General features: G+C 66.5%; 50 protein-coding genes and 1 tRNA gene (2 of these 51 running past the window's edge). 24 read left to right on the top strand and 27 right to left on the bottom strand.

Features of this window, described 5'->3' with window-relative positions:
- Positions 1–343: the 3' portion of a hypothetical protein gene (locus ACIQF4_RS09175; protein ID WP_400514991.1), read on the top strand. 242 nt of this gene lie to the left of the window's left edge; 343 of the gene's 585 nt are visible here — the last part of the coding sequence; its start codon lies off the left edge, out of view; its stop codon occupies positions 341–343.
- Positions 344–355: 12 nt separating this feature from the next.
- Here the strand turns inward: ACIQF4_RS09175 and ACIQF4_RS09170 are convergent, their stop codons facing one another.
- Positions 356–1249, bottom strand: coding sequence for a rhodanese-related sulfurtransferase (locus ACIQF4_RS09170; RefSeq protein WP_400514993.1), 894 nt, complete (start codon positions 1247–1249; stop codon positions 356–358).
- 109 nt (positions 1250–1358) lie between these two features.
- Here ACIQF4_RS09170 and ACIQF4_RS09165 point away from each other — a divergent pair, with 109 nt between their 5' ends.
- Positions 1359–2051: a GNAT family N-acetyltransferase gene (locus tag ACIQF4_RS09165; protein ID WP_350002955.1), complete on the top strand. Its 693-nt coding sequence runs from the start codon at positions 1359–1361 to the stop codon at positions 2049–2051.
- A 66-nt stretch (positions 2052–2117) separates the two neighbouring features.
- Positions 2118–4493, top strand: a complete 2376-nt coding sequence (locus ACIQF4_RS09160; protein WP_400514995.1) for a DEAD/DEAH box helicase — start codon at positions 2118–2120, stop codon at positions 4491–4493.
- A gap of 10 nt (positions 4494–4503) precedes the next feature.
- On the opposite strand, the gene ACIQF4_RS09155 is transcribed toward ACIQF4_RS09160, so the two are convergent.
- The 7 genes from ACIQF4_RS09155 to ssd all read right to left on the bottom strand — a co-directional run bounded on the left by ACIQF4_RS09155 (position 4504) and on the right by ssd (position 9867).
- A complete protein-coding gene (locus ACIQF4_RS09155) occupies positions 4504–4935 on the bottom strand; it encodes an Rv3654c family TadE-like protein (RefSeq protein WP_400514996.1) in 432 nt (143 codons plus the stop codon).
- Positions 4932–5255, bottom strand: coding sequence for a TadE family type IV pilus minor pilin (locus tag ACIQF4_RS09150; RefSeq protein ID WP_350002960.1), 324 nt, complete (start codon positions 5253–5255; stop codon positions 4932–4934). The genes ACIQF4_RS09155 and ACIQF4_RS09150 overlap by 4 nt, the downstream gene beginning before the upstream one ends.
- A gap of 284 nt (positions 5256–5539) precedes the next feature.
- On the bottom strand, positions 5540–5887 hold the full coding sequence (locus tag ACIQF4_RS09145; protein WP_400514998.1) for a DUF4244 domain-containing protein: 348 nt from the start codon (positions 5885–5887) through the stop codon (positions 5540–5542).
- Between the two features lie 140 nt (positions 5888–6027).
- Positions 6028–6645: a type II secretion system F family protein gene (locus ACIQF4_RS09140; protein WP_350002964.1), complete on the bottom strand. Its 618-nt coding sequence runs from the start codon at positions 6643–6645 to the stop codon at positions 6028–6030.
- Complete coding sequence (locus tag ACIQF4_RS09135; RefSeq protein ID WP_400515000.1) at positions 6642–7409, bottom strand: hypothetical protein; 768 nt, start codon at positions 7407–7409, stop codon at positions 6642–6644. Before ACIQF4_RS09135 ends, ACIQF4_RS09140 begins: the two co-directional genes overlap by 4 nt.
- Positions 7406–8806, bottom strand: coding sequence for a TadA family conjugal transfer-associated ATPase (locus ACIQF4_RS09130; RefSeq protein ID WP_400515002.1), 1401 nt, complete (start codon positions 8804–8806; stop codon positions 7406–7408). The genes ACIQF4_RS09135 and ACIQF4_RS09130 overlap by 4 nt, the downstream gene beginning before the upstream one ends.
- On the bottom strand, positions 8803–9867 hold the full coding sequence (gene ssd / locus ACIQF4_RS09125) for a septum site-determining protein Ssd (protein WP_400515179.1): 1065 nt from the start codon (positions 9865–9867) through the stop codon (positions 8803–8805). Before ssd ends, ACIQF4_RS09130 begins: the two co-directional genes overlap by 4 nt.
- A gap of 309 nt (positions 9868–10176) precedes the next feature.
- Between ssd and ACIQF4_RS09120 the strand changes: the two genes are divergently transcribed.
- Both ACIQF4_RS09120 and ACIQF4_RS09115 read left to right on the top strand, forming a co-directional pair.
- Positions 10177–11895: a bifunctional 3'-5' exonuclease/DNA polymerase gene (locus tag ACIQF4_RS09120; protein ID WP_400515003.1), complete on the top strand. Its 1719-nt coding sequence runs from the start codon at positions 10177–10179 to the stop codon at positions 11893–11895.
- A gap of 171 nt (positions 11896–12066) precedes the next feature.
- A complete protein-coding gene (locus ACIQF4_RS09115) occupies positions 12067–12258 on the top strand; it encodes a DUF1508 domain-containing protein (protein WP_350002971.1) in 192 nt (63 codons plus the stop codon).
- Between the two features lie 2 nt (positions 12259–12260).
- Here ACIQF4_RS09115 and ACIQF4_RS09110 read toward each other — a convergent pair whose 3' ends face one another.
- The 3 genes from ACIQF4_RS09110 to ACIQF4_RS09100 all read right to left on the bottom strand — a co-directional run bounded on the left by ACIQF4_RS09110 (position 12261) and on the right by ACIQF4_RS09100 (position 15210).
- Positions 12261–12938 (bottom strand): CoA pyrophosphatase, encoded by a 678-nt coding sequence (locus tag ACIQF4_RS09110; protein WP_350002973.1) that lies wholly within the window; start codon positions 12936–12938, stop codon positions 12261–12263.
- The gene (nth, locus tag ACIQF4_RS09105; protein WP_350003058.1) at positions 12935–13732 is read right to left on the bottom strand and encodes an endonuclease III; all 798 of its coding nucleotides are present in this window, start codon (positions 13730–13732) and stop codon (positions 12935–12937) included. Before nth ends, ACIQF4_RS09110 begins: the two co-directional genes overlap by 4 nt.
- Positions 13733–13800: 68 nt before the next feature.
- Positions 13801–15210, bottom strand: a complete 1410-nt coding sequence (locus tag ACIQF4_RS09100; RefSeq protein ID WP_400515006.1) for an NADH-quinone oxidoreductase subunit J — start codon at positions 15208–15210, stop codon at positions 13801–13803.
- A 411-nt stretch (positions 15211–15621) separates the two neighbouring features.
- On the opposite strand from ACIQF4_RS09100, the gene acs reads away from it, so the two are divergent.
- Together acs and ACIQF4_RS09090 are read left to right on the top strand one after the other, a co-directional pair.
- Positions 15622–17655: an acetate--CoA ligase gene (gene acs, locus ACIQF4_RS09095; RefSeq protein ID WP_400515181.1), complete on the top strand. Its 2034-nt coding sequence runs from the start codon at positions 15622–15624 to the stop codon at positions 17653–17655.
- A 104-nt stretch (positions 17656–17759) separates the two neighbouring features.
- A complete protein-coding gene (locus ACIQF4_RS09090; RefSeq protein WP_400515009.1) occupies positions 17760–18548 on the top strand; it encodes a DeoR/GlpR family DNA-binding transcription regulator in 789 nt (262 codons plus the stop codon).
- A 9-nt stretch (positions 18549–18557) separates the two neighbouring features.
- Here the strand turns inward: ACIQF4_RS09090 and ACIQF4_RS09085 are convergent, their stop codons facing one another.
- Both ACIQF4_RS09085 and ACIQF4_RS09080 read right to left on the bottom strand, forming a co-directional pair.
- Complete coding sequence (locus ACIQF4_RS09085; RefSeq protein WP_400515012.1) at positions 18558–19589, bottom strand: LacI family DNA-binding transcriptional regulator; 1032 nt, start codon at positions 19587–19589, stop codon at positions 18558–18560.
- A gap of 1 nt (position 19590) precedes the next feature.
- Positions 19591–20796 carry a Gfo/Idh/MocA family protein gene (locus tag ACIQF4_RS09080; protein WP_400515015.1) on the bottom strand — a complete coding sequence of 402 codons (1206 nt, stop codon included), beginning with the start codon at positions 20794–20796 and terminating at the stop codon, positions 19591–19593.
- A gap of 215 nt (positions 20797–21011) precedes the next feature.
- Here ACIQF4_RS09080 and ACIQF4_RS09075 point away from each other — a divergent pair, with 215 nt between their 5' ends.
- From ACIQF4_RS09075 to aroQ, 5 genes are all read left to right on the top strand, one after another.
- On the top strand, positions 21012–21953 hold the full coding sequence (locus ACIQF4_RS09075; protein WP_350002983.1) for a sugar ABC transporter permease: 942 nt from the start codon (positions 21012–21014) through the stop codon (positions 21951–21953).
- A 10-nt stretch (positions 21954–21963) separates the two neighbouring features.
- Positions 21964–22890 (top strand): carbohydrate ABC transporter permease, encoded by a 927-nt coding sequence (locus ACIQF4_RS09070; RefSeq protein ID WP_350002985.1) that lies wholly within the window; start codon positions 21964–21966, stop codon positions 22888–22890.
- 44 nt (positions 22891–22934) lie between these two features.
- Positions 22935–24275, top strand: a complete 1341-nt coding sequence (locus ACIQF4_RS09065) for an ABC transporter substrate-binding protein (protein WP_400515017.1) — start codon at positions 22935–22937, stop codon at positions 24273–24275.
- A gap of 166 nt (positions 24276–24441) precedes the next feature.
- Positions 24442–26646: an alpha-galactosidase gene (locus tag ACIQF4_RS09060; protein WP_400515019.1), complete on the top strand. Its 2205-nt coding sequence runs from the start codon at positions 24442–24444 to the stop codon at positions 26644–26646.
- Between the two features lie 84 nt (positions 26647–26730).
- Positions 26731–27192: a type II 3-dehydroquinate dehydratase gene (gene aroQ, locus ACIQF4_RS09055; protein ID WP_350002991.1), complete on the top strand. Its 462-nt coding sequence runs from the start codon at positions 26731–26733 to the stop codon at positions 27190–27192.
- Positions 27193–27204: 12 nt separating this feature from the next.
- Here aroQ and ACIQF4_RS09050 read toward each other — a convergent pair whose 3' ends face one another.
- Positions 27205–28389, bottom strand: a complete 1185-nt coding sequence (locus ACIQF4_RS09050) for a MarP family serine protease (protein WP_400515022.1) — start codon at positions 28387–28389, stop codon at positions 27205–27207.
- Positions 28390–28652: 263 nt separating this feature from the next.
- On the opposite strand from ACIQF4_RS09050, the gene ACIQF4_RS09045 reads away from it, so the two are divergent.
- Entirely contained in the window at positions 28653–29330 is a 678-nt protein-coding gene (locus ACIQF4_RS09045) for a Crp/Fnr family transcriptional regulator (RefSeq protein ID WP_013602309.1), read from the top strand.
- Between the two features lie 236 nt (positions 29331–29566).
- Here ACIQF4_RS09045 and ACIQF4_RS09040 read toward each other — a convergent pair whose 3' ends face one another.
- The 3 genes from ACIQF4_RS09040 to ACIQF4_RS09030 are packed head-to-tail and all read right to left on the bottom strand — an operon-like array spanning position 29567 to position 31184.
- Positions 29567–30478: an NUDIX hydrolase gene (locus tag ACIQF4_RS09040; RefSeq protein ID WP_400515024.1), complete on the bottom strand. Its 912-nt coding sequence runs from the start codon at positions 30476–30478 to the stop codon at positions 29567–29569.
- Between the two features lie 15 nt (positions 30479–30493).
- Positions 30494–31027, bottom strand: a complete 534-nt coding sequence (locus ACIQF4_RS09035) for a RidA family protein (RefSeq protein ID WP_400515026.1) — start codon at positions 31025–31027, stop codon at positions 30494–30496.
- Between the two features lies 1 nt (position 31028).
- Positions 31029–31184, bottom strand: a complete 156-nt coding sequence (locus ACIQF4_RS09030) for a DUF4177 domain-containing protein (RefSeq protein WP_003797879.1) — start codon at positions 31182–31184, stop codon at positions 31029–31031.
- 37 nt (positions 31185–31221) lie between these two features.
- On the opposite strand from ACIQF4_RS09030, the gene ACIQF4_RS09025 reads away from it, so the two are divergent.
- The 5 genes from ACIQF4_RS09025 (at position 31222) to ACIQF4_RS09005 (ending at position 38437) form a co-directional block, all read left to right on the top strand.
- Complete coding sequence (locus ACIQF4_RS09025; protein ID WP_400515028.1) at positions 31222–33552, top strand: transglycosylase domain-containing protein; 2331 nt, start codon at positions 31222–31224, stop codon at positions 33550–33552.
- Between the two features lie 6 nt (positions 33553–33558).
- Positions 33559–34506, top strand: coding sequence for a metallophosphoesterase (locus tag ACIQF4_RS09020; protein WP_400515030.1), 948 nt, complete (start codon positions 33559–33561; stop codon positions 34504–34506).
- Positions 34507–34638: 132 nt separating this feature from the next.
- On the top strand, positions 34639–36459 hold the full coding sequence (locus ACIQF4_RS09015) for an ABC transporter ATP-binding protein (protein WP_400515032.1): 1821 nt from the start codon (positions 34639–34641) through the stop codon (positions 36457–36459).
- The gene (locus ACIQF4_RS09010) at positions 36456–38282 is read left to right on the top strand and encodes an ABC transporter ATP-binding protein (protein ID WP_350003004.1); all 1827 of its coding nucleotides are present in this window, start codon (positions 36456–36458) and stop codon (positions 38280–38282) included. Before ACIQF4_RS09015 ends, ACIQF4_RS09010 begins: the two co-directional genes overlap by 4 nt.
- Positions 38283–38360: 78 nt before the next feature.
- A tRNA-Pro gene (locus ACIQF4_RS09005) sits at positions 38361–38437 on the top strand.
- A 106-nt stretch (positions 38438–38543) separates the two neighbouring features.
- Here the strand turns inward: ACIQF4_RS09005 and ACIQF4_RS09000 are convergent.
- On the bottom strand, positions 38544–38759 hold the full coding sequence (locus ACIQF4_RS09000; RefSeq protein WP_231454009.1) for a hypothetical protein: 216 nt from the start codon (positions 38757–38759) through the stop codon (positions 38544–38546).
- Positions 38760–38892: 133 nt separating this feature from the next.
- Here ACIQF4_RS09000 and ACIQF4_RS08995 point away from each other — a divergent pair, with 133 nt between their 5' ends.
- On the top strand, positions 38893–40158 hold the full coding sequence (locus ACIQF4_RS08995) for a helix-turn-helix transcriptional regulator (RefSeq protein WP_350003007.1): 1266 nt from the start codon (positions 38893–38895) through the stop codon (positions 40156–40158).
- A gap of 35 nt (positions 40159–40193) precedes the next feature.
- On the opposite strand, the gene ACIQF4_RS08990 is transcribed toward ACIQF4_RS08995, so the two are convergent.
- Positions 40194–41132: a phosphoribosylaminoimidazolesuccinocarboxamide synthase gene (locus ACIQF4_RS08990; protein ID WP_350003009.1), complete on the bottom strand. Its 939-nt coding sequence runs from the start codon at positions 41130–41132 to the stop codon at positions 40194–40196.
- Between the two features lies 1 nt (position 41133).
- Positions 41134–42450 carry a phosphoribosylamine--glycine ligase gene (gene purD / locus ACIQF4_RS08985; RefSeq protein WP_350003062.1) on the bottom strand — a complete coding sequence of 439 codons (1317 nt, stop codon included), beginning with the start codon at positions 42448–42450 and terminating at the stop codon, positions 41134–41136.
- 110 nt (positions 42451–42560) lie between these two features.
- On the opposite strand from purD, the gene ACIQF4_RS08980 reads away from it, so the two are divergent.
- Positions 42561–44168 carry a molybdopterin-dependent oxidoreductase gene (locus tag ACIQF4_RS08980; protein ID WP_350003011.1) on the top strand — a complete coding sequence of 536 codons (1608 nt, stop codon included), beginning with the start codon at positions 42561–42563 and terminating at the stop codon, positions 44166–44168.
- Positions 44169–44204: 36 nt separating this feature from the next.
- A complete protein-coding gene (locus ACIQF4_RS08975) occupies positions 44205–45221 on the top strand; it encodes an asparaginase (protein WP_350003012.1) in 1017 nt (338 codons plus the stop codon).
- Between the two features lie 49 nt (positions 45222–45270).
- On the opposite strand, the gene ACIQF4_RS08970 is transcribed toward ACIQF4_RS08975, so the two are convergent.
- Positions 45271–45642 carry a VOC family protein gene (locus ACIQF4_RS08970; protein WP_400515036.1) on the bottom strand — a complete coding sequence of 124 codons (372 nt, stop codon included), beginning with the start codon at positions 45640–45642 and terminating at the stop codon, positions 45271–45273.
- A gap of 126 nt (positions 45643–45768) precedes the next feature.
- On the opposite strand from ACIQF4_RS08970, the gene ACIQF4_RS08965 reads away from it, so the two are divergent.
- Positions 45769–46146: a sterol carrier family protein gene (locus ACIQF4_RS08965; RefSeq protein WP_400515038.1), complete on the top strand. Its 378-nt coding sequence runs from the start codon at positions 45769–45771 to the stop codon at positions 46144–46146.
- A gap of 22 nt (positions 46147–46168) precedes the next feature.
- On the opposite strand, the gene ACIQF4_RS08960 is transcribed toward ACIQF4_RS08965, so the two are convergent.
- Genes ACIQF4_RS08960 through ACIQF4_RS08950 form a run of 3 tightly spaced genes read right to left on the bottom strand, consistent with a single transcriptional unit; the run spans position 46169 to position 49276 of the window.
- Entirely contained in the window at positions 46169–46930 is a 762-nt protein-coding gene (locus ACIQF4_RS08960; protein ID WP_400515039.1) for an SDR family oxidoreductase, read from the bottom strand.
- Between the two features lie 23 nt (positions 46931–46953).
- Positions 46954–47697 carry an aspartate/glutamate racemase family protein gene (locus ACIQF4_RS08955; protein ID WP_400515040.1) on the bottom strand — a complete coding sequence of 248 codons (744 nt, stop codon included), beginning with the start codon at positions 47695–47697 and terminating at the stop codon, positions 46954–46956.
- 10 nt (positions 47698–47707) lie between these two features.
- Entirely contained in the window at positions 47708–49276 is a 1569-nt protein-coding gene (locus tag ACIQF4_RS08950) for an NCS1 family nucleobase:cation symporter-1 (RefSeq protein WP_231454019.1), read from the bottom strand.
- 313 nt (positions 49277–49589) lie between these two features.
- On the opposite strand from ACIQF4_RS08950, the gene aceE reads away from it, so the two are divergent.
- Positions 49590–52355 (top strand): pyruvate dehydrogenase (acetyl-transferring), homodimeric type, encoded by a 2766-nt coding sequence (gene aceE, locus ACIQF4_RS08945; protein WP_400515042.1) that lies wholly within the window; start codon positions 49590–49592, stop codon positions 52353–52355.
- Between the two features lie 89 nt (positions 52356–52444).
- The gene (gene nboR / locus ACIQF4_RS08940; protein WP_400515044.1) at positions 52445–53071 is read left to right on the top strand and encodes a nicotine blue oxidoreductase; all 627 of its coding nucleotides are present in this window, start codon (positions 52445–52447) and stop codon (positions 53069–53071) included.
- Here the strand turns inward: nboR and ACIQF4_RS08935 are convergent.
- The 3 genes from ACIQF4_RS08935 to ACIQF4_RS08925 all read right to left on the bottom strand — a co-directional run.
- Positions 53068–53718, bottom strand: coding sequence for a uracil-DNA glycosylase (locus ACIQF4_RS08935; RefSeq protein WP_400515045.1), 651 nt, complete (start codon positions 53716–53718; stop codon positions 53068–53070). The two genes, nboR and ACIQF4_RS08935, sit on opposite strands and share 4 nt — an antisense overlap.
- Before the next feature lie 17 nt (positions 53719–53735).
- Complete coding sequence (locus tag ACIQF4_RS08930) at positions 53736–54716, bottom strand: aldo/keto reductase (RefSeq protein ID WP_400515047.1); 981 nt, start codon at positions 54714–54716, stop codon at positions 53736–53738.
- 76 nt (positions 54717–54792) lie between these two features.
- On the bottom strand, positions 54793–57232 hold the 3' portion of the coding sequence (locus ACIQF4_RS08925; protein ID WP_400515048.1) for a molybdopterin-dependent oxidoreductase. It continues 392 nt past the right edge of the window; the window shows 2440 of its 2832 coding nt (coding positions 393–2832); the start codon falls outside the window, past its right edge — the gene reads right to left on this strand; its stop codon occupies positions 54793–54795.

The raw sequence follows: 57232 nt of genomic DNA, 5'->3' as shown, positions 1-57232 counted from the left end.
TCCCGTGGGGGCGGAAGACGTAGGAGCTTGGGCGGCCCGGACACTTCCCGACACCGGGCAGCCGGTGGCCTCCGCCGGGGCAGGACTCCTGGCCGCGGGGAACGTCCGGACTGAATCCACGCCGGTACTGGGAACGGGAACCTACGCGCTGGCCCTGGCATGCCGTAGCCAGCGCCGCGTGACCTTCACGGTCCGCAGCGACTCACTGACGCTGGTGGACCTGGGGCTCCGGTGCGGGATCAACCGGGAGAACGTCATCTATCTTTCGTCGGAAACAGCCCTCACCATCAGGGTGGAGGCCAGGACGGGCGCCAACTACGCCTACCGGCTGAGGCTTCTCTGACGCGTCTGCCTGTCAGGCGGCGCAGCCCTCAGGGCAGCGCAGGGTATCCGGGCTGGAGGCGCACTCCGCGCAGTACAGGGTGAGGGTGCGGCAGCTGGGGTTGGAACAGTTCTCGAACTTGCTGGTGGGCGCGGCGCAGCGGACGCACTGCCCGATGGTCTTGGCGTCGTCGCTGAACTCGAGGTGCATGCGCTTGTCGAAGACGTAGAGCGAGCCCTCCCACAGGCCCTGGTCCTTGAAGGTTTCGCCGTAGCGGACAATGCCGCCATCGAGCTGGTACACCTCCTTGAAGCCCCGGTTCACCATCAGGCTGGAGAGCACCTCGCAGCGGATGCCGCCGGTGCAGTACGTGACCACCGGTTTGTCCTTGAGGTCGTCATACTTCCCGGATTCGAGCTCCTGGATGAAGTCATGGGTGGTGGCGACATCAGGGACGATGGCGTCCTTGAACCTGCCGATCTGCGCTTCGAAGGCGTTCCGGCCGTCGAAGAAAACCACGTCCTCCCCGCTTTGCTTCTTGGCGTCAACGAGCTGGTGCAGTTCTTCGGGCTTGAGGTGGGTTCCCCCGCCCACCACACCGTTCGCATCGACCTTGAGTTCCCCGGGAGCTCCGAAGGAGACAATCTCGTCGCGCACTTTGACGCTGAGTCGCGGGAAGTCCTCGGCACCGCCGTCGGACCACTTCACGTCGATGTCCCTGAATCCCTTGTACTCGCGCGTTGTCTTCACGTACTGCTTTACGGCGCCGATCTCACCGCCCACCGTGGCGTTGATGCCGTCCCTGGAAATCAGGATGCGGCCTGTCAGCCCGAGCTTCTCGCAGAGCGCGCGCTGCCAGAGCCGTACCGCCTCCGGGTCGGCAAGGGGGGTAAAGCCATAAAAAAGCACAATTCGGTTTAAAGCCACGTATTTAAGGGTACCGGCACGGTGCACAGCGTGTTTTCGCAGCATCACAATTGCATAAGCACTTGGCCGCCCCCTGTTGCTGGGGACCGGGCTCGAATAGTCTCATGCCATGAGCCCGGAAACCATGATTGAAGACATCACTGGCCTTCTTGAGGTGTGGGTGGCGGGCTGGGCCGGTTGTCGCGGCTACCGTACATCCACCGAGGGCCGCTTCCCCGCTGTGCTCCGCGCAGATACCAGCGGCGACTGGGAATTCTTCGCCTCGGAGCCCACGGACGACGAGTTCGCAGCCCTCGCCGCGAAGACGGCCCAGGCACCCGCGCGGGTCCTCACCATCCTTACCAATGACATCGCCCGGTACTCCACACTGGCGGCGCGGCACGGCCTGAACGTGACCTCGAGCTCGCAGGCGATGATGATCGTGGACATGGAAACCCAGGATGCCGAAGATCCCTGGCTCTCCGACGACGACCTCACGCACACAGCCTGGGAGCGGGACGGCGTGCATTACGCCGAGGTCCGCTCCGGCGACGCTTTGGCGGCCAGCGGACGCGTGTTCGTGGTGGGGGAAACCGCGGTGTTCGACAAGATCATCACCGAACCGGCTTTCCAGCGCCGCGGCCTGGGCAGTTTCATCATGCGGGCCCTGGCAGCCCAGGCCTTCGAGCACGACGTGCAGGAGGGCCTTCTCCTGGCCTCCGCTGATGGCCGGAAACTGTATTCCCATCTCGGCTGGACCACCGTTTCCAGTGTGCTGATGCTCTCCGCGTCCCATGACGGTTCGGACCTTTCCCTGAGCTGATCCCTCCTGTTTACCCCCATGGCGAACCGGGGCCGCCAAGGCCCCACCGGGTGAAACAATGTGGGGGTGAACCCCCATGACTCCCTGATTCCCCTGCTGGGCCGCGGCCCGGACCCGGAACAGCTTCGTCATGTGCGCACCATCCCGGCCCGCGAGGCCGAGCATGAGCCGTGGCCCGCGTGGGTGCATCCCGACCTGGTTGCAGCGTACGCATCACTGGGCATCCAGGAGCCCTACCGGCACCAGGTGGAAGCCGCCGGCATTGCGCACGGCGGGGAACACGTTGTGGTGGCCACCGGCACCGCGTCAGGGAAGTCCCTGGCGTATCAACTGCCGGCGCTCGATGCCATCCACCGCTCTGAACTGCGCGTCCTGGCTGACCCGGGGAAAATCCACGACGACGGCGCCGTCACCTTGTACCTCTCCCCCACCAAAGCCCTTGCCGCGGACCAGCTCAACGCCATCCGCGCGCTGAGGCTGCCCACCGTGCGGGCCGAAACCTACGACGGCGACACCGACCCCGCGTCCCGGCGCTGGATCAGGGACCACGCCAACTTCATCCTGGCCAACCCGGACATGCTGCACTTCGGGATCCTTCCCAACCATGCCTGGTGGGCCGGGTTCTTCCGCCGCCTGCGCTACGTGGTCATTGACGAGGCCCATAGCTACCGCGGCGTGTTCGGCTCCCACGTGGCCAACCTGATGCGCCGGCTGCGCAGGATCTGCGCCTACTATGGAGCGGGCGCGGCCCATCCGGGGCCGGTGTTCATCGCGGCTTCCGCCACAGCCTCGGAGCCTGAGATCTCCTTTGGCCGGCTCATCGGCGCCCCGGTCAGGGCGGTGTCCCGTGACGGCTCTCCCCACGGCTCCACCACCGTCGCCTTCTGGGAACCCGCGCTGACCGAGGTACGGGGCGAGAATGGTGCCAGGGAGCGGCGGACTGCGGTGGCTGAAACCGCGGACCTGCTGGCGAACCTGGTATCAGCCCGGACCCGGACCATAGCGTTCATCAAATCCCGGCGCGGGGCGGAAACCATCTCCTCGATCACCAAACGCCTCCTGGATGAGGTGGACCCCAGCCTGCCCCAGCGGGTTGCCGCCTACCGTTCCGGATACCTGCCCGAAGAACGCCGCGCGGTGGAACGGGCCCTGCGTTCCGGCGAGCTCCTGGGCGTTTCGAGCACGTCAGCGTTGGAGCTGGGAATCGATATCTCCGGCCTCGATGCGGTCCTGGTGGCAGGATGGCCCGGCACCCGGGCTTCCCTGTTCCAGCAGATCGGACGGGCCGGAAGGGCGGGCCAGGATGCGATCGCGGCCTTTGTTGCCAGCGATGACCCGCTGGACACCTTCCTGGTCAACCATCCGGAAGCGATCTTCGACGTGTCCGTGGAAGCAACAGTCTTCGACCCCTCCAATCCCTACGTGCTGGGACCCCACCTGTGTGCCGCGGCTGCGGAACTTCCCCTCGGCCCCGCGGAACTCGGCCTGTTCGGCGCCACCGCTGAATCCCTGCTGGACAAGCTGGTGGCACAGGGCTACCTCCGGCGGCGGCCGGCGGGCTGGTTCTGGACACACTCCCAGAGCGCGGCGGCCATGGTGAACCTGCGGGCCGACGGAGGCGGGCCGGTGAGCATCGTGGACTCAGAGACCGGGTCCCTCCTTGGAACGATGGATTCCCCGCAGACCCACTACCAGGCCCACACCGGCGCCGTTTACATCCACCAGGGTGACAGCTATGTGGTGGAGGACCTGAACGAGGATGACCACTGCGTGATGGTGCGCCGGGCCAATCCCGACTACTACACCACTGCCCGGGACGTGACCCAGATTGAGGTACTGGAGACCCAGCGGACGGTGGAGTGGGGTGACGTATCGGTTCACTTTGGCGACGTCAAAGTGACCACCCAGGTTGTCTCCTTCCAGCGCAAGGCCCTGATCTCCAACGAGATCCTTGGGGAAGAGCCGCTGGAACTGGGCGCCCGCGAGCTCTTTACCAAGGCGGTCTGGTTCGTGGTGGACAACCGCTCCCTTACAGGCGCGGGCCTTATCGAAGCCCAGTTCCCCGGAGCCCTTCACGCGGCGGAGCATGCAGCCATTGGGCTGTTGCCCCTGGTGGCGTCCAGCGACCGGTGGGACATCGGCGGGGTGTCCACCGCCCTGCACGCTGACACCGGGGTGCCCACCATCTTTGTGTACGACGGGCACCCCGGCGGCGCGGGCTTTGCCGAGCGCGGTTTCGACAAGGCGAAGGTCTGGCTGACAGCCACCCGTGACGCCATCAAGGCCTGCGAATGTGATTCCGGATGCCCTTCCTGCGTCCAGTCACCCAAATGCGGAAACAAAAACAACCCGCTGGACAAGTCGGCCGCTGTCTCCCTCCTTGACGTCCTGCTCAAGAACGCCACCGAAGCCGGCGTCTTGGGCCTGGAAGTGCAGCACTGAACCGAACGGGCTACGGTGGAGGACCCGCCAGGGAGCGCCCGTGGGCCGCCCCGAACACCGTCCTTTCCACCAGCTCGGTCCTCACCTCGACAGTCTGGCCCGCGCCTTCCGTGCATCCCATGACGGCGGCCCCATGCCGGGCAGCCACCTCGGCCGCGACGGTGCAGGGTTCCCCGGCAGCAAGGCCCCGAAGGGCGTCAGCCGCCGCCAGTGCTGCAAGGTCCGCAGCGGCTGCGGCCCTGCTGGCCAGGACAGCTGACTGCGCCAGCAACAGCATCAGAGCCATGGCCATCATCACCACCAGGGCCAGGCCGACCGCCAGGACGGTCCCCGAACCGCGTTCCCGGTGGGTGCCAGCTGGATCTCTCCTCCGGCCCGGACCGGACCGCCTGCTGTGGAGCGTCCGAAGCCTGCCGGTTCCAGGTGCCTTGCCGTGCGTCATCCGGCAGCCTCGCTCCGGGTGGAGGCCCGCGCCGTCAGGAGCCACGGGATGGATGCACCGAGGGGACCGCCCACCCGGTCGGTAACGGTGACATGCAGCCACTCCCCGTCAGCCGAAACCGCCGCGGAGGCCGACCCTCCGGACAGGGTCCGGACGATCCTTTCCACGGTGGCGGAGTCGTCACCGCGGGCAAGTGCCCGGGCGCCGGCACGCGCTCCCTCCTCCAGCCGCAACTGCGTGACCCCGGCGGAGGCACCTGCCAGCAGCATGGCCAGCAGCAGCAGGACCGCAGGCAGGGTGACGGCAAACTCCGCCGTCACCGCGCCGCGCGAACCCGTACAGTCACGCGGACCCGCCACGGGTCCGCACGAGCCCGTCACAGCGTGCCGCCGGCCCTGAGCCACACGGCCTCCAGAGCGGCTGCAGGCCCGCAGGTCCGGCCGGCGCGTGCCCGTCACGGCGGGCGGGCATGTGGCGGACGGAGCGTCGGCGGGCGGGCATGTGGCGGACGGGCAGGTACCGGACGGACCCGTGCCGGAAAAACGAGTGCCGGAAAAACCCGGGTCGGAAAAACCCGCGGCCCAGAGCGCTGCCGGCGCCCCTGTCACGGCAAAGCCAACGCGGTGCGGATCAGGGTGAGCAGGAAGCCGCGGACCTCCTCGCTGCGGAGGATGAAGACCAAAAGACCGGCAAAGCCCACTGCGGCGAGGGTGGCTATGGCGTATTCGGCCGTTGCCATCCCTGCCTCTGACCCGAGGAGCCGGACCCGGCTTTTACCGGTTCCTGGCGAGCCCGCGCCCGGATACAGTTCCATGGCATTGGCGGGCAACGGGCTGCGGCCTCCGGAGCTGATGCCGTGGCGGGAGAAGCTGCGGTGTTCCCGGGAGGCGGGACGGGCAGCCGCGGGCGCCGCAGCTCCCCCAGCGTAGTGGCGGCGGTAATGAGTGGACATGTGGTCTTTCCTTCCTTTGGGCCGGTGCTTTTCCCGGCTGTTCTGACTCTTCCGGGCCTGGCCTGAAGCGGTAAGCCCCGGAAGTTCGTAAGTGGAAAAGCGTTAATGGTTCTCCCTTGTGGAGGAGAAGATACGGGTGCCTAGGACCCGGAAGGCACCAGGGCCAACAGCACGGGGACCACTCCCAGGCAAATAAAGGCCGGAAGGGAACAGAGGCCCAGCGGGACCACCAGCTTCACGCCCAGTGACGCAGCGCGTTTCTCTGCTGAACGGAACCTCTCCCGGCGGAGCCGCGCCGCCTGCGCATAGAGAATCGCCGAGGACGGGGCGCCGGTCAGCGCCGCGAACCCCAGCGCGTCCCGGAGTTCCAGGACCTCGGGGAGGCGGACCGCACTGCTGCGCCATGCGGTTTCCCAGTCGGCGCCGATTGCCAGTGCCGCGACAACCGGCCGAAGGGCACCGCTGTACTTTCCGGAAGCCGAGGCGGCCACCAGTTCGAGTGACCGGCCTATGCCCGACCCAGCGTCCAGCATGGCGGCCACAAGCTCCAGCATCATGGCGCTATCCCTCAATCCTTCGGGCGCAGGTCCGGGCACGTGCCCACCGTTGCCGGCGGAGGCCTTCGCACTGCGGCCCGTTGCCCCGGAGGACAGGTTGAGGAGCCGCTTCCGTGGCCTGCCCCGCCCGCTGCCGGCAAGGGCTGCTGCCGCGGCGAGTGCAAGGAAGAGCGCGAGCGCTGCGGCGGAGGGCTGGGTCATGGCGCTCCAGCCCCTGCTGCCGCCACCAGCCGTGCCGACCACACCCGTCCGGCCACTGTCAGGCCTGCGCCGGCTGCGAGCGCAGCGAGGCCCCACGGTGTTCCAAGCAGGATGGCGAGTGGGTCCACTCCCAGGGCGATTCCCAGGCCCAGGCCCATCAGCGGCAGCCAGGTGAGCAGGCTGACGGTGGCCTTGGGCCCGGCCAGGGCGGTCTGGCGGGCGGCATCGGCGTCGTCCTCCACTTCAAGCTGCGCGGCGAACCTGGTCAGTACGTCTGCGAGCGGGCATCCGCTGGCTTCAGCGATATCGAAGCAGGCCGCGAGCTCCGCCCAGATGCGGGACTCCCTGTCCCTCCGGGGGAAGGCGAACGGCGAGGCCCGGCGGATGGCTTCCGAGACGGGTACGCCACGGGATGCCGCAGCGCGAGCCGCGGCCAACATGGCGCTGGATCCGGAGGACAGGCCCTGCGCCGGGGAGCCGGAAGAACCATAAACATCCCAGATCTCCTCCCAGAGCCGCGCAGGCGTGCGGCCGCCTTTGAGTAGTGCGGCGAGTTGCTGCACAACAAGGGTCATGCGTGCCGCAGGCTGTCCTGCTCCCTTCCCTGCACCCCGGCGGCGCCACGACAAGACGCTTCGCCTGGGCGTTTCTGGGCCCGGAGTCGGGCAGGCGGCACCGGTTCGGCGCAACCTGGCGGGGGCACCCAGCGGCGGTGCGGCCAGCAACACGGCAGCCAGTCCCAGGCAAACGACAAGGGGGATCATACTGGCAGTCCCGGGCGAAGCCCCAAGCGTGCCGCAAGGGCCGTCCAACCAGGGCCGGCGGAGACTTCACCGTCAACACATTCCAGGGCAGGCTCGACGGTGAGTCCGCCGGGCCCGTCCCCGATCAGGCCCACGCACGCCACAGCCCGGCCCAGGGGCGTCCTGTCAACGTGGATGACAGCGTCCAGCGCGCTCGCTGCCTGAAGCCGAACGCCGTCGGAGTTCATCCCCGCGAGCGCACCGAGCGCCGTGAGCCGGGCCGGAACGGCAGCGGCGGTATTGGCATGGATGGTTCCGCCCCCTCCGCTGTGTCCGGTGTTCATGGCAGTAAGCAGCTCCCGGACTTCGGCACCACGGCATTCACCCACCACCAGCCTGTCCGGCCGCATCCGCAACGCCTGCCGGACGAGATCCCCCAGATCCACTTCGCCGCCACCTTCCAGGTTTCCGTGGCGTGACTCGAGGGACACGGCATGCGGATGGACAGGGTTCAGTTCCGATGCATCCTCAATGAGGACCAGCCGCTCTGCGGGGCTGCACAGGCCGAGCAGCGTGGAGAGCAGGGTGGTCTTGCCGGACCCGGTGGCCCCGCTGATGAGGAAGCTCAACCTGCGCTCCACCACCTGTTCCAAGACGGTCTGCAGTCCGGAGTTGAACATGCCGGCCTCCCGCAGCTCATCCATCGTGAATACACGTTCGCGCCGGATCCTGATGCTAAGCAGCGTCCCTGCCGTGGAAACGGGCGGCAGCACGGCGTGGACGCGGTAACCTCCGGCCAGCCGCACGTCCACGCAGGGTGAACCGTCATCAAGGCGCCTGCCGCCGGCCGCCACGAGCCGGCAGGCCAAGGCCCGGAGCTGGGCCTCATTGTCGTAGGCCACGGGCACACGCTCGATGCCGCGGCCCCTGTCCACCCACACGGACCCGGGAGCATTCACAAAGATGTCCGTAACGGCAGGGTCCCGGGTGAGGGCCTGCAACGGCCCCAGGCCGTTCAACTCGGCGCTGATCCGCTCCACAGCGGCCAGTGCCCCCGCCGTACCCAAGAGCTTCCCCGTGGCCTGCACCGCCGCCGCCACCCGCGAGGGCGTCACCGCCGCTGCGTCGGCCATCATGGACTCCCGCACAGACTCAAGGAGTCCCAGGTCAACAGCCTGGCGTTCACCTGTGCGGCGCTCGCGGCGGCGCCATTCACCGGGGCCGGGCTCACCCGGGCGCCCGCCCTCCTGCCGGCGACCGTCGCGCCCAAGACCGTCATGCACAAGACCGTCGTGCAGGAGATTGTCTTGGCGCGCACTCTCGGGCCGGGGACTGTCCGGGCGCGTCTCCAGGATCCGCGCCCGCCGCCGCATCCCCGGCTCAGGTCCCGGTCCCCCGGCGCTGGCCTGGTTGCTCATTCAGGCTCTCCGGAAGCAAGCCCGTCGCCAAGGAGGTCCAGCACGGAAGCCGCAAAATGCCGGACGGCCCGCCGCTTTCCCAGCTCAAGGAGGCGGCCCGATTCCATGGCAGCAACGACTCCCCGCAGCTCAGGGATCCGCGCCTGGACCGGAATGCCGATGGCCTCGGCAATCAGGGAGCCATCCAGGGCTGCGCCTGGACGGCCACGGACCAGGAGGGACGCCTCGACCGGGGGAAATTCCTGGAGCAGCCGCACGGCGGCCACGGCAGCCTTGAGCTGGGCCGGAACCACCATGGCGATCCGATCGCAGTCCCAGGCGAACGTATGGATGCGATCGGATCCCCGGCCAATGTCCACCACCACCAACTCATATCCGCGGCGGGCAGCATCAAGGATGCCCGCGGTGGCGGCAGCGCCAACGGGCACCGGCTGCTCCCTGCTGGCAGGCCACGACAGGAACGAGAAACCGCCCGCAACAGGCAGGGAGTCCGCCAGCTGTATGGGATCGATGCTGCCCCTGGCCTCGGAGAGGTCGGGCCAGCGCAAGCCGGGGTCCTCCTCGGCCGCGAGCGCAAGTTCCAGCCCGCCGCCCCAGGGATCGCCGTCCACCAGCAGTACCCGGGCTCCAAGCCCGGCCGCCGCCTGCGCGATCCAGATCGCTGCAGTGGTGGCCCCGGCTCCGCCGCAGCCGCCGGTCACTCCCAGGATTACCCCGCCGGGACCGGGTGACCGCGAGCGGCTGAGATGGTCGGCAAGCCAGGTTGCAGCATCGGGAAGGACAGCCACCCGTTCCGCTCCGAGGACAACCGCGAGATGCCACAGGCTGTCGCCTTCACCGTCAAGCCCCACCAGCACAGCGGGCGCCCTGCGGCGCGGCGGAAGCTCCCGGATGTCGCTTCCCACCAGCACGGCTGCCGCCCCGTCCCAATACCTGCCTCCCTCTGCTGCAGTGGCTGCAACACGCAGCTGGGCCCCTGCAGCCGCCACGATCCGCTCCACCTCTGCGCGAAGGACTGAGGAGGACGTCACTAGCAGGATGTCGTCACCGCCATCCGGCAGCCATGCGTCCCCGTCACCGTCCGCAGCGCCCACCGGCCCGGCGACACCATGCCGGGAGCGTCCCGGCGGGCCTGCCCCGGCCGGGCTGCCGGCGGCATCCGTCGGGGACGTGCCAGGGTAAACCGGGCCAGGGTGGGACGGGCCGGGGTTGGCCGGAATCAGCTGGTGCCTGCTCATACAGCCACTCTCCGCCCCCGGAAGAGAGCGGGTAAGGGTTCCAGGCCCGTATGTGGAAAACAAGGTTGAGCCAGGCGGGCAAGCCGAGGCATCCCGGCAGGGACAACCCCGGAAACAAGGCAGAATGGGACCATGTACCTGCTGCTCGCCGCCCACCCCCACGGCGCGGCACTGCAGGAACTCACGCAGGCTGGACACCCAGTCCCGGCCACGCCGGAACCGCGGCTGATCAGCAGCGGCGAGCTGGCCGCCGTCGTGCGTGACCTCGAAAACCGCCGGCCAAACGGGCAGCCGCCCCGTTGGATCTGGCACCGCACCCAGGACTGGTATCCGGCCCTGCTGGCGGCCGGCGTCGAGCTGGAGCGGTGCTATGACCTCAGCCTCTGCGGCAACATCCTGGCCGTTTCCACGTTCACCGCCCATACGGACTATGCCAGGAACGCGGAACGGGTGGTGGTTGAGGATCCGCTCCTGCCGCCCAGGACGCTGCAGCCGCCGCCTCCCCCGGCAGACCAGGGTGCCCTGTTCGATGCCCCCGGGTCCCGGCCGGAAATCCTCCGCAGCCCGGAAGAGCTTCGTGCTGAATATGCTGCCCAGCAGGTGGCCCTGGCCTCGGTCAGTCCGGAGGAGAACCGGCGCAGCCGCCTGCAGCTGCTGTTGGCAGCCGAGTCCGCTGCTGCCATGATCGCCGCCGAGATGCAGCATGCCGGCGTCCCTTGGCGCGAAGACCTGCACGGGCAGATCCTCGCAGACCACCTCGGCCCGCGCCCGCCCATGGGCCACCGCCCCGCCAAGCTTGAAGCATTGAACCAGGAACTGCGCGGGCTCCTGAACTCACCCGCGCTGAATCCGGACTCCCCCCAGGACCTGATGCGCGCCCTGCACCGCAACGGGATCGAGGTCAAGACCACCCGGAAGTGGGAACTGAGGGAATCCACCCACCCCGCGATCGGGCCGCTGCTCGCCTACAAGCAGCTCTCCCGCCTGCATACAGCCAACGGCTGGGCATGGCTTGACGCGTGGGTGGACGGCGGCCGTTTCCGGCCCGAGTATGTGGTGGGTGGCGTGGTTTCCGGCCGCTGGGCTTCACGCGGCGGCGGCGCCCTGCAGATTCCGCGCCAGATCCGCGGCGCAGTCCACGCCGATCCCGGCCACAAGCTCATCGTGGCGGATGCCTCCCAACTGGAACCGCGCGTCCTGGTGGCCCTCGCACGTGACCCTTCGATGGCCGAGGCTGCAAGGAACCAGGACCTGTACGCGGGCATTGCAGCGAAGGGATTCGGCGGAGACCGGGCGAAAGCGAAGATGGCCTTGCTGGGGGCCATGTACGGCGCCACCTCGGGAGAGGCCGGCCGCCTCATGCCGCAGCTAGCAAAGACTTTTCCCAGGGCTGTGGACTTCGTTGAGCAGGCGGCACGCACGGGTGAAGCCGGAGGGACGGTAACCACCCGGCTGGGACGGAGCAGCCCGCCGCCATCGGAGCGGTGGTTCCAGAGCCAGCGGTCAGCTTCTGCCGAAGAGCAGCGGAGGGCGGAATCGATCGCCCGCTCACGTGGCCGCTTCACTCGCAATTTCGTTGTCCAGGGTTCGGCTGCGGACTGGGCTGCGTGCTGGCTGGCGGAATTACGACGGCGGCTGCGCACCCTCCGCAGCGACGGCCACATCAACGCTGAGCTCGTCTTTTTCCTGCACGACGAGGTGATGGTGCATGCGCCGGCGGAGGCGGTGGACGCCTGCATCGCAGCCATTGAAGAGGCGGCCAGCGCAGCCAAGGAACTGCTGTTCGGGCCCATCCCGGTGGAATTTCCCGTCAGCGTGGCCGTCGTTGATTCCTACGACAACGCGAAATAGCCGCCGCGACAGCCTGCCCGCTGCGGCCGCACCCCCTGCACCGACCCGCAAGGTAACCTACCCGGGAGTAGCTCGCCAGAGGCTCGTGACGCAGGCTACAGTCTTTGTGACGACTGAGGCAGATCGGTCACCAGCTGATGCAACGAAGCATTCCAGGGGAGGTCCCGGCTTATGGCGGGCAGGTTTGAAATTCACCGAGTAGGCGACGAGTCGTACAGGCTGCGGCTCACTGACGCAGAGGGCAACACCGTTGCCGTTTCACCCAAATTCAAGTCCGTCAACACATTGCTTGAGGGTATTAAGGCCGTCCGGGAGAACGCAGCCACCGGTATTGTGGTGGATCTCCGCCAGCAGCAAGCCTGAGGCTAAACACCCATCCGGTGGAGCCGGCTCCGGTCCCACGGAACGGCCCACCCAAGCTGTTCGAACAACCCGTTCAGGACAATCCCGGTAAAACCCCACACCACCACGCCGTTCACTGTGAAGGCAGGGCTGTCGAAGCTGCGCCCGGCACGGTGGACGGTTGCCATCACGCGGTTGTCCGGGTCAAGCAGGTCACGGACGGGCACCCGGAACACTTGTGCTGATTCGGCGTAGTCCACCACACGGACAGGTGACGGCGAGCGCCACCAGCCCAGCACCGGGGTGACCAGGAAGTTGCTGTGGGCGAGGCCCAGCTCCTGCAGGGTGCCAAGGACCTCCACACCCCCTGAATCGAGGCCGGTTTCCTCTTCGGCTTCGCGCAAAGCTGCCTGAACCGGCGTTTCCCGGGCGTCAATGGCGCCGCCCGGGAACGCCACCTGCCCCGGATGGGACCCCAGGGTATGGGCGCGCTCCAGCAGGAGGACATCAAGGTCGGCCGGCGCCAGCGGTTTGCCCGAGACGGCAGGGACGTCGTCAAGCGTGCCGAAGAGCATCAGCACCGCCGCCCTCCTGGCCTGTTGGGCATCCACCGTCAGGGCCGCCCAGAGGGGATCCGGTGCGGCAGCAGTCCCGGACTCCGCCCGGCGGGCCAGTTCCAGCAGGTCCTCGCGCGCGCTCACGGGGCAGTCCCCTGCTGGGAGGCCATCCGGATTTCGGCTGCCCTGTGGGTCTCGGCCAGCAGCTGCTCCAGGAGCGCTTCGCGGCCAGGCGCGAGCTCGTACTTCAGCAGCTTCACAGCCTTGGCCGGATCCGTTTCGCCCAGCCCGAAGCTGGGGCACCATGTGGCCACGGGGCAGGCTCCGCAGGCCGGCTTCCGTGCGTGGCACACCCGCCGTCCGTGGAAAATCACCCGGTGGGACAACATGGTCCAGTCCTTGCGGTCGAAAAGCTCGGCCACGTCATGCTCGATCTGGACGGGATCGTCCGACTGCGTCCAGCCGAAGCGGTTGGCCAACCGGGCAAAGTGGGTGTCTACCGAGATGCCGGGGATGCCGAAGCCGTTGCCGAGCACCACGTTGGCGGTCTTGCGTCCCACGCCGGGCAGCGTGACCAGGTCCTCCAGCCGTCCCGGCACCACCCCGTTGTATTCGTCCACCAGGCGGGTGCAGAGGGCAATGACGTTCCTGGATTTGGCCCGGAAGAACCCGGTGGGCTTGAGGATTGTCTCAAGCTCCACGGGATCGGCCTCCGCCAGGGACCGCGCGTCCGGGTAGCGGCCGAACAACACCCTGGTGACCTGGTTGACGGTGACATCCGTAGTCTGGGCCGAAAGGACAGTAGCCACGAGCAGTTCGAACGGATTGCGGAAATCAAGCTCCGCGTGGGCGTAGGGGTATTTCTCCGCCAGGGCCCTGTTGATCCGCCGTGCCCGCCTTTTCAGGGCGAGCACGGATTCGGAGGACACCACCGGCATGCCGGCAGACTGGCCGGCGGATGCCGTGGCTCCGCCGGCCCTGGGCGCCCGGGCCTCGGCCATGGACGTCAGCCGCGCTCGATGTTGCTGAGGTCCCGCAGGACACCCAGCCGCCCGTCAGTGTGCTGCACCAGGAACTCATGCCCCCGGTCTTCGAGGGCAAGGACCCAGCCGCCGGGTTCGATAACGAACGCCGGAGCCCCCGAGCGCGGATCGTAGGCCGTCCGGTGCTGCGCGACCGCAAACCAGAAAGCCTCATGGATGGGCTGTTCCTCCGATTCATCCGGACGGGTTGAGGGATCCACCGTGGCACCGATGGGCTCCTCCGTGCGGACCTGCTGGTGCACCGCGGTGGCAGGGGTCGGCTCCCAGCCGCTGCGCGCGGCCTGCCCTGAGGCGGCAGCGCCCTGGCCGGACGGGGCAGCCGGATGCGTGCCGCCGTCGTGGTTCGGCATGGCATTGTGATGCGCTGCGGAGGTGGCGCCAGCGGCTGCCGGAACATCCCCCAGCCGGGTTTCCTCGGCGGCGGGCGTGGAGGAGGGGCGTACGACGTCGGCCGCCTGGGTTGCGGGGCCCGCGTCGCCTGCAGGTGTCCAGTCGGATACCTCGGGAGCGGTGGAGACAGGCGCAGCAGCAGTGGGGACAGCTGCCGTGGCGGGGGCATGGGCTGCCGCGGCCCCTCCGCCGGGACGCTGTGAAGCCTGCTGCACCACCGGATCCTGATGGCGCTGTGATGCCGGCTTGTCAGCTGATCCGGGCTGGACCGCCGAGGATCCTGCGCCTGCACCGCCGAACAGCCCTGCGCCGGACAGGATCTTCGAGCCGGGTTTGGAGTCTTTCGAACCCGGTGCGGCCTCTGCCTTCGGCTTCTTGGGGGCGCGGGGCTTCTGGACAGGAACAGCGGCCTCACGGGCCACTATGTGCGCAAGCACTTCGGCCCGGTCCTGGAAATCAGTGGACAGATACGGCAGGAACCGGCCCAGTACCGTCGCCGCGAAGAGGACGAGGGAGCCGATCAGGCCCACCAGGAGGCTGGGCACGTACGCCCCCGCCACGGAGACAAAGAAGAACGCAACGGCAAACGAGGCCACCACTGATCCGAACTGGTCGATGGACAGGGAGCCGATCCGGATCTTCGTGGCCGGGGACAGCCTGCGGGCTGCAAAGAGCGCACTGACGATCAGGGGCAGGATGATGCCCAGGCCCAGGAAGAACAGGTTGTTGAGGTTCCACAGGTTGTACCGTGCGCCGAAGATCGGCAGCAGGGAGGCAACAAAAAGGATCAGCGTGCCGCCGAAGACTGTCAGGTCCCGGATGGTGAACGGACCCAGCACTGCCTCGTTGGCGGTGGAAGCCTTGCCTCCGGCGGGGGCCTTGCCCGCGGCGGCCTGGGAGCCTGGCCCTTCAGCGGTTCCGGTACCGTGGCCGGAACCTGCCGTGTCGGGGCCGGTCTTCTGGCCGAAGCTTTGCTGGTTCATTCTGCTCTCCTTAGCGTGGCGGCACCGGGCCCTGTCTGGTCCCGACATCGTGCCGTCTTGACAGCCGTTCCGGGCAGGCCGGGCCCTTGAAGCGCCCGGCCAAAACGGTCCGAAGTGAAGTCACAATTCCATCCCAGCCTAGTCAAGGGCCACGCTGATCACTAGCTGGGCACGTACTGCGGGGCCGGGACCAGGCAGCCATGGAAAACCATTCACCGCTTAATAAATGCCGTTCACGGGCTGCCATGTGACACCGCCCACATCACCGCCAGCCAAAGCATTAGTCTTGATTCCGGAACAGCTCTTTGCGGAATGTCCGTGACCAGCCGGGGCCCGTCGTCGTGCAGGCGGCGGAGCCCGGCCGGCGGTGGACATCCCGCCCAGCAAAGATCGATGAATGATGAGGTTCACATGTCCCAGGACACTACAAGCGCCGTCGTAGACGCTTCCGCAAGCGCAGGGCACGGTTTAGGCACGGGAGCTGATAAGGGCGATGCCTTTGAAAACCTGCTGCATGAGACCCGCAAGTTTGCGCCTTCGCCCGAGTTCGCTGCTGACGCCGTCGTCACTGCCGCGGAGTACCAGGAGGCCAACGCCGACCGGCCCGCGTTCTGGGCGAAGAAGGCCCGTGAGCTCCTGACCTGGAACAAGGACTTTGACCAGGCGCTGGACTGGTCCAACCCGCCGTTTGCCAAGTGGTTCGTGGGCGGGGAGGTCAACGCCGCGTACAACGCGCTGGACCGGCACGTGGAGAACGGCCTCGGCGACCGGGTGGCCATCTATTTCGAGGGTGAGCCCGGGGACACGAGCACCTACACCTATGCACAGCTGACCGAAGAGGTGAAGAAGGCCGCCAACGCCTTCGAGTCCCTGGGTGTGGCCAAGGGCGACCGCGTTGCTGTGTACCTGCCGATGATCCCCGAGGCCGTCATCACGCTCCTGGCCTGCGCCCGGATCGGGGCCGTGCATTCGGTGGTGTTCGGCGGTTTCTCCTCCGAGGCGCTCCGCTCACGGATCGACGATGCCGAAGCCAAGCTCGTGGTCACTGCGGACGGCACCTACCGGCGCGGCAAGCCCAGCGCCCTGAAGCCCGCCGTCGACGAAGCGTTGGCCCACCAGGGAGACGGAGACGGCCACACGGTCCAGAACGTGGTGGTAGTCAAGCGCAACGGCCAGGACGTGGACTGGCACGAGGGCCGGGACCACTGGTGGGCCGACACCGTGGGCGCCGCCTCCGCCGAGCACACCGCCGTGGGCCACGACTCCGAGCACCCGCTGTTCATCCTCTACACCTCCGGGACCACGGGAAAGCCCAAGGGCATCCTGCACACCACCGGCGGGTACCTCACCCAGACCGCCTACACCCACAAGGCCGTGTTCGACCTGCACCCCGAGACGGACGTGTACTGGTGCACGGCCGACGTCGGCTGGGTCACCGGCCACTCCTACGTCGCCTACGCGCCCCTCATCAACGGCGCCACCCAGGTCATGTACGAGGGCACTCCGGACTCCCCGCACCAGGGCCGCTGGTGGGAGATCATCGAGAAGTACAAGGTTTCCATCCTCTACACCGCCCCCACCGCAATCCGGACGTTCATGAAATGGGGCAGGGAGATCCCGGACAAGTACGATCTTTCCTCCCTCCGGGTCCTCGGCTCAGTGGGTGAATCCATCAATCCCGAGGCCTGGATGTGGTACCGGAAGGTCATCGGCGGGGACAAGACCCCCATCGTGGACACCTGGTGGCAGACCGAGACCGGCGCGCAGATGATCGCGCCGCTCCCCGGAGTCACCGCCACCAAGCCGGGCTCAGCCCAGGTCCCGCTGCCCGGCATCGCCGTGGACGTCGTGGACGAAATGGGCGAATCCGTGCCCAACGGCCATGGCGGCTTCCTGGTGATCCGGGAGCCCTGGCCGGCCATGCTCCGCGGCATCTGGGGCGATCCGGAACGCTTTAAGGACACCTACTGGTCCCGGTTCGAGACCATGTATTTCGCCGGCGACGGTGCAAAGAAGGACGAGGACGGCGACATCTGGCTTCTGGGCCGCGTGGATGACGTCATGAACGTCTCCGGGCACCGGCTTTCCACCACCGAAATCGAGTCCGCCCTGGTGTCCCACCCCGCCGTGGCCGAGGCCGCAGTCGTGGGTGCCGCGGACGAAACCACCGGCCAGGCCGTCGTCGCGTTCGTCATCCTTCGTGGTGACGCCGTGGATTCCGGGGACGCAATCGTCCAGGAACTCCGGAACCACGTGGGCAAGGAAATCGGGCCCATCGCCAAGCCGAAGGCCATCCTGGTGGTCCCGGAACTGCCGAAGACGCGCTCCGGCAAAATCATGCGCCGCCTGCTCAAGGACGTCGCCGAAGGCCGCGACCCCGGCGACGCCACCACCCTGTCCGATCCCACCATCATGCAGCAGATCGCCGTGTCCCTAAGGAAATAGGGGAACAGGAGGAATCGACGACGGCGGCGCCTGGCTCACAGCCGGGCGCCGCCGTCGTCGTATGCTGGGAGCAGACACGCCCCCTGCCCTAAAGGATCGCCCTGATGCTCGCCGTCGCACGCCACCAGGCCATTTTGGACGCTCTTCAACGCGAAAGGGTTGTCCGGGTCTCCGACCTGGCCCAGCAGCTGGGCGTGTCCCTGATGACTGTCCGCCGCGACATCGAGGCGCTGGAGGAAGGCGGCCGCCTGGAGCGCATCCACGGCGGCGCCAAAATCCCGGGCGATACCAGCACCCACGAGCCCGGCTTCGACCTCAAATCCACGCAGCTGACGGTGGAAAAGCGAGCCATCGCTGTGGAGGCGGCCTCGCTGGTGCAGGAAGGCATGGCCGTGGGGCTCAGCGCGGGAACCACCACCTGGGCCCTGGCCAAGGAACTCGTGAACGGCCCGCAGATCACGGTGGTCACCAACTCGGTCCGCATCGCAGACCTCTTCCATCACGCGGCAACGGCCGGCTCCGCCCGGTACGCCTCCACGGTGATCCTCATCGGCGGCGAGCGCACGCCTTCCGATGCCTTGGTGGGCCCCATTGCCACCGGCGCGCTCAAGCAACTGCACCTGGACGTGCTGTTCTTGGGCGTCCATGGCATGGACGCCGACGCCGGTTTCACCACGCCCAACCTGCTCGAGGCGGAAACGGACCGGGCCTTTGTTGCCGCCGCACGCAAGACTGTGGTTCTCGCCGACCACACGAAGTGGGGCATGCTGGGCATCAGTTCCATCGCCTCACTGGACGAGGCGGATGAGGTGATCAGCGATTCCGGACTCGGTCCCGAAGCGCAGCGCGTCCTGCAGGAACAGGTCGGCCAGCTGCGGCTCGCTGCCGTTTAAGAGGCGCCCCTAGGGGCAGCCGCAGGACTGGCGGATGTGCAGTGTGGTGGGGAAAATGCGGTGGCGTGGCGTCTCGCCGCGGCTGGCTCCCACCAGTGCCGCCACCGCAGCCTCGGCCATGGCAGCCACAGGCTGCTCGACCGTAGTCAGCGGGGGCCAGGAATATTCGGACTCGGCAGAACCGTCAAAGGATGCCACCGCCATCTCGCCTGGGACGGACAGCCCCGCCTCGTGCACGGCGCGCAGCAGGCCGATCGCCTGCATGTCGGAGGTCGCGAAAATGGCCGTGGGCCGGTTCACCGATGCCAGCAGCCGCTGGCCGGCAACATAACCCCCGGGGCGGGTGAAGGAACTGTACGCAATGGGGCCCTCCGGCAGGCCCGCGGCCTGCAGTGCCTCCCGCCAGCCCACTTCGCGGCCGTCAGTGGCGCCGGAGACGTTGGTACCCATGGCGAGGCCGATGTTCGTGTGGCCGTGGCCGATGAGGTGTTCCACAGCGATCCTTGCGCCGGCTGCGAGATCAACGCCGATGCTGTTGAAACCGGGGGCATCCTGTTCCTGGTTGAGCAGGACCGAGGGGATCTCGGCCGTTTCGAGGACTTCCAGGTCGGGTTCGAAAAGGACACTGGCCAGCAGCACGCCATCTACCTGCCGCGCGGCGAGGTTGCGGATATTGCGCCGCTCCTTGGCCAGGTTTCCGTCCGAGTTGCCCAGCACCAGTGCGTATCCCAAGGCGGCGGCGGCGTCCTCCACGGCGTGGGAGAACAGCGCGAAGAACGGGTTGGAGATATCCGGGACCACGAGTCCAAGTGTCTCACTGGAGCCCAACTTGAGCGCCCGGGCCGCAGCGTTGGGGCGGTAGCCCAGGACCCGGATGGCATCCTGCACCTTGGCTTCGGTGGCAGGTGCCACCTTCTTGGGCCCGCCGTTGACAACATAACTGACGACGGCGGTGCTGACGCCGGCATAGCGCGCAACGTCCTTGCGGGTCACGGGGCCGGATCGCGTCGGATGCACTGCCGGGGTAGTCATGCTGTTCATGTTACGTACTGGCACCCGGTGCATCGCCGAAGTCACGGATGGGAAGCCGTTCGCCGTTTCGGAGTGCCGACTGGTGCGCCACAATGCCGGGGAGGGTAAACCGTGCGGCAAGCCAGGCGTTCACGGGCGGAAGGGTGCCGTTGTTCACGGCTGTCACGAAGTCGTCCACCAGGAAATGGTGGCTGCCCTCATGCCCGTTCGGCGCGCCCCGGAACTCCTCCGGCAACCGCCCGGGTTCGTGGACCGGTGCCAGGCCGGAGACGAAGGCGTCCCTCAGCTCCGGTGCAACGTTCGCAAGGGAGGGGTCATCGAGGGGGATGCTGGGCCGCGTCTCCATCTGCTCGGAGACGTCATGGACGTTCTGCTTGTCCTGCCAGACGGAGACCTTTGCCAGCTGTTCAAAGCTGGCCTCCGTTCCAAAGAACCGGAACCGCGATTCGCGGATATGTGAGGGGTAGCCAACCCGGCGCATCTCGTTGGTGCGCATCACGCCGCCGTCGTTCAGTTCAAAGAGGGCGGTGGCGTTGGAGAAATCGTTGCCGAACATGCTGACGTCCTTGTCAAAGACCCCGTCATCGCGGTCATCCTTGACGCCGACGCAGCTGACGCTCACAGCGTGGGCGGGCACGGCACCGAGCACCCCGCCAACGGCGTGGGTGGGGTACAGCATGGGCGGGTAGCTGGCAGTTTCCTTCCAGCGCTCCCCGCCGCTGTACTGGTAGGCCTCGTAGAAACCCAGGTCCATGTCATGGACGTAGTCGCCTTCGGCGTAGAAGATGCGGCCGAACTTCCCGCCGGCAAGCTGCTTGCGCGCATAGACGGTGGCGGGGTTGTAGTAGCTGGTCTCCCCCATCATGTACACCAGCCCGGTGTCCCGGACGGCCTGGATGATCGCGGCGATCTCTTCTTCCGAAACGGCCATGGGGACGGCTGAATAGACGTGCTTGCCGGCGCGGAGGGCCCGCTCCACCAGGGGACCGTGCGTCCAGCGCTGGGTGAAAATGGCCACGGCGTCAACGTCGGAGGCCAGCAGCTCCTCGAAGCTACCCTTGACGCCGGCAAGGCCGTAACGGTCCACTGCCTCTGCTGCCCGCTCCGGAAGCTCGTCGGCCACGTACACGGCACTGGTGCCGGGGTGGAGGTTGAACAGGTGGGCGAACTGGCTGCCGAACTGGCCGGCTCCTACTACGCCGAGTGAAAACGTCATTGTTTGCCTTCCGTTGGGGGCTGAAGAGAGGACACCGGGCAAGCGCTGTCCCCCATGAGCTCCAGTGTTGCAGCTGCATCTACTCGAGTCAACAAGTACGCAGGCTTAGTAATCCCTTGCGATAGGAAGCAGGCGTAACCTCTTGCCGTCCATAATCTACTCGTGTAGATTACAGACCAGTTGTTACCCCCATCACAGTCAGGAAAGGGTCGAAGATGACCACCCTTGCCAAACACTCCAGGTCCGCCTCTGCGGCGTCGGCCTCCCCGAAGCCGCAGGGAAGCCACCGCCGCCTCGGGGACCTCAAGATCGCACTGCTGTTCATCGCGCCGGCAATGATCGGATTCATCGCCTTCTACGTCGTCCCCACCATCCGGGGCATCTACCTCAGCTTTACGGAATACAACATCCTGGGCGACCCGGAATGGATCGGGCTGGATAACTACACAGCAATTGCCAAGGATCCGCTGTTCTGGAACTCGCTGGCCGTCACCGGGCAGTACGTGTTCCTCAACATCCTCCTCCAGACGGCCCTTGCCCTGGGCCTGGCCCTCCTGATGCACAACGTGGCCAAGTCCACCATCATCCGGGGCACGCTGCTCCTGCCGTACCTGATGTCCAACGTCATCGCCGCACTGCTGTGGTTCTGGATGCTGGACTACCAGATCGGCGTGGTGAACCAGTTCATCGAGTGGAGCGGACTGCCCCGCGTCGCGTTCTTCGGCAGCGAGGCATGGGCCATCCCCACCCAGGCACTGATCAACACCTGGCGCCACATGGGCTACACGGCCCTGCTGATCTTCGCCGGCCTCCAGGCCATCCCCAGCCACGTCTACGAAGTGGCCAAACTGGACGGCGCCTCGGCGTTCCAGACCTTCCGGAAAATCACCATTCCGCTGCTGCGCCCGGTCCTTGTCCTGGTCCTCGTGGTAACCGTCATCGGCTCCTTCCAGGTGTTCGACACCGTTGCCGTGACCACCGCGGGCGGCCCGGTCAACGCCACCCGCGTCATCCAGTACTACATCTACCAGCGGGCGTTCACCGAGTCTGACTTCGGCTACGGATCCGCCATCGCCGTCATTCTCTTCCTCATCCTCGCCCTGGTGGCCTTCATCCAGATGAAGTTCCTCAAGGGCAACGAATCGGACCTGGACTAAGGAGTCCCGCATGAGCACCACCGCAAGCCGCGCACCGCTGCCGGCCGCAACCCGCCGCCGTCGTCCTTTCAATGCCCGCCGCGCCGGCGCCTGGGCACTCCTGGTCCTCGCCATCGCCGTCTCCGTCCTTCCCTTCCTGTGGGTGCTGCGCACGGCGCTGTCAACCAACAATGCGCTGGCCGCCAACGCCACCAGCCTGCTCCCGGCAGAGTTCACCCTGGGCGCCTTCAAACGGGTCTTCGGGCTGCAGTCCCCGGCGGAAGCCGTGGCCGAGGGCGGATCCGGCGCCGCCATCGACTTCTGGCTTTACCTGCGCAACTCGGTCATCTTCTCCTCCATCACCACCGCCGGCGCCGTGTTCTTCAGCGCCATGGCCGCCTACGCCTTCTCCCGGCTGCGCTGGAAGGGCCGCAACGCCGTGTTCAGCCTGTTCCTCGGCACCATGCTGGTCCCGCCGATCTTCACGGCCCTGCCCAACTTCCTGCTCATCAAGAACCTGGACCTGCTCAACACCATGCTCGGCCTGGTCCTGCCGTACGTGTTCATGACCCCCTTCGCCATCTTCTTCCTCCGGCAGTTCTTCCTGAACATGTCACGGGAGGTGGAGGAGGCTGCCATGCTCGACGGCGCCAAGCACCTGAGGATCTTCTTCCAGATCGTGCTGCCCAACGCCGCCGCCCCCATCGCCACGCTGGCGCTGCTCACCTTCATCGGCCAGTGGAACGAATACTTCTGGCCCCTGCTGGTGGCGTCCCAGGACGACGTCCGAGTCCTGCAGGTAGGCCTCGGCGTCTTCAAGTCCCAGTCCCCGCAGGGGGCACCGGACTGGTCCGGCCTGATGGCCGCAACCCTCATCTCGGCCCTCCCGGTCCTGATCCTCTTCGCCGCGTTCGGCAAGAAGATCGTCAACTCCATCGGTTTCTCCGGCATCAAATAAGCAATCCATCCCAGCGAACTCCACCACGAACGGAAAGTAGAACCATGAAGAAATCCCTCGGCGCCGTTGCCGTTGCCGCAGCTATGGCACTCTCCCTCTCTGCCTGCAGCGGATCCTCCTCCTCCGAAGAAAGCGCCACGGGCGAGATCAGCTACTGGCTGTGGGACGCCAACCAGCTCCCCGCCTACCAGCAGTGCGCCGACGACTTCGCAAAGGCCAACCCGGACATCACGGTCAAGATCACCCAGCGCGGCTGGGACGACTACTGGAGCACCCTCACCAACGGCTTTGTTGGCGGCACCGCGCCGGACGTCTTCACCAGCCACCTGGGACGCTACGGCGAACTGGCTGAGAACAAGCAGCTCCTGGCCATCGACGAGGCCGTCGAAAAGGACAACATCGATCTCTCCGCCTACAACGAGGGCCTCGCGGACCTCTGGGTGGGCCAGGACGGCAAGCGCTACGGCCTGCCCAAGGACTGGGACACCATCGGCCTGTTCTACAACAAGGCAATGCTCAGCGCCGCCGGCATCACCGAGGACCAGATGAAGGACCTCACCTGGAACCCCGAGGACGGCGGCAGCTACGAGAAGGTCATCGCCCACCTGACCGTGGACAAGAACGGCAAGCGCGGCGACGAGCCAGGCTTCGACAAGAACAACGTGGACGTCTACGGCCTGGGCCTGAACGGCGGCGGCGACTCCTCCGGCCAGACCGAATGGAGCTACCTCACCAACACCACCGGCTGGTCCCACACGGACAAGAACCCGTGGGGCACCAAGTACAACTACGACGATCCCAAATTCCAGGAAAGCATGGACTGGTTCGCCGGGCTGGCGGACAAGGGCTACATGCCCAAGCTTGAGACCACCGTCGGCGCGAGCATGGCAGACACCTTTGCTGCCGGCAAGTCCGCCATCAACGCGCACGGCTCCTGGATGATCGGCCAGTACACCGGCTACAAGGGCATCGAGGTGGGCATCGCCCCCACCCCGGTGGGCCCCGAGGGCGAGCGCGCCTCCATGTTCAACGGCCTCGCGGATTCCATCTGGGCAGGAACCGAGAAGAAGGACGCCGCCCTCAAATGGGTTGAGTACCTTGCCTCGGCCGAGTGCCAGGACGTCGTAGCCTCCCAGGCAGTGGTGTTCCCCGCGCTCAAGGCGTCCTCGGACAAGGCAGCGGAAGCGTTCCAGGCCAAGGGTGTTGACGTCACCGCGTTCACCGAGCACGTCAAGAACAAGACCACGTTCCTGTACCCCATCACGGACAACACCGCAAAGGTCAAGGGCATCATGGAGCCCGCCATGGACGCCGTCGTCTCCGGCAAGGCACCCGCCAGCTCGCTGACCCAGGCCAACGAACAGGTCAACGCCCTCTTCAAGTAGGCCCCGGCCCCCACAACGTGGCTGCGTTTGTGGTCGCAGCCACTGGACTGGATGCCGCCGTCCCCTCCTCGCGGCGGCGGCATCCGGCCCCTCTCCCCTCCCTTGGCTTGAAGCGCCAGACGCTCCAGCGCCTTCAGACATACAGCATGATGACGAAAGAGATCCTATGGACCCCCTCCACCTCCGTTCCGCCGGTACCAGCCTGGTGATCAGCTTCGACAGCGGAGAGGCCGAGGTGGTCCATTGGGGCGCTGACCTGGGCCCGGCCCTGCCGGACCTGGCCATCCTGGCCGCCCCGGTCCCCCACTCCGCCATCGACGCACGGGTCCCCGCCGCCCTCCTCCCCCAGGCGTCATCCTCCTGGCGCGGCCGGGCCGCCCTGCGCGGTTCCCGGACGGCCGACGGCGTCTCCGGCCTTGATTTCTCGGCCCGCCTCCGCGTTGTGACAGCAGGCGCCGACGGCGGCTCCGCAGTCATCGTCCAGTCGGACCCGGACGCCGGGCTTACGGTCGAGTCCACCCTCAAACTTCACGACGGCGGGCTGCTGGAAATGCGGCACACCGTCACCAACGACGGCACCACGCCGTACCGGCTCGACGAACTGGCGACCGTCCTCCCGGTGGCGCCGGACGCCGTCGAACTCCTTGACCTCACCGGCCGCTGGTGCCGGGAACGGCACCCGCAGCGCCGTGCCATCCAGCAGGGCACCTGGGTCCGGACCGGCCGGCACGGGCGCACCGGACACGACTCCTCCCTCCTGTTCGCCGCCGGCACCGCCGGTTTCGGCAACCGGCACGGCAAAGTCTGGGCCACCCACCTGGCGTGGAGCGGCAACCACGAACAGTTCGCGGACACCATCGGCGACGGCCGGACCATGATCGGCGGCTCCGAGCTCCTGGGCCCCGCCGAGGTCATCCTCGAGCCCGGTGGCAGCTACACCACCCCGGCACTGTTTGCCGCCTACTCCGACCACGGCCTGGACGGGATCACCGACGCCTTCTACAGCTGGTTCCGGTCCCGCCAGCACCACGTGCTGCCTGCTGCCTCCACCGGCCTGCCCGCCGGGAAGCCGCGCCCCGTTGTGCTCAACACCTGGGAGGCGGTGTACTTCGACCACAACCTGGACACGCTGATCGAACTGGCTGAGTCCGCTGCCGACCTTGGCGTGGAGCGCTTCGTGCTCGACGACGGCTGGTTCCGCGGCCGCCGGGACGACCAGGCCGGCCTTGGCGACTGGTACGTCGACGAGACCCTGTGGCCCAAGGGGCTGACTCCGCTGATCGACGCCGTGACCTCCCGCGGCATGGAGTTCGGGCTGTGGGTGGAGCCGGAAATGGTCAACCTGGATTCCGATATCGCGCGGGCGCACCCGGACTGGATTGTTGGCCCGTCAGCGGTCCAGCACAAGGACGGCGGGCGCCTGCCCCTGGAATGGCGGAACCAGCACATCATCGACCTGGTCAACCCTGACGCGTGGCAGTACATCTACAGCCGCGTCGACGCGCTCCTGCGCGAGAACAACATCAGCTACCTCAAGTGGGACCAGAACCGGGACCTGCTGGAGCACGGCCATGCCGGCCGCTCCTCCGTCCACGAACAGACCCTCGCCGCGTACAGGCTGTTCGACGAACTCCGCAAGGCCCATCCCGGCGTCGAGATTGAATCCTGCTCATCCGGCGGCGCGCGCGTGGACCTGGGCATCCTGGAACGCACAGACCGGATCTGGGGCTCGGACTGCAACGATGCGCTGGAACGGCAGACCATCCAGCGCTGGACCGGGGCCGTCGTCCCGCCGGAGCTGGTGGGCAGCCACATCGGGCCCACTACCTCGCACACCACCGCCCGCACCCACGACCTGTCCTTCCGTGCCATCACCGCGCTGTTCGGCCACTTCGGCATGGAGTGGGACATCCGCGGCGTCCAGGGCAAGGACAGGGACGAACTCAAGCGCTTCATCAACCTGTTCAAGAAACACCGTGGACTCCTCCACAGCGGACGCCGCGTCCACGCGGACGTGGCAGGCGATGCCCTGCTGCTGCACGGCGTCGTCACCGATGCGGCGGAAGGCACACCTGTGGCGGCAGGCACGACGGCGGCCCTGTTCGCCCTGGTCAGCACCCGCACCTCCGCAGCGGAGGAACCAGGCCGGATCGGTATTCCCGGGCTGGAGGCAGCGCGAGGATACCGGGTCGAGGCGGTCTTCCCCACCCCGGAAGACGCCGATTACGTCCATAACTACACCCAGGTGCAGCCGCCGGCGTGGCTGGCTGACGGCGCGGTGGCCACCGGGCGTTTCCTGGCCGAGGTGGGCCTGCCCATGCCCAACCTCAACCCCGAGCACGCGCTGCTGCTGAAGTTCACGGCCCTCTAGGACCCCGGCCCGGAGTCCAGGCAGGGTGCCGCGCATTGCGTAAGAATGCGCGGCACCCTGGCGCCAGCCGATAGATTGGCATGCATGACTGAAGCCTCCACAGACTCTGCTGCCGGCCGCACCATCCTGGTGGTCAACGGGCCAAACCTTAACCTGCTGGGAACCCGTGAACCGGAGAAATACGGCACCTCAACCTTGGCCGACGTGGAGCAACTGGCCGCAGCAGCAGCTGAAGCCCACGGCTTCAGCGTCGAATGCGTGCAGTCCAACCACGAAGGCGTCCTGCTGGACGTCATCCACGCAGCCCGGAACAACGCCGCGGGCATCGTCATCAACGCCGGCGCTTTTACCCACACTTCCGTGGCCCTCCGGGACGCCCTCGCCGCCGTGCAGCTTCCCGCCGTCGAGGTTCACATCACCAACGTGCACCAGCGCGAAGAATTCCGGCACCACTCGTACCTCTCCCCCGTGTGCTCAGCCGTCATAGTGGGCGCAGGCGTTCTGGGGTACCGGCTGGCCATCGACTACCTCGCAGAGGTCCTCTAGCCGCTGAAGCTGCTACTTCTGGATGCACTGGCCGGAGGACACCGGCGCTGACAGGGACGCCGCCTGCGATGCCACGGGATTGAGGTCATCCATGGTGATGGCGAATCCCATCTCCGTGTCCGCCGTCGCCTTGGCGAAAATCACTCCTGCCACCTGGCCGTCCATGGTCAGCAGCGGCCCGCCAGAATTTCCGGGCTGCACGTCCCCGGCGAGCCGGTAGATCTCCTCGGGCGAGGCGTTGTTGCCATAGATGTCCGGCACCAGCACCGTGGTGATGTCCTGCACTGTGGCGGGCTTGGACTGGAAGGGGCCGCCGTGGGGATAGCCGGCGAAGGCGGCAGGACTGCCGCCGGGAAGGTCCTGGCTCAACGGCAGCGCACTTGCCTGCAGGCCGTCCACAGCCAGCACGGCAAGGTCGTGTTTTGTGTCGAAGTAGACAACCCGCCCTGGCATCGCTCCGCCGTCGGGCATTTCCACCACCGGCTGCGACACGCCCGCCACAACATGCGCGTTGGTGACCACCCGGTCCTCAGAAACCACAAAGCCGGTACCCGTCTGGTTCTGGCCGCACTGGTACGCGGTTCCGGCGATCCTCAGCACCGACTCCGCGGCCCGGTTCAGCGCGGGAGTGTCAGTGCTCGCATTCGGCACCGGCACTGCCGGCCCCTGTTCCAGGCCCTCCAGCAGCGTGGGGATGCCGTTGCCGATCACGGTGGAGCGCAGCTGCGCCATGGTGGCTTTGACGGGGACGGGCGTCAGCCCATCGATGAACCGGATGACCTTGGACTCGGCGAGCTGCTGGGACACGAACGGCACACCAAGGGAGCTGACGCTGAAAGCCAGCATGGACATCACCAGCGCGGACACCACCACGTTCACCGCTCCGCCCACCAGGCGGTCCACAGCCCGGAGGGGCCGGATCCGCACGGCGCCGCGGATTTGCCGCCCTGCCATGGTTCCCACACCGTGCCCCAGGACCACCAGCACGACGGCGGCCGCCACGATGGCGGTCAGCCTCCATCCGGAGTCCTCAACGAAGCCGCTCACCAGGGGAACCGCGAAGAAGGCTGCCACGGCCCCGGCGGCAAACCCTGCGATGCCGCCCGCCGTCACCAGGAAACCGTTGCGCAGTCCGTAAACCAGGTATGACAGCAGCGCCAGAATCAGGATCAGGTCCAGGACAGTCAAGCCGACCACTAAGGCTCCTTATTAAACAGTTGAATCCCCATTCTAGTGGGGCTCACTGACAGTTCTCTGGAGAGCCCGCCCCTTGTGGCAGGCGCGCTTTGGGCGGCTCCCCCTCCACCTCCCTGCCGCCCCTGCTCGTCCTGTGACGCCTCGGGTGGTGGCGTTGCGGCCCGGTATCGGGGCGTTTCGACTGCCAAGTTCGTCACAGAACCTTGAAAATTCTGAAACAATGGCACAAGCGCCACAGCCGACACTTTTATTCAGGAGATTTCATGGACATCGAGGTACTGCGCCGAGCACCCCTTTTCGCCACGCTCGACGACGACGCATTCCGTCTGCTGACGGACGAGCTCACCGAGGTGGACCTTTCCCGCGGCGCTTCGGTATTCCGCGAGGGCGACCAAGGTGACCAGCTCTACTTCATCGTCTCCGGCAAGGTGAAGCTCGGCCGGACGTCGCCTGACGGACGCGAATCCCTTCTGGCGATCCTGGGCCCGGGTGAACTCTTCGGCGAAATGGCCCTCTTCGATCCGAGCCCCCGCACCGCAACCGCAACCGCAGTGTCGGAGACCCGGCTGGCCGGCCTCAAGAACGAGAGCCTGAACACGCTGCTCCGCACCCGCCCGGAGGTTTCTGCACAGCTCCTGCAGGCGCTGGCCCGCAGGCTCCGCCGCACCAACGATTCGCTGTCCGACCTCGTCTTCTCCGACGTTCCGGGGCGCGTAGCCAAGGCGCTCCTGGACCTTGCCGACCGTTTCGGCCGCCCGGCAACGGACGGAGTCCTGGTCGCCCACGAGCTCACCCAGGAGGAGCTGGCCCAGCTGGTTGGCGCTTCCCGCGAAACCGTCAACAAGGCCCTCGCCGAGTTCGTCCAGCGCGGCTGGCTGCGGCTGGAAGCCCGCGCCGTCGTCATCCTGGACATGCAGCGCCTCCGCCAGCGCTCCCGCTAGCAACTGACTGTCTCTGGCCCGAGGCCGACATCCTCCGCGTGCTGCTCCTTCGTCGCTTTGACGCACGCTTCCGGATGCCGGACCTCGGGCCTTTTGTTCGTTACCCCGGACGCTCTCTCGTTTAATGCGGGCTTTCCCGCAACCCTCTCTCGCTCGTCCTGCGGAAAGTGCGCGAGCGTCCGCGCAGAACCGGCATCAATTGGGAGAGCGTCGGGGGTGGGGGTCCGCCGCGGCAGCTAGCGTTCGCGCTGGGGATCGTCCGCCGTTGTTTTTGCGGCCTCGACTTCAAGCATGAGCCTGCCGTCTTCTTCAACCAGGGCCGGCTGGTACACGTGGGCCTTGCGCTTGTAACTGAGGTAGGCGATGCAGCCGTTGGCCGCGGCCATCTTTTCGAGCATGATCTCGGAGCCGGGAACCAGAAGCTCCCCGAGCGTGCGGCCAACAGTATTTTCCTGGCCTACTTCATCACCCAGGGCTGTGGTGTGCCGTTCGGCAATGACGTCGGCGGCATTGACCCACCGGCCCCAGACACCTTTGCCCTCCAACAGCGTGGGCTGCTGGTTCAGGGGAACGGTGGCCGCAAAGTACCGGGTGTCGAACCGGCGGTGGGCAAAATCGGGGCTGCGCCAATTGACCAGTGACTTGAGCAGGTCGGTCCGGACCGAGAGCCCCCGCTTGGCCAGGACCTCCGGGAACGTCTTTTCCTGCTCGGCGACGGCCACGCGGGCGCGCATCCATTCCGGGGTTGATGTCGCTTCCACGGTGCTGGCCATGTCGAGGCCGGCCAGCAGCAGGCCGGTCTCCTCGAAGAGTTCGCGGATAGCGCCCAGCACGTGCCGCCGCGCCAGCCCGACGTCGTCCGTTCCCATCTGCTCAGCCCAATGCTGTGGCGACGGGCCCAGCCACGGGACGGGATCGTCGTCGGCCGCATCCAGCGAACCGCCGGGAAACGCCAGGACTCCCAGCGGCGAGGAGCCCGGCCGGTAGGCCAGCCAGGTTTCCAGGCCGGTTGGGGAATCCCGCAGCAGCACTACCGAGGAGGCAAGGCGTGCTGCCCGCGGGGTCCGTTCGCCGTGTTCGAGCCAGCTCTGGGCCGCCCCTTCAAGGTCCTGGGGAAGGGCAAAGAGCCGTCTGGCGAGGTGAGGCAAGGGAAACGACCGGTCCTAGCTGAATTCGGCTATCAGTTCGACCTCAACGGGAGAGTCGAGGGGCAGCACGGAAACGCCGACGGCGGAACGTGCGTGCTGGCCGGCGTCACCCAGGACGCGTCCCAGCAGTTCCGAGGCTCCATTGATGACGCCGGGCTGGCCGGTGAACGAAGGATCGGAGGAGACGAATCCCACAACCTTGACGATGCGGGTGATGCGGTCAAGGTCGCCGATAACGCTCTTGACGGCCGCCAGGGCGTTAACGGCGCATATGGCCGCGAACCGCTGCGCATCCTCGGGGGAAACGGTGGGCTCGTCTGCGTAGCCTTCGGTCCCTGCCGACACCTTGCCGGTTGCCGGCAGCTTGCCATTAACAAAAGGCAGCTGTCCGGACGTGTACACGTGGCTGCCGGAGACCACCGCGGGAACGTAAGCGGCCACGGGAGCGGCCACTTCCGGAAGGGTCAACCCAAGGTCTGCGAGCCGCTGCTCGACAGCGGAAACGGGGGCGTCAGCCGCGCCGGGCTGGGCCTGTGCGGAGGTGCTCACGCTACTGCTTCTCCCTCTTGAGGTAGGCAACCAGGCCGTTGCCGTCAGGTCCGGGAACAACCTGGACCAGCTCCCAGCCGTCGTCTCCCCACTGGTCAAGAATCTGCTTTGTAGCGTGAATAATGAGCGGAATCGTCGCGTACTCCCATTTGGTCATGAGAGAAAGACTAGTCCTTGCCGGTAAAGTGGAAAACATGGCGACTCGTACGAACCCATTATTCGACACTGCCACCACCCTCGGAAAAATCCTCGTTTTCCTTGGCGTGAGTGCTATTTGCGGTGTCCTGGTAGCAGGCCTGCTGGTTCCTGCGGCGGCCGTTTCAGGCAGCGCGGCCAGCGGTTCGATCGAGTTCTTCGACACCCTCCCGGACGAGCTTAAGGTTGACCCGCCCAACCAGACCACCAGGATCCTGGCTGCGGACGGCAGTGAAATCGCCAGCGTCTACAAGGAGAACCGCACCAAGGTTGCCCTGGACCAGATTTCGCCCTTCATGAAGGAAGCCGTCATCGCCGTCGAGGACAGCCGGTTCTATGAGCATGGCGGCGTGGACACCACGGGTATCCTGCGCGCGCTGGTCAGCACCGCGCGCGGCAACAGGCAGGGCGCCTCCACCATCACCCAGCAGTACGTCAACAACGTCCTCAACTCCAACCTCGCCGCAGAGGGCAGGGACGAGGACATCAAGCTCAACGGCGTGAACAAGGGCGTGGGCGACAAGCTCCGCGAGATGAAGCTCGCCATTGCACTGGAGAAGGAGTTCAGCAAGGAGCAGATCCTTGAGGGCTACCTCAACATCGTGTTCTTCAACCGCGACGCCTACGGCATTGAAGCCGCGTCCAGGTTCTTCTTCAGCACCTCGGCCAAGGACCTCACCCTTCCCCAGGCCGCGCTGCTGGCCGGCCTGGTCAACAGCCCTTCCGCCTTTGACCCCATCACCAACCCGGAGAACGCGAAGCAGCGCCGGGACCTGGTGCTGAGCCTGATGCGGGACCAGGGCAAGATCACGCAGGCAGACTACGACGCCGCCGTCGCCACTCCGGTGGAAACCAACGTCACCCCGGCCCGGCAGGGTTGCGCCTACGCTTCCACCGCGCCGTACTTCTGCGACTACGTGCTGCACCTGCTGGAAAACAATCCCGCATATGGCGCCGACCTTGATGAGCGGAAGCGCCTCATCTACGGCGGCGGCCTGACCATCACCACCACGCTGGATCCGAACGCGCAGGCAGTAGCCCAGGAGCAGGTCAACGCCTCGGCTGGCGCCAACCCGGACAAGTGGGGAGCCGCCATGGTTTCCGTGCAGCCCAACTCCGGCAAGATCGTCTCGATGGCCCAGAACACCTCGTTCCTGCCCGCCGAAGGCGCCTTCGATTCCCAGGTGAACTTCAACGTGGACAAGCTGGACAAGGACGGCAACGACCTCAACGGCCTGGGCGGCGCCCAGCCCGGCTCCACCATGAAGCCGTTTACGTTCGCCCAGTGGCTTGAGGAGGGCAAGTCCATGAACACCGTGGTCAATGCCGCCCAGCGCCGCTACCCGCTCAACTTCAAGTGGCGCAACTCCTGCGGCCAGGTGACGGGCGCCTACAACACTGCGGAAAAGTCTCTCGGCGCTGCCGAGGACCTCCAGAATGCCGAACCCCAGTGGTACCGTCCGCTGTCCGTCCTTGAAGGCCTGTACAACTCCATCAACACCGTCACCTTCGCTTCGGCGGCGCAGTTGGATTTCTGCGGCATCCAGAAGATCGTGGATGCGACGGGACTTCATGGCGGACTGCCGGCCGACGGCGACCCCAACCCGAAAATCAACATGTCCATGCTGGGCAACCTGCTGGGTTCCACCCAGACGGCTCCGCTGACCATGGCCAGCGCCTTCGCAACGTTCGCCAACGATGGCAAGTACTGCGAGCCCATCGCCATCACTGCCGTGACTGACCAGACCGGCGCCACGCTGCCGGCGCAGTCCAGCAGTTGCAGGGATGCGGTCAAGCCGGAGGTTGCCCGCGGCGTGAACTACGCCCTCCAGGAAGTACTGAACCGCGGTTCCGGCTCACTGATCCAGCCCCGGATCTCCACCCGGACCAGCTTCCCAATCGGCGCCAAGACCGGTACCTCAAACATGAACGAATCGACGTGGGTTGTTGGCCACACCACCGGCCTGGCCACCGCGGCCTGGTTTGGTGATCCGCTGGGCGCCCAGAACCGACCGGGCCAGAACATCACCGTGAACGGAAAGTTCTACAAGGGCATCGACGGATACATGATTGCCGGGCCCATGTTCTCGAACTTCATGTCCCGGATTGCGCCCGCATACGGCACTGAGCCGTTCCCCGCCCCGCCCAGCAGCATGCTGAACGGAACAACCCGGAACACCACTCCCGCCACTACGGCACCGCGGGCAACCCAGGCTCCGGCAACCCAGCCCCCGGCTGCTCCCGCACCCGAAGCGCCTGCCGCCACCGAGCCTGCCCCGCAGCCGACCAACAGCGGAAACGGTAATGGCAACGGAAACGGCAACGGCTAGCCGCCGATGACCTCGACTACTACGCTGGCCGGCCGCGCTCGGACCCTCGGACGCGGCCTTGCCGTCGCCGCCGGGGCCGGCGCTGCAGCCGGGGCAGCCGCCTTCGGATATGGCCTCTGGGAAAAGGACCAGTTCGTCCTCCGCGAGGAAACGCTGGCCATCCTGCCGCCGGGGCATGCCCCCTTCCGCATCCTGCACCTGAGCGATATCCACTTCATCACCGGCCAGAAGAAGAAGGCAGCCTGGCTTCAGTCGCTGGCCGACCTCAAGCCGGACCTGGTGGCCAACACCGGCGACAACCTCAGCCACCCCAAAGCCGTTGACCCCGTCCTGGCCGCCCTGCGCCCGCTCATGGAGTTCCCCGGGGTCTTTGTTCCGGGCTCCAACGACTACTTCGCCCCTAGCCCGAAGAACCCTGCCCTGTACCTGCTGGGGCCTTCCAAGGTAAAGCCCAAGCCCAAGATGCTTGACTGGCCGCGGCTGCGCTCAGGTTTTGGCATGGCGGGCTGGATTGACCTGACCAACCGCCACCAGTCCCTGGTGCTGAACGGCATCCGCTTTGACTTCTCGGGGGTGGACGACCCCCACCTGAAGCGCGAAAAGTACGCCGGGTGGCCCCGCGGAACCGTGAGCCAGGATGCCGCGGACCACCTCAAGGTGGCCGTCATCCATGCGCCCTACCAGCGGGTGCTGGACCACTTCACCGAGGACGGCGCCGACCTCCTGCTCGCCGGCCACACCCACGGGGGCCAGATCTGCGTCCCGGGCTACGGTGCGCTGGTGTCCAACTGCGACCTTCCCACTTGGCGGGCAAAAGGGCTTAATGACTGGCAGAGCAATGGAAGGACGACTCCGGTCAACGTGTCCGGCGGCATCGGCACCTCCCGCTTCGCCCCAGTAAGGATCGCCTGCAAACCCGAGGCCGTCCTGCTGACCCTCACGTCACCCGGCTGATCGAAGCATTACAAGCCGCAATAACTGGCCAAGCTGTTTATCACGCTGAAATTCCTGTGAACCGCCTCACGTCCATGGCATAGGGTAGTTGCTACGGGAAACTACATTCGTTTTAGAGCTTGAGAAGCGGGCATGGCCAAGCAATCATCATTTTTTCGATCGATCAGTCGTCTCTATCCCCATGTCCGGCCCATCATTCCACGGCTCCTGCTGGGACTCGTGTGTGCGCTGCTGGCCAGTATCGTTGCCCTGGCGATCCCCCAGGTCCTGCGGGTGCTGGTCAACGAGTCGCTGCAGCCGGGCGGCGCCACGGAGGCCATCTGGGTGTCAGCCGGAATCATCCTGGTCCTGGGCATAGCCGAGGCGGGACTGGTGGCCCTCCGCCGCCAGTTCGTCATCAACCCGGCCACCACCGTGGAAACCCGGATGCGTGTGTCGCTCTACGACCACCTGCAGGAGCTCACGGTCTCCTTCCACGACCGCTGGGGCTCAGGCCAGCTCCTCTCCCGCGCCATGACGGACCTCAACTTCCTGCGCCGCTGGATGGCTTTTGGCGCCATCATGCTGGTGGTCACCACGCTGACCGTGATCATCGGCATCGCCGTCATGTTCGCCATGAGCTGGCAGCTCGCCCTGATCTTCCTGGCCGCAGCCGTGCCCATCATGGCGTACAGCTTCCGTTTCCGCACCCGCTTCAGCAAGGTGGCCCGCCGCAGCCAGGACCAGGCCGGTGACCTGGCCACCACTGTGGAGGAGTCAGTGCACGGCATCAGGGTGCTCAAGGCTTTCGGCCGCAGCCGGGAAGCACTGGAAAACTTCGAAGAACAAGCCGAAGAACTGCGCCAAACAGAGATCGATAAGGCGCGCCACCAGGCCTTGTTCACCATGGTGGTCACGCTCCTGCCGGAACTTGCCCTGGGCGCAGGCCTGGTGGTGGGCATCATGCTCTGTGCCAGCGGGCAACTGAGCATCGGCGCACTGGTGGCGTTCTTTGCCACGGCGGCCGTCATTGCCTCACCCGTGGAATTTTCCGGCATGCTGCTGGCCATGGCACTCACTGCCAAGACCGCCGTCGACCGCCACTACGAAGTCATGGATTCCGCCAACACCATCACCAGCCCCCCGGAACCGCGCCGGCCGGACAACCTCGCGGGCGCCCTCGAATTCCATAACGCCACTTTTGCCTACGAGGATGCCCCGGACAAGCCCATCCTGGAGAACATCAGCCTGGACGTCCGGCCCGGTGAGACCATGGCCCTGGTGGGCATCACGGGCAGCGGCAAGAGCGCACTCATCCAACTGGTGCCCCGGCTGTATGACGTCACCGGCGGCTCCATCAGCATCGACGGCGTGGACCTGCGGGACTTTGATGTGGAGGAACTGCGCCGGATCGTGGCCGTGGCCTTCGAGGACACCACCCTGTTCTCAAACTCCGTCCGTGACAATGTGCTGCTCGGCGCCCCGGACCGCAGCGAGGCCGTCCTGGAGGAAGCCCTGGATGTGGCCCAGGCACACTTCGCCTACTCCCTGCCGGAGGGCCTGGACACCCTGATCGGCGAGGAAGGCCTGAGCCTGTCCGGCGGTCAGCGCCAGCGGATCGCCCTGGCGCGGGCAATCGCGGCCCGGCCCCGCGTGCTGGTGCTGGACGACCCCCTCTCCGCCCTGGACGTCCACACGGAGGAACTGGTGGAGACGCGGCTCCGCGCCGTCCTGAAGGACACCACCACCCTGATCGTTGCCCACCGGCCGTCCACCGTGGCCCTCGCGGACAGGGTGGCGCTGCTTGAGGAAGGCCGGATCACCGCCGTCGGAACCCATACGGAACTGCTGGCGGGCAATGACCATTACCGCTACGTCATTGCGAGCCTGGACCAGGAACCGCGGGACCTGGACTCGGAACTTTCGGACCTCAAGGAAGAAGCAGCGATCCAGGAAGCGGAGGTCACCCGATGAGCACCGCCTCCTTCGGCACTGCCAATGAAGACAATGCCCACCTCAGCAAGAGTGACAGCAGGGCAGTCCGACGGCGGTCGCTGGCACTGCTGCGGTCACTGATCCGCCCGGTGCGGCTCCGGTTCTGGCTGACCATCGCCATGGTGGTCCTCTCCCAGGCCGCAAGGGTGGCGGGGCCGGCGTTGATCGCCTTTGGCATCGACCGGGCCCTCCCCGCCCTGCAGGCAGGGGACAACGCACCCCTGGTGTTCACAGGTGCCGCCTACCTCCTTGCAGCAATTGCGACGGCGGGGCTCACGGCCCTGTATGTCACCTCCACCGCGAAGCTCAGCCAGGCGATGCTGCTGGACCTGCGCCTGCGGGTCTTCCGCCAGACCCAGGGGCTGAGCCTCGAGTTCCACGAAAAATACACGTCGGGCCGGATCATCGCCCGGCAGACCTCGGACCTCGAAGCCCTCCGCGAACTCCTGGACTCCGGCGTCAGCTCGCTGGCGTCAGGGATGCTGTTCATGGTCTTCACCGCCATTACCGTGTTCGCCCTGGACTGGCGGAGCGGACTGCTGGTGCTGGCCGCCGGCGTGCCCATGTTCTTCCTGGCCCGCTGGTACCAGAAGCACTCCCAGATCGCCTTCCGCGAATCCCGCGTGGTCTCCGCCCGGCTCATTGTGCACTTCGTAGAAACCATGACCGGCATCCGCGCCGTCAAGGCCTTCCGCAAGGAGCAGGAAAACTCCGGCCGTTACGGCCAGCTCGCTGAGGACTACCGGCGGGTCACCGTCCGCTCCATCAACCTCAACGGCATCTTCCAGCCGGGGCTGGTACTGATCGGCAACGTCTGCGTGGCTGTGGTGCTGCTCTTTGGCGGCTTCCGCGTCCTGGCCGGTGACCTGGAGGTGGGTGTGCTCCTGGCACTTATCCTTTCCACCAAGCGGTTCTTCCAGCCGGTGGACCAGATGGCCATGTTCTACAACTCCTTCCAGAGCGCGCAGGCCGCGCTCGAGAAGGTGTCGGGGCTCCTGGAGGAGGTGCCGACGGTCCGCCCGCCCAAGAATCCCGTCCCCCTGAAGCAGGCCAAGGGAGCCATCGACTTCAACGGAGTGGAGTTCCGCTACGGCGAGGGCCCGCTGATCGTCCCCACCCTGGACCTCCACATCCCCGCGGGCCAGACTGTTGCCCTGGTGGGACAGACGGGCGCCGGCAAGTCCACGCTGGCAAAGCTCATTGCACGCTTCTACGACGTCTCCTCCGGTTCCCTCACGCTCGACGGCGTCGACGTCCGCAACCTGGGAACCACGGACCTGCGCCGCAACATTGTCATGGTCACCCAGGAGGCATTCCTGTTCAGCGGCTCGGTGGCGGACAACATCGCCCTGGGCCGCCCCGAGGCGTCCCGGGCAGAAATCGAGGAAGCGGCCAAAGCCGTAGGCGCCCACGACTTCATCATGGAACTTCCGGAAGGCTACGACACCGACGTCAACAAGCGCGGCGGTCGGGTCTCGTCGGGGCAGCGGCAGCTCATCAGCTTTGCGCGGGCGTTCCTGGCACGTCCGGCCGTGCTGATCCTGGACGAGGCCACGTCCTCCCTGGACATTCCCTCCGAAAGGCTGGTGCAGCAGGGCCTGGCACGGCTCCTGGCGGGCACGGAGGCAGCCCGCAGGACGGCCCTGATCATTGCCCACCGGCTGTCCACGGTGGAGACCGCAGACCGGGTGCTGGTGGTGCATGACGGCCGGATCGTGGAAGACGGCAGCCCGGCCGAGCTCATTGGCGGGGGCGGGCGGTTTGCCGACCTCCACGGAGCCTGGAAGGACTCGCTGGTCTGATTCCGTTGCAGCAGTTCGCGGGATTTCGCATCGGGCCCCGGCATCGGCTATCCTTGTAAAGTTGCTTTTGCAGCGGATCGGGATGTAGCGCAGCTTGGTAGCGCGCTTCGTTCGGGACGAAGAGGTCGCAGGTTCAAATCCTGTCATCCCGACCAAAAAGAAAGAGGGTCTCCTTATGGAGGCCCTCTTCTTGTCTTAAAGGAAACAGCCCCGAAGCTTGCGCTCCGGGGCCATCCTCGCCTCCTGGTGTGAGGAAGCTTTTTACATCGGGTCAGGCCAGTTGCCTACGTACGTGGTGTACGAGGTATCGATGCTCTTGTCCTTGGTCTTCTTGGACATCGGGTCAGGCCAGTTTCCAACGGCTACCGAAGTTCCGGCAGAGTCCCCGAGGGAACCGGCAGACAGGACAGCTGGAGCCGCCGCAGAAAAAGCAAGGGCGCCTGCCAGTACGGCCGCGGTTGCGATCTTCTTCAACATAAATGGGTTCCTCAATACGAGTCGGATTCGTTACAAAGCCAGCACTGTCCTTGTTGACATACATTGTAAAATGTTTTCCACAGGGACTGTCAAGCATTTTGTACGAAGACCGTCCGGAAAAGGAGGAAAACCCGTGGGCAACGGATTCGGGGAGAAGCTCCGCGCGGAGCGTCTCGAACGGGGGCTGACACAGGCGGAACTGGGAAAGGACCTGTACTCCCCTAGCTATATTTCACTACTTGAGACCGGCCGCAGGGAACCTACGGCGGAGGTCATCGAGGAACTGGCACGCAGGCTGGAACTGGCACCCAAGGCGCTGGAGGCTTGGAGCCAGCCCATCTCAGTAAGCGATGCCGAGTACGTCCTCGCCGGGTTGTATGCCCGGCAGGCGTGGGACCTGAGGGACTATCAGCTGGCGGCCAGCCACGCAGCCACGGCCGCCAAGATAGCCCTCGAAGGCAGGAACACCAGCGCCTGGTGGAACATGACGTACATGCAGGCGGAGTGCCTCATCAAGCAGGGCAACTGGCAGGAATGCCAGCGGATCATGCAGCACCTGCTGGAGCACCCCATGGCCACCGAATCGGCGGGCCTCGCTGTACGGGCCCGCCAGATGCTTGCAGGCATCTCCCAGGGCCAGGGCCAGCTGAGCGCGGCGGTGGAGCACGCCATGGAAGCTGTACGGCTGTGTTCGCAGCTGCCGAAGGGTTCCACGCTCATTATCGGCGCCCACCGGGCATTGATCGGTGCGCTTGCCGAAAGCGGCCGGCTCGACGAGGCGTGGAAATACTGCCAGGCCATGATCGACCACGTGGACGAGCACTCCATGTCCCAGCTCGCCGGCGAAGTGGCGTGGGTGATCGGCAACGTCGCCTTCATGCGGCACGATTACCAGGAGGGTATCAAGCACCATGAACGGGCAGCCCGGCTGCTCTCCCCCGCCAACGACATCGAACTGTGGGCCCGGTTCAACAAGGCCTCGGCGGCGGTTCGCCTGTCCTCAGGGATCGTTGAACCGGAAACACTGTCCTCGATCGAGAGGGCCGAATTGGCCCTGTCCATCGTGGGCGGCAACAAATCGGACCAGCTGGAGGTCGCCTTCATCCGCGCCCGCTGGCTGTACCTGACCGGGGACATCGTTGCCGCCGTCGAGAAGCTCCGCGAGATCCATGCGGAGCGCGCCAGCCTGGCAAAGCACACCGCCGGTGAAGTGTCGCTGCTGCTGGGCAAGTCACTCAAGGCCGCAGGCGAATCCGAGGAAGCCCTGGTGCACCTCGAGGAAGCCCAGAAGGCCTTCAGCGCGGCAGGAGCAGCTGACCGCGTCCAGCAGGCCATGGACGCGGTCCTGGAAATAAAACTGGCCCAGCAGCGCGCGGCAGCCGCTGCCAAGGCCAGCTAGTCACACCACATCCGCCGGGAGCAGCTGGGGCTCCGTCAGGCGAAGGTTTTCCCCGTAAGTTTCTCGTAGGCCTCGACGTAGCGGCCGCGGGTACGGTCCACAACCTCGTTGGGCAGCGCCGGCGGCGGCGTATCCGAGGACTTGTCCCAGCCCGACTCAGCAGACGTCAGCCAATCGCGCACATACTGTTTGTCGTAGGACGGCTGTGCCTGTCCCGGCTGGTAGGTGGCGGCATCCCAGAAGCGTGACGAATCCGGCGTCAGCACCTCATCCCCCAGGGTGATGAGCCCCGAGACCGGGTCATAGCCAAATTCGACCTTTGTGTCCGCCAGGATGATTCCGCGCTCCCGGGCAATTTTCTCAGCGGTGCTGTAGATCTTGAGCGTCAGCTCACTCAGGCGCCCGGCAATATCGTCGCCAACCATGGCCACCACGGCATCGTAGCTGATGTTCTCGTCATGCTCGCCAACCTCGGCCTTGGCCGATGGCGTGAAGAGCGGGCGGTCCAGGCGCGACCCGTCAACCAGCCCCTCCGGCAGTGGAATGCTGCACACTGTCCCGGAGGCTTTGTACTCCTGCAGGCCGGTGCCTGTGAGGTAGCCGCGGGCGATGCACTCCACCGGGAACATGTCCAGCTTCTTGCAAATCATGGCCCGGCCCTCCACCTCGGCCGGGACGCCGTCCTCCACCGTGGAGCCCAGGACGTGGTGGTCCACGTCCAGCTGGTCGAACCACCACAGGCTGAGCTGCGTCAGGATGCGTCCCTTGTCCGGGATCAGGGAGGACAGGACGTGGTCAAAGGCGCTGATCCGGTCGCTGGCCACCACCAGCACGCAGTCCTGGCCCATACGCTGCAGGATGGCCTCGTCAGCCGGCTCGTAGAGGTCCCTGACCTTGCCCGAGTAGACGTGCGTCCATCCGGGAAGTTCGAGGGTCTTGGTGTTGAAACCGCGGGGTGCTGGATCGTTGCTCATATCAGGCCTTCGTCTTGGTCCCGTGGAGGGATGCGCTGGCAGTGGAGGGGACCTTTATCTCCCCGCGGGCGGCTTTGCCGCCAATATCCGTGCGGTACTGCGAGCCTTCTAGCTGGACCAGCTCCACGCCGTCGTACGCTTTTTCGCGCGCGTCCACGAGGTCGCTGCCGAGGGCGACGACGGCGAGCACTCGCCCGCCCGCGGACACCACTTTGCCCTCCTCGTCGAAGGCGGTGCCGGCATGGATGACGTGGACGCCGTCGAGCTCCTCCACCTTCTTGAGCCCGCGGATGCGGTCCCCGGTGCGGGGAGTATCAGGATAGTTTTCGGACGCGACGACGACGGCGACGGCAGTTTCCTTGGCCCACCGCAGCTCCTCTGCCTTGTCCAGTTCGCCCTTGGCGGCCGCCAGCAGCAGGGCGCCGAGGGGGGTCTTGAGCCGTGCCAGCACGGCCTGTGTTTCCGGATCACCAAAGCGGACATTGAACTCGATGACGCGGGTGCCGCGGGAGGTGAGGGCCAGCCCCACGAACAGCACGCCCACGAACGGGGTGCCGCGGCGGGCCATCTCGTTGACGGTGGGCTGGGCCACGCGTTCAATGACTTCCTGGACCAGGCCTTCCGGTGCCCACTCGAGCGGTGTGTAGGCGCCCATGCCGCCGGTGTTGGGGCCCTCGTCCCGGTCGAAAATCCGTTTGAAGTCCTGGGCGGGTGAAAGCGCCACGGTGTTGTGGCCGTCGCAGAGGACAAAGAGCGAAACCTCGGGACCGTCCAGGAACTCCTCGATCACCACGGAGCCGCCGGCATCGAAGCAGGACTGTGCGTGGGCCAGTGCTTCCCCGCGGTCCTTGGTGACCACCACACCCTTTCCTGCGGCGAGCCCGTCATCCTTCACCACGTAGGGTGCCCCGAAGGTATCGAGGGCCGATTCGGCTTCCTCGGCGTTGGTGGCCACCATGGCCATGGCGGTGGGCACTCCCGCTTCCGCCATGATTTCCTTGGCGAACGCCTTGGACGCCTCCAGCTGTGCTGCGGCCTTGCTGGGACCGAACACCGGGATGCCGGCCGCACGAACGGCGTCGGACACACCCGCGGCCAGCGGAGCCTCGGGGCCAACCACCACCAGGTCCACCGTCAGCCTGGTGGCCAGTGCGGCGACGGCGTCGGGATCATTGCCGTCAATCTTGTGGGTGGGGACCAGTTTGCTGATACCGGCGTTGCCGGGAGCTGCGTGGACCTCGGACACGTTGGGGTCGGCGAGCAGGGAGCGGACAATGGCGTGTTCGCGGCCTCCAGGGCCAATGACGAGTACCTTCACAGTCTCCAAGGGTACTTTGTGCACCCTGCAGGCTCCTAAGCTGTGTCACGGTGGATGCCGCGCCCGGCGAAGGAGACAATCCCGGACCCGGTCCGCTCCGAATAGCGTTCATGGAGAAGCTGAAGAACTGGTTCCGGGGACCCACTGCTATGGCGGCGCTGGCAGGCGTGGTGGCGGCCGCCGTCGTCCTTGCCGTGGCCGAACTGCTCGGGGCTTTCTTCACTGCCCGCGCAACGCCGGTGATCGCCCTGGGCTCAACCTTCATCGACTTCACGCCCTCCTGGCTGAAGGACTTCGCCATCGCCACGTTCGGCACCAATGACAAGGTTGCGCTCTTCGTGGGCATGGGCTTGACCATTGCAGCGCTGGCATGCGTGCTGGGGGTGGTGGCCCACCGGAAATGGGCGCTGGGTGTCCTTGGCGTCCTGTTCATGGGCGCCGTCATTGTGGCCAGCGTTGTGACCCGCGCCGGCGTGGGGGCATATGAAGCGCTGCCTACGGTGGTGGGAACTTTCGCCGGCCTCCTGGTGCTGCGGTTCCTGGTCAACAGGGTGCCGGCAACGAAGGCGTGGCCGGAAGCGGCGGCCGGTTCCGCCGTTGGAGACTCCCCTGATGCAGGGGCCGCGCCGGGCGCGACGCCCCGCGCCGCAACCAGCCGCCGCAGGTTTTTCGCGGCTGCTGGAATCACCGCAGCCGCCGCCGGCCTGGCCGCAACTGGCGGACGGCTGCTGGGTGCTGCACGCAGCAATATCCTCCAGGCGCGGGATGCCCTGCAGCTGCCAGTGCCTGCCAAGGCGGCGCCGCCCGTTCCTGCCGGCGTCCAGTCTCCGGTGCCCGGGGTGCAGCCCTGGGTAACGCCGAACGGCGACTTCTACCGCATCGACACCGCACTCAGCGTGCCGGAAATCGACGTGGCGGACTGGGAGCTCCGCGTCCACGGCATGGTTGAGGAGGAAGTCCGGCTCACCTTCCAGGACCTGCTCGACGCCGACCTGATCGAATCCCATGTGACGCTCACCTGCGTGTCCAACCCCGTGGGCGGCAACCTCGCCGGCAACGCCAAATGGCTGGGATTTCCCCTCCGGGAAGTGCTCAAGCGCGCCCGGCCCAAGGACGGCGCGGACATGGTCCTCTCCACCTCCATCGACGGCTTCAGCGCCTCAACGCCGCTGGAGGTACTGCAGGACGACCGGGACGCAATGCTGGCAATCGGCATGAACGGTGAGCCGCTGCCGCTGGAGCACGGCTACCCGGTGCGGATGGTGGTCCCTGGCCTGTACGGATTCGTGTCCGCCACCAAGTGGGTGGTGGACCTGGAGGTCACCCGGTTCGCCGACAGCAAGGCGTACTGGACCGAGCGGGGCTGGTCCGAACGCGGCCCCATCAAGACCATGGCCCGGGTGGACGTGCCCAAGTCCTTCGCCAAGGTACCAGCCGGGAAGGTTGCCGTGGGCGGCACCGCCTGGGCACAGACCCGGGGGATCACCAAGGTGGAGATCCAGGTGGACGACGGCGACTGGATGGAGGCCGAGCTGTCCACAGAGGCGTCCCTGGTCACCTGGCGGCAGTGGTCCTACCAGTGGAACGCCGCTCCGGGACAGCATTACATCAAGGTCCGGGCCACCGACGGCACCGGCGAGGTGCAGACGGAGCAGCGCGCGGACCCCGTACCCGACGGCGCGTCCGGCTGGCAGTCCGTGATGGTCACCGTGGAGTAACGCGGCATTCAGTGGGGCGACCCATAGACTGGCAGCATGCCCCACAACCCCCATGCCACCTTTACCGTGGACTCCGCCGTGGAACTGGCCGTCGTCGAACGCAGCGGCTTTGTGGAATCCCGGCACATCGGCTCGGCCGTCCTCCTGGCGGCGGACGGATCGGTCGTCACCGAACTGGGCGACATCAACACGCCCATCCTTGCCAGGTCCACGCTCAAGCCGTTCCAGGCCCTTGCGTCCATGCAGTCCGGCGTGCCTTTGCGGGGCGCGCAGGTGGCTGTTGCCTGCGGAAGCCACACCGGATCCCTGGACCACATGGACGTGGTGGCGGGAATGCTTAAAGCCGCCGGGGTCCGGGAGGACCAGCTCCAGTGTCCGGAGGCCTGGCCGCAGGACGAGACGGCCCGCACCTGGCTGGTCCGCTCCGAAAAGGGGAAGTCCAGGTTGGCGTTCAACTGCTCCGGAAAGCACGCGGCGTTCCTCTGGGCCTGCACGGAAAACGGCTGGGACACGCACAGCTACCTGGAACCGAACCACCCCCTGCAGCAGCGCGTCCGAACCGTGGTGGAGGAATACACCGGCGAGAAAATTGCGCACCTGGGCATTGACGGCTGTGGCGCACCGGTTGCCGCGGTATCCCTCAAGGGGCTTGCCCGGGGGTACTCGCAGCTGGCAAAGGCGCCGGGCGACCAGAGCTTCAGCGCCCGCGCCGCCACCATCGCCACCTCCATGCTGGACTACCCCTGGGCCGTCCAGGGCGTCGGCGAGGCCAACACGCTGGTCATGGATGAGCTGGAGATTATCGCCAAAATCGGCGCGGAGGGCGTGCTGGCCATGGCCACAGCGCAGGGAGTCTCCGTAGCCGTGAAGATCCTGGACGGAAACGTGCGTGCCACCTCATTGGTGGCCCTGACCCTCCTGGCCGCGGCGGGCGCGGTGGATATCCCCGCCGTTGCCGGCGTCCTGGAGAGGGTGGTTGATCCCGTACTGGGCGGCGGCCGGCCGGTGGGAAAGATCCGCCTTGGCCCGGCAGTGTCAGCACTTCTGGACTAGGTGCTTCTGGGCTGGATGCTTTTCGGTTGGGACTCCTGGACTTAACGTGTCACACGTGCTGGTCCACGATCACCGGGTTGCCGTCCGGATCAACAACAATGAAGCTCGCCGGCCCGGTTGTTCCTTCCTCCGCTTCGCTGGCGAAATTGACGCCCTTGCCCTGCAGTTCGCGCTGGAGGTCGCTCACGTCCGTGAAGGACTCCAGCGGCCGGGCGTCCTGGTCCCAGCCGGGGTTGAAGGTCAGGGCGTTCCGCTCCAGCATTCCCTGGAAGAGACCCACCACAGCCTGGCCATTTTTCAGGATCAACCAGTTCTGCGTGATGTCACCGGCAAAACGCGTAAATCCAAGCTTTTCGTAGAAGGCCGTTGAAGCGGCGATGTCCTTGACGTTGAGGCATACTGAGAAAGCGCCGAGCTGCACGGTCTGTTCCTTTCCCTTGTGACGAGGTGCTACAGATCGTACTCCCCCACCCAATTCCTTCCCTGTTCAGTATCCGCGGTACTCTGATTCCCTTTGCCGCTGCATCTCCAGGAAAGGGGCCCAAAAATGGCTGTAGCCCGTCGCCGGATCGACCCCCAGGAAGGCGCCGCCGCGGTGGAGGCGTGGCGGAAAGCCGCCGGACCGTCGTCGGACGTTCCTCTCCCGCGGGCCGTCCTGGCAACTGCGGTGCGCTACACACTCGAGGAGCTCACCGCGCGGGCGCCGGGCAATTCGGTGGAGGTGCGGGTGCCGCCTTTCGGCGTCACCCAGTGCGTGGAAGGACCGCGGCACACGCGCGGCACGCCGCCCAACGTCATAGAGTGCGACGCCGCCACCTGGCTTGCGATGGTCACAGGCCAATTGGGCTGGGCGGACGCTGTGGCCGCACACAAAGTCGCCGCCTCCGGACTCCGCGCGGACCTCTCGGCACTCCTCCCGCTGTAACGCCGGCAGCTCGCGGGTTGGGTCAGCCGCGGCCGATGAACGGCATCCCTGCTGCGGTGACGACCACCGATCCAACACTGGCGGACGGCGGCATGTTGGCCATCATCAGGACCGCGCGGGCGGCGTCCTCCACGGGGAAAGTCGGCTCCACGCGGCGGCTGCCGTCTGCCTGCAGCGCCCCCGCGCCCACGCCGATGGTGTCCATGATGTCCGTGGCCGTGTTGCCGATGTCGATCTGCCCGCACGTGATCCCAAAGCCCCGCCCGTCCAGTTCAATGCTCTTGGTCAGGCCGGTCATGGCATGCTTGGTGACGGCGTAGGCCACGGTCCGTGGCCGGGGCGAGTGCGCGGAGATGGAGCCGTTGTTGATGATCCGTCCGCCCTGCGGGTCCTGCGCCTTCATGCCCCGGACTGCGGCGGCGGCGCACAGCATGGACCCCGTCAGGTTCACCGCCAGGGTGGCGTTCCAGTCCTCCAGCGAAATTTCATCCACGCTGGCTGCCGGGCCAAACACCCCGGCGTTGTTGAACAGGACGTCCACCCGGCCCCAGCGCTGCAGTGCGGCCTCGAAAAGGCGCTCGACGTCGTCGGGCCGGGTGACGTCGCACGGCACCACCAGCGCTTCCGGGTGGTTGTCCGCCGTCTCCTTCAACTGCGCTTCCCGCCTGCCCGCCAGCGCTACCCGGTAGCCGGCGGCAAGCATCTGCCGGGCCACCTCCCGCCCGATGCCGGAACCTGCCCCGGTAACAACGGCGACGCGCAGGGCGGAAGGGGGAATGTTCACGCTGTTCTCCTGGGATATGGGTGCTAAAGCGATGCCGGGACACCGGCACTGTTCAGCGGCCAGCCTATGACGGTCTTGGGCCGCGGCGCAGCGTAGGTCCGGACCTTGGAGGTGGACAGGCGCATGCGGACCAGGGATTCGGCGATGGCCACGGCAGACGCGACGCCGTCCACCACGGGCACTCCGGCACGCTGCCTGATCTGTTCATCCAGCCCGGCCATTCCGCCGCAGCCGAGCACAATCACCTCGGCCTTGTCCTGGCTGACGGCAAGCATCGCCTGGTTGATGATGGCTTCCACGGCGCGCTCCGGCTCCTCCTCAAGTTCAAGGACGGCCATGCCGCTGGCCCGGACGGAGGCGCAGCGCGCGTCCAGTCCTGCCAGCTTCAGCCGGTCCTCGATGAGCGGAACGGTGCGGTCCAGGGTGGTGACCACCGAGTACTTGTGGCCCAGGAACATGGCGGTGCTGGCGGCGGCCTCGGTGATGTCCACCACCGGGACGTCGAGGAGTTCCTGCAGCCCCTCCCGTCCGTGTTCGCCGTAGCCGGCCTGCACCACGGCGTCGAACGGCTCCGGGTAGGAGGTGACGGCGTCCATCACGGCGATGGCGGCCAGGTAGCTTTCGAAGTTTCCTTCGCAGGAGTCCGCCCCGAACCGGGGTGTAATTCCCACGATCTCCGTGCCTGGAGCGGCGACGCTGCGTGCCGAGGCAGCGATGGAGTCCGTCATGGATTGGGTGGTATTGACGTTCGCAACGAGTATGCGCACAAGGGGCTCCTTAGTGTTTGCTGGCGACGGCGATGGCCTCGCCGTCACGGTCTTCGAGCCGCTGCGAGCGGTCCGCAATGAAGAAGTACAGGGCGGCCGCGATGCCGGCGGCGAAGAACCAGGCGAACGGTGCTGCTGCCGCCAGTGCCGGGACGAAGGCGATGAGGAGCGCCAGGACCGCAGCCGGCACCATGGCGATGATGGCCCTGGGGTTGACGCCGTTCTTGTAGTAGTAGGCACCTTCCGGCGATGCGGTGTACAGCTCGGGGACGTTGACCTTGCCGCGGCGGATCAGCCAGTAATCAGCCATGACGACGCCGAACAGGGGGCCGAGCAGGGCGCCGAGGCCGCCCAGGAAGTACACGATCACCAGCGGGTTGTTGTAGAGGTTCCAGGGCAGGATGACCAGGCCGATGACCGCGCTGACGAAGGCAGCCTTGCGGAAGTCCAGGTGCTTGGGGAAAAGGTTGGTGAGGGCATAGACCGGGGCCACGAAGTTCGCCATGAGGTTGACGGCGATGGTCAGGATCAGCAGCGCCAGGCAGGCCAGGACCAGGAAAAGCGTGTTGGGGATGGTCTGGACGATGTCCGAGGGGCTCTCGATGATGGTTCCGTTGATTTTGAACTGCCCGCCGGCCATCACCACGACGATCGCGCCGAAGACGAGCATGTTGATGGGGATGCCCCAGAAGTTTCCGCGGACCACGGCCTTCTTGGAGACGGCGGAGCGGGTGAAGTCGCAGAAGTTCAGGACGAACGTGCCGTAGATGGAGACCCAGAGGGCACCGCCGGCGAATATCGTGAGCCACATCTGGGGCCCTTCGAGGGCGTTGTCCGAGGACCAGGCAATGGCGCCGCCCGCTTCCATGAAGATCCAGACGGCGATGGCGGCCATGGTGACCAGGATGATGGGGCCGGCAAAGGCCTCGTACTTGCGGATCATCTCCATGCCGAAGCTCACGATGACCAGCTGGACAACCCAGAGGACGACGAAGGCGATCCACCCGAGGGTGGACAGGCCCAGGATGGAGTCCTTGTCCAGTTCTCCAAGGCCCGGGAACATGGCCACGAGCATCACGCGGAAGACGACGGACGCGAGGTAGGTCTGGATGCCGAACCAGGCGACGGCGACCGCGCCGCGGAGGAGGCTGGCGATCTGGGCGCCGCGGATGCCGAAGCTGATCCTGCTCATCACCGGGAAGGGAACACCGGTCTTGACGCCCATGAATCCGGAAAGATTCAGGAGGCCGAAGAGCAAGGCAGCTCCGATGCCAAGGGCAAGCAGTATCTGCCAGCCGCCAAGCCCCAGGGCGAACAGTCCGATGGCGAAGGCGTAGTTGCCGAGGCTGTGGACATCGTTGGCCCAGAGGGTGAAGATGCTGTAGCCGGACCAGCTCCGGCCGGCGCGTTTGGTGGGGGCAAGATCGACGTTGTAGAGGGTGGGGCTGATGGCCTGGCCTGATGCTGCGCTGGCTGATTCACAAAGAGCTTCGACGCCTGTGGCGGGGTGGGCGGAAGAGTCTGACGGCGCTGTCAGGTCAGGAGCCTTTTCGACGCCGACCGGTGGAGGGGTCTGCATGGGGATCTCCGGTTCTTGAAGGTTTCGCTGTGGTGAGCGCTGGTCCGGGGAGACCGGTTCTGTTATTCCACATTGCGAAAAGTAGATATTGCTTAGTGGAATAAGAGTATGACCTGCATCACCTACGGTCAAGGCGCCGCAGGGATGCCGCCAGTCACAATCGGCGCACACGCGCCAGCGGGCCTATGCCGGCGCTGCGGGCCGCCATTTGTGTTTGACCGCACTTCCGCATCCTCGCTAATCTCGTACAGCAATAATGTTTTCTCACAGTACGAAAACATTGGCCCAGCATTCAAAGACGAAAGAGGCTGACGTGGCTGCAGGAGAAGATACCTCCCATATCCTCAGCGGGTTGACTAACCAGCTGCCTGATCGTGATCCGGAAGAGACTGCCGAGTGGGTTGAGTCCCTGGATTCGTTGATCAGGGAACAGGGCACTGAGCGTGCCCAATTCATCATGCGGAGCCTGCTGCAGCGTGCGGGTGCGCAGAGCGTCGGGGTGCCGATGGTGACCACGACCGATTACGTGAACACGATCCCGGTGGACCAGGAAGCCGAGTTCCCCGGGAACGAGGAGTACGAGCGCCGGTACCGGGCGTACATGCGGTGGAACGCCGCGGTGATGGTCCACCGTGCGCAGCGGGCGAACATCGGTGTGGGCGGGCATATCTCCACCTACGCCGGCGCCGCGACCCTGTACGAGGTCGGGTTCAACCACTTCTTCCGCGGCAAGGACCACCCCGGCGGCGGGGACCAGGTCTTCTTCCAGGGCCACGCCTCCCCCGGCATGTACGCCCGCGCGTTCATGGAAGGCCGGCTTTCGGAGGAGGACCTGGACGGGTTCCGGCAGGAAAAGTCCAAGGAAGGCCACGCGCTCTCGTCCTACCCGCACCCGCGGCTGATGCCGCACTTCTGGGAATTCCCCACCGTGTCCATGGGCATCGGGCCGATGAACGCGATCTACCAGGCCCAGTCCAACCGGTACCTGCACAACCGCGGCCTGAAAGACACCTCTGACCAGCAGGTCTGGGCGTTCCTGGGCGACGGGGAGATGGACGAGCCCGAATCCCGCGGCCTGCTCCAGCTCGCCGCGAACGAGAACCTGGACAACCTGAACTTCGTGATCAACTGCAACCTCCAGCGCCTGGACGGCCCGGTCCGCGGCAACGGCAAGATCATGCAGGAACTCGAAGCGTTCTTCCGCGGCGCCGGCTGGAACGTGATCAAGGTCGTCTGGGGCCGGGAATGGGATGACCTGCTCGCCCGCGACACCGACGGGTCGCTGGTGAAGATCATGAACGAAACCCCCGACGGGGACTACCAGACCTACAAGGCCGAATCCGGCGGGTTCGTCCGCGAGCACTTCTTCGGCAAGGACCCGGCCACCAAGGATCTCGTCGCGGACCTGACCGATGACCAGATCTGGAACCTCAAACGCGGCGGCCACGACTACCGCAAGGTCTACGCCGCGTACAAGGCAGCAACCGAGTTCAAGGGCAAACCCACCGTCATCCTCGCCAAAACCGTCAAGGGCTACGGCCTCGGACCACACTTCGAGGGCCGCAACGCGACCCACCAGATGAAAAAACTCACGCTCCAGGATCTGAAGGAATTCAGGGATTATCTCCGCATTCCCATTTCCGATGCCCGCCTTGAAGAGGATCCCTACCGGCCGCCCTACTTCCACCCGGGAGCGGACGCACCCGAGATCGCCTACCTGCTGGACCGCCGGCGCGAACTTGGCGGCTTCACACCAGAGCGGCGTTCACACCATCAGGCTGTTGAACTGCCCGACGCCAAATCATACGAGGTCGCCAAACGCGGCTCCGGCAAGCAACAGGCCGCCACCACCATGGCTTTTGTCCGACTCCTGAAGGATCTTATCCGCGACAAGAAGTTTGGCCACCGGATTGTGCCTATCGTGCCCGATGAATCGCGCACGTTTGGGATGGACGCGTTCTTCCCCACCGCGAAGATCTACAACCCGGGCGGACAGAACTACCTCTCGGTGGACCGCGACCTGGTCCTGGCCTACAAGGAATCCGCCCAGGGCCAGCTGATCCACCCCGGCATCAACGAAGCCGGCGCCGTGGCAGCGTTCACCGCCGCCGGCACCGCCTACGCCACCCACGGCGTGCCACTCGTCCCGGTCTACGTGTTCTACTCCATGTTCGGCTTCCAACGCACCGGCGACGCCTTCTGGGCAGCCGCGGACCAAATGACCCGCGGGTTCATCATCGGAGCCACCGCAGGACGGACCACCCTCACCGGCGAAGGACTCCAGCACGCCGACGGCCACTCCCCCCTGCTGGCCTCCACCAACCCCGCCGTGGTCACCTACGACCCCGCCTACGGGTACGAAATGGGCCACATCATCCGCGACGGCATCGAGCGCATGTACGGAGAGGCCGCAAGCGGCGAAGGAACCGCATCTGCATCCGACAAAAACCTGATGTACTACCTCACGGTCTACAACGAGCCCATCACCCAGCCGGCCGAACCGGAGGAACTGGACGTCGAGGGTGTCATCAAGGGCATCTACCTGCTGGCACCGGCAAAGATCGACAGCCCCCGCACCCAGATCCTAGCGTCCGGCGTGTCCGTGCCCTGGGCCCTCGAAGCCCAGCGGATCCTCGCCGAGGACTGGTCCGTCTCCGCCGACGTCTGGTCCGTGACCTCCTGGAACGAACTGCGCCGCGACGGCCTCGCCGCCGAAGAGGAAGCCTTCCTCAACCCCGGCGAACCCGCCCGCGTCCCCTTCATCACCCAGCAGCTCGAAGGAGCCACCGGCCCCGTCGTCGCCGTGTCCGACTACATGAAAGCCGTCCCGGACCAGATCCGCCAGTTCGTCCCCAACGAATTCGCCACCCTCGGCGCAGACGGCTTCGGATTCTCCGACACCCGCGCAGCAGCCCGCCGCTTCTTCAAGAACGACACCCACTCCATCGTGGTGAAAGCGCTGCAAATGCTCGCGGCGAGGGGCGACGTTGAGGAGGGGGCGCCGTCGTACGCCATGGACCGCTACAAGCTCCTGGACGTCAACGCCGGAACCACCGGCGCGACCGGCGGCGACGCCTGACCCCACGCGCCCAGTTTTTGTCCAGATATGCAGACTTCCGGGCCTCGCAACCCTGCATATCTGGACAAAAACTCCACTAGGGTGCAGCTATGGCGAACACGAAGGGGGCCGGCACCACGGGAGTTGTCCTCGCGGCCGGCGCAGGCACCAGGCTGGGACGGGGGCCTAAGGCGCTGCTCCCCTACCGTGGCCGGCCCTTGGTTGAATCAGTGGCGGCAGCACTGCTCGACGGCGGCTGCCGCGAGGTTGTGGTGGTGCTCGGCGCGGGTGCCGGGGACGTCCAGGCTGCCGCCGGGCTGGACCGCTGCCGCATCGTGGTGAACCAGGACTGGCGGTCGGGAATGGGCAGCTCGCTCCTGCTCGGCAATGCCACCGCTGATGCCCGGGACCACCTGATGGTCTCGCTCGTGGACCAGCCCGGCGTGACTGCCGCAACGGTTCGGAGGCTCCTCGCGGCCCACCGTCCGGGCCGGGTCACCGCGGCCGCGTACGACGGCGGTGCTGCCGCAACAGAGGGTGGCGGCGGGCACCGGCGCGGCCACCCGCTGGTGATCGACTCCGCCCTGCGCCAGGCCGTGGCGGATACAGTGGCGGGCGATGCCGGGGCGCGCGCCTTCCTGCGGGCCCACCCGGAGCTGGTCGACGAGGTGGACTGCAGCGATCTCTCCAGCGGCCTTGACGTTGACGCGCCGGAGCAGCTGTACCTGCTGGACTAGGTGGTGATGCTTCCGGCGAGGAGCAACTCCTCGAGGCCCCGCTTGAAACCCGAGCGTCCGCCGTGGGAGGGATGCCGGACCTTGGGCGCGTCCACGCCGCTGGACAGCAGGCTCCGGTGCGCGATGTTTCCTACGGCCACCACTTCCTCAATGCCGAAAAGCTCAACCAATGACTGCCAAAAAGGAGTGCCCAGCCTTGCTTCGGTGATCCGCGGCGTCCGGTTGGACTGCGGCTTTCCGGGCACATGGGTATGCCACGGGCAGGCACTCCACAGCACGGGCAGGAACTCCAGTCCCACCAGGACCTCCCACATCACCGTTGCCGTCGGCTCGGCGGCCACTCCCTCCGCCTCGGCAGGCAGTGCATAGCCCTTGCCCGGCCCGAACAGTCCAAAACCGTTGGCCGGTCCCTGGAACATGGTGCGGTTGGTGAAGGGAACGCCGGTGATCCGCATGCCCCTGAAGCCGGGGGCCTCGCCCAGCAGCAGCACCTTCGGCGCGCGGTCCAGCATCTCGGAGAGGTAAAGCTCCAGGTTGCGCCGGCGCACGGCGTTGCCCGGGTGGCCCTGGTCAAAGAAGTTGGTGCGGCCCTCAACCGTGGGTACGGCCGCGAGCCGCTCCACGAACGCGTTGACGGGGTCAGTCACCGGCAGGCGGCGAACGGTTACCAGCGCGGGTGGATGGCTTCGCGGAAGTAGTGGTCGTAGATCCAGCGGACGCCGGCGTCGAACTCTTCACCGACCTGCACGGAAGCAGCGGCTGCGTTGGCCGTTGCCTGGTCCACGTTGCGGGCGCCGGGAATTACCGTAGTGACGCCGTCCTGGGCCGCGATCCAGGCGATGGCCGCCTGGGCTGTGGTGGCACCGGAAGGAACAAGCTGCTCGAACTCGGCCACGGCCTTCAGCCCGAGTTCGTAGTCCACGCCGGAGAAGGTCTCGCCGACGTCGAACGAATCACCGTTGCGGTTGTAGTTCCGGTGGTCGTTCTCCGCAAAGGTGGTTTCCTTCGAGTACTTGCCGGACAGCAGGCCGGAAGCGAGCGGCACGCGGGCAATGATGCCCACGTTGGCTGCCTTCGCGGCGGGAAGGACTTCGTCCAGGGGCTTGAGCCGGAAGGCGTTCAGGATGATCTGGACGGAGGCCGTGCCCGAATGGCGGATCGCTGCCAGTGCCTCGTCCGTGCGCTCCACGCTGACGCCGTAGTTGCGGATGGCGCCTTCGGACACCAGGGTATCCAGGGCGTCGTAGACCTCATTGTTGCTGTACACCGGGGTGGGCGGGCAGTGCAGCTGGACCAGGTCCAGGGTGTCGGTGCCGAGGTTCTTCCGGGACCGGTCCACCCACTGGCGGAAGTTGGCCAGGGCGTAGTTCTCCGGGCGCTGGTCCACGCGCCGGCCCATCTTGGTGGCAACCGTGATGTCCAGGCCGGGGTTGTCCGCGAGGAACTTCCCGATGGCCTGCTCGCTCTTGCCGTCGCCGTACACGTCCGCGGTGTCGAAGAAGTTCACGCCGGCCTCCGCGGACGCCGCCAGGATGGCCTGGGCCTGTGCCGGGTCAACGTTGCCCCAGTCTGCGCCAAGCTGCCAGGTGCCGAGTCCCACGACGGAGACGTTACGTCCGGTCTTGCCTAAAATCCGCTGTTCCATCCCTCGACTATATGGGGTGCCCCGTGGGAGGCCGGAATTTTACGGGTCCCTCCCCGCGCCGCGCCGCGCCGGATACTCACGTGGCCGAGCGCTGCAGGTTGGGAACCAGCCCCGCTTCCCTCAGTCCCAGGTACACCTTGTCCCGGGCGATGGGCAGCGAGGCGAACCTTACGCCGGTGGCGTTGCGGATGGCGTTCGCGAGCGCCGGAGCCACCGGGTTGAAGGGGCTCTCGCTCATGGACTTGGCACCGAGGGGACCCAGTTTGTCGTTGGTGTCCGCGAAGTACACCTCGCTGCGCGGCACGTCCGCGAAGGTGGGGATGTGGTACTGCCGCAGGATGTCCGTGGTGACCCGGCCGGCGTCGTCCACCACCACCTCCTCATACAGTGCGGCACCGATCGCCTGGGCAATGCCGCCTTCGATCTGGCCGCGGCACTGGCGCGGGTTCACCACCACGCCCGCGTCCGCTGCCTGCACGCTCTGCAGGATCTTCAGCTCTCCCGTGCCGCGGTTCACCGCCACCCTGAAGCCGTGCACGTTGAATGCCACGGACCGCGGCGTCCCGCCCCAGCGCCCTTCTGCCGCGAGTTCGACGCCGGCCTCCGCAGCCTTCCGGGCCAGTTCAGCCAGTGCCACGGGGGTACCGTCAATCACCACGGCGTCCCCGGCAAGGACGCACGCGGAGGCCTGGGTCTGGCGGATGCCTGCGGCGAAGGCGCGGATCCGGACGGCGAGTTCCTCCGCCGCCGCGAGCGTGGCCTTCCCGGCCACCACCGTTCCGGCGGACCCGAAGGCGCCGGTATCGTGCTCCACCAGGTCGGTATCGGACTGCCGCACCACGACCTTTGCAGCCTCCGTGGAGAGCGCCGTGGCAGCCAGCTGGGCGTGGACGGTGGTGGTGCCGTTGCCGAACTCCGCGGTGCCGACGTCGGCCTGGTACGTTCCGTCCGGCAGGAGCCGGAGCCGGGAGTGGGCAAAATGCCCGCGCGGGGGCACGGTGTCGATCATGGACAGGGCAGTGCCCTCTCCGGTCAGCCACTCCGGGCCCAGCTCGTCCAGGCCGGCGGCGCGGTAGCGCTCCCGGCCGCGGGCCAGCGCATCGCGGACCAGGCTCAGGCACTGGTCCAGGCCGTAGCTTCCGTAGTGTACGTCCTCCTCGGGATCCGGCTGCGTGGAAAGCATCAGGTCGCCCTCGCGCACCATGTTCCGGCGGCGGAACTCAAAGGGGTCCATGCCGATGCCGGCCGCGAGCTCGTCCATGGCGGACTCAATGGCGAAAATCATCTGGCTCAACCCGTACCCCCGGAACGCCCCGGCCGGGACGGTGTTGGTGTACATCGCGTGGGCGTCCACTTTTTTGTTGTCGCACTTGTAGACCGCCAGGGACTCCCCGCAGCCGTGGAACATCACGCCGGGCCCGTGGTTGCCGTACGCGCCGGTGTTGGTCAGGACGTCCAGTTCCAGGGCCGTCAGCCTGCCGTCCACGCTGGCGCCGGCCTTGAGCTTGATGGTGAAGGGATGGCGGGTGGTGGTGGCGGTGAACTGTTCCGTGCGGGTCAGTTCGAGCTGGACGGGTCGCCCCAGTTTCAGGGCCGCCAGCGCCACGATGTCCTCGGTCAGGACCTCCTGCTTGCCGCCGAAGCCGCCGCCTACCCGGCCTGCCAACACGTGCACCTGATCCTCCGGCAGCCCGAAGACCCTGCACAGAGTGCGCCGGACCAGGAACGGAACCTGGCTGGAGGTCCGGACCTGCAGGCGCCCTTCATCGTCAACTGAGGCGATGGCCGCATGGGTTTCCAGGGCCACGTGCTGCACCCGCTGGGTGCGGTAGGTCTGTTCGTGGATGAAGTCCGCCGCGGCGAACCCCTCGGCCACGCTCCCCAGTTCGGAATGGAGCTCGGCCACCACGTTCTGTCCGGGCCGGGAGATGCGGGACACCGTCCCGTCCTTGTCCCCGTGCACCAGCGGCGCGCCGGGCAGCAGCGCGTCCTGCGGGGAGAAAACAGCCGGACGTTCCTCATACTGCACCTCCAGGGCCCACACCCCGGCCTCGGCGGCGGCCACTGTCTCGGCCACCACCGCGGCCACGCGCTGGCCCCGGAACCGCACTACGTCATCCAGCACCCGGGTATCGTCCGGGTCATCCGTGAAGAGTTCATGCTGGGCGGTGGAAAACAGCTGCTCCGGCGCGTCCCGGTGGGTGAAGACCGCCACGACTCCCGGCACCTTCAGGGCAGCCTCGGTATTAATGGCCAGCACCCTTGCATGGGCATGCGGCGAGCGCAGGAGCTTGAGGTGCAGCAGGCCCTGCAGCTGGTCTGCGGGAACGTCCAGGGTGTAGCGGGCGGTGCCGGTGACCACGGCGCGGCTGGCCGGGGCCGGGACGTCGTCACCGAGCCGTCCGGGTTCGGGGTCCGGCTGGCCTGCCCCGGCGATTCCGGAGCCCGGGCCTTCGGGATCCGGGTGTCCGGCGTGGCCGCAGACGGCGTCCGAGATGGCACGGTAGCCGGTGCAG

Source organism: Pseudarthrobacter sp. NPDC092202 (genome assembly GCF_044755505.1).
In the GTDB taxonomy this organism is placed as follows: domain Bacteria; phylum Actinomycetota; class Actinomycetes; order Actinomycetales; family Micrococcaceae; genus Arthrobacter.
The sequence above is the reverse complement of the archived record's forward strand: the minus strand, read 5'-3'. Positions and strand labels throughout refer to the sequence as shown.

Bases quoted from the DNA above. Each gene is read 5' to 3' on its own strand.
- ACIQF4_RS09165 (WP_350002955.1), top strand. From the start codon at position 1,359: ATGAGCCCGGAAACCATGATTGAAGACATCACTGGCCTTCTTGAGGTG.
- ACIQF4_RS09155 (WP_400514996.1), bottom strand. From the start codon at position 4,935: ATGACGCACGGCAAGGCACCTGGAACCGGCAGGCTTCGGACGCTCCAC.
- ACIQF4_RS09145 (WP_400514998.1), bottom strand. From the start codon at position 5,887: ATGTCCACTCATTACCGCCGCCACTACGCTGGGGGAGCTGCGGCGCCC.
- ACIQF4_RS09140 (WP_350002964.1), bottom strand. From the start codon at position 6,645: ATGACCCAGCCCTCCGCCGCAGCGCTCGCGCTCTTCCTTGCACTCGCC.
- ACIQF4_RS09135 (WP_400515000.1), bottom strand. From the start codon at position 7,409: ATGATCCCCCTTGTCGTTTGCCTGGGACTGGCTGCCGTGTTGCTGGCC.
- ACIQF4_RS09130 (WP_400515002.1), bottom strand. From the start codon at position 8,806: ATGAGCAACCAGGCCAGCGCCGGGGGACCGGGACCTGAGCCGGGGATG.
- ACIQF4_RS09120 (WP_400515003.1), top strand. From the start codon at position 10,177: ATGTACCTGCTGCTCGCCGCCCACCCCCACGGCGCGGCACTGCAGGAA.
- ACIQF4_RS09115 (WP_350002971.1), top strand. From the start codon at position 12,067: ATGGCGGGCAGGTTTGAAATTCACCGAGTAGGCGACGAGTCGTACAGG.
- nth (WP_350003058.1), bottom strand. From the start codon at position 13,732: ATGCCGGTGGTGTCCTCCGAATCCGTGCTCGCCCTGAAAAGGCGGGCA.
- ACIQF4_RS09100 (WP_400515006.1), bottom strand. From the start codon at position 15,210: ATGAACCAGCAAAGCTTCGGCCAGAAGACCGGCCCCGACACGGCAGGT.
- acs (WP_400515181.1), top strand. From the start codon at position 15,622: ATGTCCCAGGACACTACAAGCGCCGTCGTAGACGCTTCCGCAAGCGCA.
- ACIQF4_RS09090 (WP_400515009.1), top strand. From the start codon at position 17,760: ATGCTCGCCGTCGCACGCCACCAGGCCATTTTGGACGCTCTTCAACGC.
- ACIQF4_RS09085 (WP_400515012.1), bottom strand. From the start codon at position 19,589: ATGAACAGCATGACTACCCCGGCAGTGCATCCGACGCGATCCGGCCCC.
- ACIQF4_RS09080 (WP_400515015.1), bottom strand. From the start codon at position 20,796: ATGACGTTTTCACTCGGCGTAGTAGGAGCCGGCCAGTTCGGCAGCCAG.
- ACIQF4_RS09075 (WP_350002983.1), top strand. From the start codon at position 21,012: ATGACCACCCTTGCCAAACACTCCAGGTCCGCCTCTGCGGCGTCGGCC.
- ACIQF4_RS09070 (WP_350002985.1), top strand. From the start codon at position 21,964: ATGAGCACCACCGCAAGCCGCGCACCGCTGCCGGCCGCAACCCGCCGC.
- ACIQF4_RS09065 (WP_400515017.1), top strand. From the start codon at position 22,935: ATGAAGAAATCCCTCGGCGCCGTTGCCGTTGCCGCAGCTATGGCACTC.
- ACIQF4_RS09060 (WP_400515019.1), top strand. From the start codon at position 24,442: ATGGACCCCCTCCACCTCCGTTCCGCCGGTACCAGCCTGGTGATCAGC.
- aroQ (WP_350002991.1), top strand. From the start codon at position 26,731: ATGACTGAAGCCTCCACAGACTCTGCTGCCGGCCGCACCATCCTGGTG.
- ACIQF4_RS09045 (WP_013602309.1), top strand. From the start codon at position 28,653: ATGGACATCGAGGTACTGCGCCGAGCACCCCTTTTCGCCACGCTCGAC.
- ACIQF4_RS09030 (WP_003797879.1), bottom strand. From the start codon at position 31,184: ATGACCAAATGGGAGTACGCGACGATTCCGCTCATTATTCACGCTACA.
- ACIQF4_RS09025 (WP_400515028.1), top strand. From the start codon at position 31,222: ATGGCGACTCGTACGAACCCATTATTCGACACTGCCACCACCCTCGGA.
- ACIQF4_RS09020 (WP_400515030.1), top strand. From the start codon at position 33,559: ATGACCTCGACTACTACGCTGGCCGGCCGCGCTCGGACCCTCGGACGC.
- ACIQF4_RS09015 (WP_400515032.1), top strand. From the start codon at position 34,639: ATGGCCAAGCAATCATCATTTTTTCGATCGATCAGTCGTCTCTATCCC.
- ACIQF4_RS09010 (WP_350003004.1), top strand. From the start codon at position 36,456: ATGAGCACCGCCTCCTTCGGCACTGCCAATGAAGACAATGCCCACCTC.
- ACIQF4_RS09000 (WP_231454009.1), bottom strand. From the start codon at position 38,759: ATGTTGAAGAAGATCGCAACCGCGGCCGTACTGGCAGGCGCCCTTGCT.
- ACIQF4_RS08990 (WP_350003009.1), bottom strand. From the start codon at position 41,132: ATGAGCAACGATCCAGCACCCCGCGGTTTCAACACCAAGACCCTCGAA.
- ACIQF4_RS08980 (WP_350003011.1), top strand. From the start codon at position 42,561: ATGGAGAAGCTGAAGAACTGGTTCCGGGGACCCACTGCTATGGCGGCG.
- ACIQF4_RS08975 (WP_350003012.1), top strand. From the start codon at position 44,205: ATGCCCCACAACCCCCATGCCACCTTTACCGTGGACTCCGCCGTGGAA.
- ACIQF4_RS08965 (WP_400515038.1), top strand. From the start codon at position 45,769: ATGGCTGTAGCCCGTCGCCGGATCGACCCCCAGGAAGGCGCCGCCGCG.
- ACIQF4_RS08950 (WP_231454019.1), bottom strand. From the start codon at position 49,276: ATGCAGACCCCTCCACCGGTCGGCGTCGAAAAGGCTCCTGACCTGACA.
- nboR (WP_400515044.1), top strand. From the start codon at position 52,445: ATGGCGAACACGAAGGGGGCCGGCACCACGGGAGTTGTCCTCGCGGCC.
- ACIQF4_RS08930 (WP_400515047.1), bottom strand. From the start codon at position 54,716: ATGGAACAGCGGATTTTAGGCAAGACCGGACGTAACGTCTCCGTCGTG.